The 57,671-nt window shown below is 60.7% G+C and carries 48 protein-coding genes and 1 tRNA gene (1 of these 49 running past the window's edge); 21 read left to right on the top strand and 28 right to left on the bottom strand.

What is annotated here, in order from left to right; genetic code table 11:
- The 4 genes in view from BA190_RS07970 to BA190_RS07955 are tightly spaced (at most 1 nt apart) and all read right to left on the bottom strand, a layout consistent with a single transcriptional unit that may run on beyond the window.
- Positions 1-1,654 carry the 5' portion of an NADH:flavin oxidoreductase gene (locus tag BA190_RS07970; protein ID WP_068285000.1) on the bottom strand. The gene continues 386 nt to the left of window position 1, outside the view, so only the first 1,654 of its 2,040 coding nucleotides appear in the window; the start codon lies at positions 1,652-1,654; the stop codon falls past the left edge of the window.
- A 1-nt stretch (position 1,655) separates the two neighbouring features.
- Positions 1,656-2,441 (bottom strand): hypothetical protein, encoded by a 786-nt coding sequence (locus tag BA190_RS07965; RefSeq protein ID WP_068284999.1) that lies wholly within the window; start codon positions 2,439-2,441, stop codon positions 1,656-1,658.
- Entirely contained in the window at positions 2,434-3,744 is a 1,311-nt protein-coding gene (locus BA190_RS07960) for an electron transfer flavoprotein subunit alpha/FixB family protein (protein WP_082979558.1), read from the bottom strand. Before BA190_RS07960 ends, BA190_RS07965 begins: the two co-directional genes overlap by 8 nt.
- Positions 3,741-5,663, bottom strand: a complete 1,923-nt coding sequence (locus tag BA190_RS07955) for a DUF3483 domain-containing protein (protein WP_371260301.1) — start codon at positions 5,661-5,663, stop codon at positions 3,741-3,743. The genes BA190_RS07960 and BA190_RS07955 overlap by 4 nt, the downstream gene beginning before the upstream one ends.
- Before the next feature lie 342 nt (positions 5,664-6,005).
- Between BA190_RS07955 and BA190_RS07950 the strand changes: the two genes are divergently transcribed.
- Positions 6,006-6,494 (top strand): MarR family winged helix-turn-helix transcriptional regulator, encoded by a 489-nt coding sequence (locus BA190_RS07950; RefSeq protein WP_068284995.1) that lies wholly within the window; start codon positions 6,006-6,008, stop codon positions 6,492-6,494.
- Between the two features lie 547 nt (positions 6,495-7,041).
- Here BA190_RS07950 and BA190_RS07945 read toward each other — a convergent pair.
- On the bottom strand, positions 7,042-7,581 hold the full coding sequence (locus BA190_RS07945) for an SOS response-associated peptidase (protein ID WP_082979557.1): 540 nt from the start codon (positions 7,579-7,581) through the stop codon (positions 7,042-7,044).
- Positions 7,582-7,709: 128 nt separating this feature from the next.
- Between BA190_RS07945 and BA190_RS07940 the strand changes: the two genes are divergently transcribed.
- Genes BA190_RS07940 through BA190_RS07930 form a run of 3 tightly spaced genes read left to right on the top strand, consistent with a single transcriptional unit; the run spans position 7,710 to position 8,758 of the window.
- Positions 7,710-7,931 (top strand): hypothetical protein, encoded by a 222-nt coding sequence (locus BA190_RS07940; RefSeq protein WP_068284993.1) that lies wholly within the window; start codon positions 7,710-7,712, stop codon positions 7,929-7,931.
- Positions 7,928-8,284 carry a hypothetical protein gene (locus tag BA190_RS35770; protein ID WP_156771405.1) on the top strand — a complete coding sequence of 119 codons (357 nt, stop codon included), beginning with the start codon at positions 7,928-7,930 and terminating at the stop codon, positions 8,282-8,284. The genes BA190_RS07940 and BA190_RS35770 overlap by 4 nt, the downstream gene beginning before the upstream one ends.
- A 15-nt stretch (positions 8,285-8,299) precedes the next feature.
- Entirely contained in the window at positions 8,300-8,758 is a 459-nt protein-coding gene (locus tag BA190_RS07930) for a thermonuclease family protein (RefSeq protein WP_068284989.1), read from the top strand.
- 3 nt (positions 8,759-8,761) lie between these two features.
- Here the strand turns inward: BA190_RS07930 and BA190_RS37180 are convergent, their stop codons facing one another.
- Positions 8,762-8,980 carry a DUF6719 family protein gene (locus BA190_RS37180; RefSeq protein ID WP_371260304.1) on the bottom strand — a complete coding sequence of 73 codons (219 nt, stop codon included), beginning with the start codon at positions 8,978-8,980 and terminating at the stop codon, positions 8,762-8,764.
- Positions 8,981-9,584: 604 nt separating this feature from the next.
- A complete protein-coding gene (locus BA190_RS07925) occupies positions 9,585-9,794 on the bottom strand; it encodes a cold-shock protein (protein ID WP_068284988.1) in 210 nt (69 codons plus the stop codon).
- A 595-nt stretch (positions 9,795-10,389) separates the two neighbouring features.
- Here BA190_RS07925 and BA190_RS07920 point away from each other — a divergent pair.
- The 4 genes from BA190_RS07920 to BA190_RS35765 all read left to right on the top strand — a co-directional run bounded on the left by BA190_RS07920 (position 10,390) and on the right by BA190_RS35765 (position 17,476).
- Positions 10,390-11,325, top strand: a complete 936-nt coding sequence (locus BA190_RS07920; protein WP_082979556.1) for a S1/P1 nuclease — start codon at positions 10,390-10,392, stop codon at positions 11,323-11,325.
- A 33-nt stretch (positions 11,326-11,358) separates the two neighbouring features.
- Positions 11,359-11,565, top strand: a complete 207-nt coding sequence (locus BA190_RS07915; RefSeq protein ID WP_156771404.1) for a hypothetical protein — start codon at positions 11,359-11,361, stop codon at positions 11,563-11,565.
- A 528-nt stretch (positions 11,566-12,093) separates the two neighbouring features.
- Complete coding sequence (locus BA190_RS07910; protein WP_082979555.1) at positions 12,094-15,678, top strand: autotransporter outer membrane beta-barrel domain-containing protein; 3,585 nt, start codon at positions 12,094-12,096, stop codon at positions 15,676-15,678.
- A complete protein-coding gene (locus BA190_RS35765; RefSeq protein WP_156771403.1) occupies positions 15,584-17,476 on the top strand; it encodes a hypothetical protein in 1,893 nt (630 codons plus the stop codon). Before BA190_RS07910 ends, BA190_RS35765 begins: the two co-directional genes overlap by 95 nt.
- 112 nt (positions 17,477-17,588) lie before the next feature.
- Here the strand turns inward: BA190_RS35765 and BA190_RS07900 are convergent, their stop codons facing one another.
- The 7 genes from BA190_RS07900 to BA190_RS07870 all read right to left on the bottom strand — a co-directional run bounded on the left by BA190_RS07900 (position 17,589) and on the right by BA190_RS07870 (position 28,049).
- A complete protein-coding gene (locus BA190_RS07900) occupies positions 17,589-19,988 on the bottom strand; it encodes a cellulose synthase (RefSeq protein ID WP_156771402.1) in 2,400 nt (799 codons plus the stop codon).
- Positions 19,985-21,079, bottom strand: a complete 1,095-nt coding sequence (locus BA190_RS07895) for a glycosyl hydrolase family 8 (protein WP_245314619.1) — start codon at positions 21,077-21,079, stop codon at positions 19,985-19,987. The genes BA190_RS07900 and BA190_RS07895 overlap by 4 nt, the downstream gene beginning before the upstream one ends.
- Positions 21,076-23,271, bottom strand: coding sequence for a cellulose biosynthesis cyclic di-GMP-binding regulatory protein BcsB (locus tag BA190_RS07890; protein ID WP_245314642.1), 2,196 nt, complete (start codon positions 23,269-23,271; stop codon positions 21,076-21,078). The genes BA190_RS07895 and BA190_RS07890 overlap by 4 nt, the downstream gene beginning before the upstream one ends.
- Before the next feature lie 311 nt (positions 23,272-23,582).
- A complete protein-coding gene (gene bcsA / locus BA190_RS07885; RefSeq protein WP_068284977.1) occupies positions 23,583-25,781 on the bottom strand; it encodes a UDP-forming cellulose synthase catalytic subunit in 2,199 nt (732 codons plus the stop codon).
- Positions 25,778-26,644, bottom strand: coding sequence for a cellulose biosynthesis protein BcsN (gene bcsN, locus BA190_RS07880; protein WP_068284975.1), 867 nt, complete (start codon positions 26,642-26,644; stop codon positions 25,778-25,780). Before bcsN ends, bcsA begins: the two co-directional genes overlap by 4 nt.
- Positions 26,645-27,158: 514 nt before the next feature.
- Complete coding sequence (locus tag BA190_RS07875) at positions 27,159-27,383, bottom strand: GapR family DNA-binding domain-containing protein (protein WP_068284973.1); 225 nt, start codon at positions 27,381-27,383, stop codon at positions 27,159-27,161.
- Between the two features lie 291 nt (positions 27,384-27,674).
- On the bottom strand, positions 27,675-28,049 hold the full coding sequence (locus BA190_RS07870; protein WP_068284971.1) for a hypothetical protein: 375 nt from the start codon (positions 28,047-28,049) through the stop codon (positions 27,675-27,677).
- Between the two features lie 372 nt (positions 28,050-28,421).
- Here BA190_RS07870 and BA190_RS07865 point away from each other — a divergent pair, with 372 nt between their 5' ends.
- Entirely contained in the window at positions 28,422-29,108 is a 687-nt protein-coding gene (locus tag BA190_RS07865; RefSeq protein ID WP_068284970.1) for a hypothetical protein, read from the top strand.
- A gap of 389 nt (positions 29,109-29,497) precedes the next feature.
- On the opposite strand, the gene BA190_RS07860 is transcribed toward BA190_RS07865, so the two are convergent.
- Positions 29,498-30,451, bottom strand: a complete 954-nt coding sequence (locus BA190_RS07860) for a LysR family transcriptional regulator (RefSeq protein ID WP_068284968.1) — start codon at positions 30,449-30,451, stop codon at positions 29,498-29,500.
- Between the two features lie 400 nt (positions 30,452-30,851).
- Here BA190_RS07860 and BA190_RS07855 point away from each other — a divergent pair, with 400 nt between their 5' ends.
- From BA190_RS07855 to BA190_RS07830, 6 genes are all read left to right on the top strand, one after another.
- Complete coding sequence (locus tag BA190_RS07855; protein ID WP_068284966.1) at positions 30,852-31,637, top strand: amino acid ABC transporter ATP-binding protein; 786 nt, start codon at positions 30,852-30,854, stop codon at positions 31,635-31,637.
- 13 nt (positions 31,638-31,650) lie between these two features.
- A complete protein-coding gene (locus BA190_RS07850; protein WP_068284965.1) occupies positions 31,651-32,310 on the top strand; it encodes an ABC transporter permease in 660 nt (219 codons plus the stop codon).
- An 11-nt stretch (positions 32,311-32,321) separates the two neighbouring features.
- Positions 32,322-33,053 carry an ABC transporter permease gene (locus tag BA190_RS07845; RefSeq protein ID WP_068284964.1) on the top strand — a complete coding sequence of 244 codons (732 nt, stop codon included), beginning with the start codon at positions 32,322-32,324 and terminating at the stop codon, positions 33,051-33,053.
- A complete protein-coding gene (gene alr / locus BA190_RS07840) occupies positions 33,043-34,179 on the top strand; it encodes an alanine racemase (RefSeq protein WP_068284962.1) in 1,137 nt (378 codons plus the stop codon). Before BA190_RS07845 ends, alr begins: the two co-directional genes overlap by 11 nt.
- A 32-nt stretch (positions 34,180-34,211) precedes the next feature.
- Positions 34,212-35,057 (top strand): transporter substrate-binding domain-containing protein, encoded by an 846-nt coding sequence (locus BA190_RS07835; protein WP_068284961.1) that lies wholly within the window; start codon positions 34,212-34,214, stop codon positions 35,055-35,057.
- Between the two features lie 67 nt (positions 35,058-35,124).
- The gene (locus BA190_RS07830; RefSeq protein ID WP_082979552.1) at positions 35,125-36,414 is read left to right on the top strand and encodes a CapA family protein; all 1,290 of its coding nucleotides are present in this window, start codon (positions 35,125-35,127) and stop codon (positions 36,412-36,414) included.
- A gap of 215 nt (positions 36,415-36,629) precedes the next feature.
- On the opposite strand, the gene BA190_RS07825 is transcribed toward BA190_RS07830, so the two are convergent.
- From BA190_RS07825 to BA190_RS07795, 8 genes are all read right to left on the bottom strand, one after another.
- Positions 36,630-37,529, bottom strand: coding sequence for a bacteriophage abortive infection AbiH family protein (locus BA190_RS07825; protein WP_068284960.1), 900 nt, complete (start codon positions 37,527-37,529; stop codon positions 36,630-36,632).
- Positions 37,530-37,585: 56 nt separating this feature from the next.
- Entirely contained in the window at positions 37,586-38,275 is a 690-nt protein-coding gene (locus BA190_RS07820; protein ID WP_068284958.1) for a hypothetical protein, read from the bottom strand.
- Positions 38,272-38,784 (bottom strand): hypothetical protein, encoded by a 513-nt coding sequence (locus BA190_RS07815; RefSeq protein ID WP_245314618.1) that lies wholly within the window; start codon positions 38,782-38,784, stop codon positions 38,272-38,274. The genes BA190_RS07820 and BA190_RS07815 overlap by 4 nt, the downstream gene beginning before the upstream one ends.
- A gap of 261 nt (positions 38,785-39,045) precedes the next feature.
- Complete coding sequence (locus BA190_RS36785; protein ID WP_245314617.1) at positions 39,046-39,357, bottom strand: hypothetical protein; 312 nt, start codon at positions 39,355-39,357, stop codon at positions 39,046-39,048.
- Between the two features lie 27 nt (positions 39,358-39,384).
- Positions 39,385-39,873, bottom strand: a complete 489-nt coding sequence (locus BA190_RS36780; RefSeq protein ID WP_245314616.1) for a hypothetical protein — start codon at positions 39,871-39,873, stop codon at positions 39,385-39,387.
- A 302-nt stretch (positions 39,874-40,175) separates the two neighbouring features.
- Positions 40,176-42,107: a hypothetical protein gene (locus BA190_RS07805; RefSeq protein ID WP_068284954.1), complete on the bottom strand. Its 1,932-nt coding sequence runs from the start codon at positions 42,105-42,107 to the stop codon at positions 40,176-40,178.
- A gap of 148 nt (positions 42,108-42,255) precedes the next feature.
- Complete coding sequence (locus BA190_RS07800) at positions 42,256-45,495, bottom strand: DEAD/DEAH box helicase (protein ID WP_068284952.1); 3,240 nt, start codon at positions 45,493-45,495, stop codon at positions 42,256-42,258.
- Entirely contained in the window at positions 45,495-46,373 is an 879-nt protein-coding gene (locus BA190_RS07795; protein ID WP_202908440.1) for a hypothetical protein, read from the bottom strand. Before BA190_RS07795 ends, BA190_RS07800 begins: the two co-directional genes overlap by 1 nt.
- A gap of 135 nt (positions 46,374-46,508) precedes the next feature.
- Between BA190_RS07795 and BA190_RS07790 the strand changes: the two genes are divergently transcribed.
- On the top strand, positions 46,509-49,790 hold the full coding sequence (locus tag BA190_RS07790; protein WP_068284950.1) for an NERD domain-containing protein: 3,282 nt from the start codon (positions 46,509-46,511) through the stop codon (positions 49,788-49,790).
- A gap of 209 nt (positions 49,791-49,999) precedes the next feature.
- Here BA190_RS07790 and BA190_RS07785 read toward each other — a convergent pair whose 3' ends face one another.
- Positions 50,000-50,578: a tyrosine-type recombinase/integrase gene (locus BA190_RS07785; RefSeq protein WP_068284948.1), complete on the bottom strand. Its 579-nt coding sequence runs from the start codon at positions 50,576-50,578 to the stop codon at positions 50,000-50,002.
- Positions 50,579-50,674: 96 nt separating this feature from the next.
- On the opposite strand from BA190_RS07785, the gene BA190_RS07780 reads away from it, so the two are divergent.
- On the top strand, positions 50,675-51,259 hold the full coding sequence (locus BA190_RS07780) for a hypothetical protein (protein WP_245314615.1): 585 nt from the start codon (positions 50,675-50,677) through the stop codon (positions 51,257-51,259).
- A gap of 130 nt (positions 51,260-51,389) precedes the next feature.
- Here the strand turns inward: BA190_RS07780 and BA190_RS07775 are convergent, their stop codons facing one another.
- Both BA190_RS07775 and BA190_RS07770 read right to left on the bottom strand, forming a co-directional pair.
- Positions 51,390-52,091, bottom strand: coding sequence for an SDR family NAD(P)-dependent oxidoreductase (locus BA190_RS07775; RefSeq protein ID WP_068284945.1), 702 nt, complete (start codon positions 52,089-52,091; stop codon positions 51,390-51,392).
- A 251-nt stretch (positions 52,092-52,342) separates the two neighbouring features.
- Positions 52,343-53,269, bottom strand: a complete 927-nt coding sequence (locus tag BA190_RS07770) for a DMT family transporter (protein WP_245314614.1) — start codon at positions 53,267-53,269, stop codon at positions 52,343-52,345.
- Positions 53,270-53,419: 150 nt separating this feature from the next.
- On the opposite strand from BA190_RS07770, the gene gcvA reads away from it, so the two are divergent.
- On the top strand, positions 53,420-54,328 hold the full coding sequence (gcvA, locus tag BA190_RS07765) for a transcriptional regulator GcvA (protein ID WP_068284943.1): 909 nt from the start codon (positions 53,420-53,422) through the stop codon (positions 54,326-54,328).
- A gap of 231 nt (positions 54,329-54,559) precedes the next feature.
- On the opposite strand, the gene BA190_RS35150 is transcribed toward gcvA, so the two are convergent.
- Positions 54,560-54,790 (bottom strand): helix-turn-helix transcriptional regulator, encoded by a 231-nt coding sequence (locus tag BA190_RS35150; protein WP_082979551.1) that lies wholly within the window; start codon positions 54,788-54,790, stop codon positions 54,560-54,562.
- Between the two features lie 246 nt (positions 54,791-55,036).
- Between BA190_RS35150 and BA190_RS07760 the strand changes: the two genes are divergently transcribed.
- The 3 genes from BA190_RS07760 to BA190_RS07755 all read left to right on the top strand — a co-directional run bounded on the left by BA190_RS07760 (position 55,037) and on the right by BA190_RS07755 (position 57,617).
- On the top strand, positions 55,037-55,567 hold the full coding sequence (locus BA190_RS07760; RefSeq protein WP_082979550.1) for a hypothetical protein: 531 nt from the start codon (positions 55,037-55,039) through the stop codon (positions 55,565-55,567).
- Positions 55,568-55,756: 189 nt separating this feature from the next.
- Positions 55,757-55,945, top strand: coding sequence for a hypothetical protein (locus tag BA190_RS35760; protein ID WP_156771401.1), 189 nt, complete (start codon positions 55,757-55,759; stop codon positions 55,943-55,945).
- Between the two features lie 19 nt (positions 55,946-55,964).
- Positions 55,965-57,617, top strand: a complete 1,653-nt coding sequence (locus BA190_RS07755) for a recombinase family protein (RefSeq protein WP_082979593.1) — start codon at positions 55,965-55,967, stop codon at positions 57,615-57,617.
- Here BA190_RS07755 and BA190_RS07750 read toward each other — a convergent pair.
- A tRNA-Met gene (locus tag BA190_RS07750) sits at positions 57,574-57,650 on the bottom strand. The two genes, BA190_RS07755 and BA190_RS07750, sit on opposite strands and share 44 nt — an antisense overlap.
- Positions 57,651-57,671: the final 21 nt, after the last annotated feature.

Genomic DNA, 57,671 nt, shown 5'->3' with positions numbered 1-57,671 from the left:
TACGCCCGATCTCTTCGCTGATCATCTGGTCGGGCGTCACGATCTCGACGATACTGCCGCGCTGAGTGATGAAGTCGGCCGTCGTTGCCGCGACATGAGTGCCGGTAACGTCAAACAACAAGACGTTCTTGCCAGGCGCCTCCTTACCGGAGAGAATGTCGCGGGCGCTGACCGCCTTGTCGATGCCGGGAACATCCGGCACAGTTGGTTTGCCTCCGGTGGCAACGATCACGACGTCCGGCGCCTCGGCAAGCACCGCGTCAGGTGTCGCCGGACGACCGGTGCGCAGGTCAACGCCGAGCTTGCGAACCTGCATCTCTAGCCAGCGCACGATGCCTGCCATGCCGGCACGCCAGTCCACCGCCGGGGCGAGATTGAGCTGGCCCCCCGGTTTGTCGGCCGCCTCGAAGAGTACGACCTTGTGGCCAGCCTGGGCGGCGGTACGCGCTGCTTCCAGACCGGCCGGCCCCGCACCGACGATCACCACCTTGCGAGGATTGGCACTCCGAGCGACATCGTGGCTCATCGTTTGTTCGCGAGAGGTAACGACGTTCTGGATGCACAGGGCATCCTTGCCCTGGCCACCACGGTCGATGCAATAATTTGCGCCGATGCACTGGCGCACATCGTCCTCACGGTCCTCAATGAGCTTGCGCACGAGATGGGGGTCGGCGATATGGGCCCGGGTCATTGCCACCATATCGACATGACCTTCCTCCACCGCGCGACTGGCCGTGGCCAGGTCCCGGATCGCCGAGGCGTGGAAGACTGGAATGTCGACCTCGGCCTTGACGGCACTCGCCAGCTGCAGGAAGGCCGCGGAGGCGAAGCTCATGTCCGGAATCATCGCCTGTAGACCCCGGAAGTCGTCGCCGTGCGCCTGATAGACATTGATGAAATCAATCAAACCGGAGTTGCAGTAGCCAGTGATGACATCCAGGCATTCGCTCTGGGTGAGGCCACCACGCAGCAGTTCGTCGCCCGCAACACGCAGGCCCAGCACATAGTCGTCGCCCACCGCTTCACGGACCGTCTCCAGCACCTCGCGGCCGAAGCGCATACGGTTTTCCAGACTGCCGCCATATTTATCCGTGCGCCTGTTCAGCATGGGGGAGATGAAGGCGTCGATCAGGTGATGAGCGGCAGCGATGATCTCGCAGCCGTCGAGTCCTGCCTTCTTCAGGCGGACCGCCGCATCAGCGAAGTTTCGAAACACGCGCTTGAAGTCAAAATCCTCCATCTCCTTGGCATAGTGCCGATGCATCGGTTCGCGGGTGGAGCTTGGATTGATCAGCGGCAGCCAGTTCGCACCGTCCCAGGCGCCACGCCGGCCGATATGCGTGATCTGACACATGATGGCGGCACCATGAGCATGCACGCGCTCGGCGAACTGGGTGAGATAGGGCAGCACCCGGTCTTCGCTGACCGAAATCTGGTTGAAGGACAGCGGGGAATCCAGCGCCACTGACGAGGAGCCGCCGAACATGGTCAGTCCGATGCCACCCTTGGCTTTCTCGACATGGTAGAGCTGATAGCGCTCGCCGGGCATGCCGTCTTCCGCATAGCCCGGTGCATGAGAGGTGGACATGATGCGATTGCGGAACGTGATGTTCTTGATCGTCAGCGGTTTCAGCAATGCTTGATATTTGGCCATGCTACCCGGCCCTTTCTGGCGGTACGTGAATGGTGGAGGTGGGATTGCCAGCACGCACAACACCTGCCTGCTGCAAGAAAGCGCGGATCTGGGCCGCGGCCTCGAAGGGTGGGACACCTTCGACGATACGCTTGCCACCCATGCTGCCGGGTCCCGCGAAGATGCGAGCGGGACGTATGCGAAAAGGACGTAGCGTCCAGCTGGCGCGCGCGGCGTCAATGGAGGCGCTAGCCCGATGGACCAGGATCTTGCCCCGCCGGGTTCTGCCCCAGGCGACCTGCAGCGGCGCCGATGCGGCTGCACCGACCGCGAGGACAGCGCTGGCGGTCAACCGAAAGCGACGACGTCGGCCAGCCGGTTCGGCGGCCAGAACCGTCACGCCGTTCTCCTCACACACCAGATCGGTGACATTGGCGATGCAGGGCATGCAAAGATCCTGCGCGATCAGGTAGGGCAGCATGCCACTGCCTTCACCATGTTCGGCAGTCGTGCCGCACAAGACGATGTCGGGCGAAGCGGTGCGTAGGGCGTCTGCCAGCACCGGCACCGCATCATCGGCTTGGGTGAGAGGACCAAGCACCGTGAGCGTGTCGAGACCCATGCCGAGATAGTCGCCAAGCGCGGGTTCGTCATGTTGGCCGGCATGGAGCACAGTCAGCACCGCCCCCTTCTGGGCGAGCGCAAGCGCCAGACGCAGCGCACGCGCATCGCTGTCGGCAGCGCGCGGGCGACCCGTTACCGGATGGCGCCCGGCCGAAAGCAATACGGCAATCGATAGATCAGCCATGCGCACTCTCCCCGTTTTCAAGCAGAGCGGCCAGCACGGCGCCGGCGTCGGCGACAATGGCAAGATCCGCACGAGCCAGCATGGCGGCGTGAGGATCGGTGTTGACGGCTACGACATGTGGGCAGTCGCGAATACCCTCCAGATGCTGTGAGGCGCCCGAGATGCCGAAGGCAACATAAGCCTGGGCTCGCGTGATGTGGCCGGATGCCCCCACCTGTCGATCACGCGGCAGAGCCCCTGCATCGCATACCACCCGACTGGCGCCAATCGTCGCCGACAGCGACCGTGCAACGGCGCCGAAAAGCCTGAGATCACGCACGCCTCCACCGGCACTGACGATGAACTCGGCCTCTTCGAGGGCAAGCCGTGACACGTCGGCGGTTTCGATTCCATCATCGGTGATACCCGCTGGGTCGCTCGTCACGTCCTGTACAATCAAGTTCCGAGCCTCTCGACCGACGACCGGCGTCGTTGCCTTGCAGGCGCTGGCCGCGAACGTCGCGACGGGTGGCAGCGGCCGGGCATAGTCGTGTTGCCGATCAGGAGCGGGCACCAGCACTTCGTTTCCGCGTAGTTGCACGATCCCAATCGCTGGGCGCACGCTCTGCCGAGCGGCAAGAAAGCGGGCAAGATCATTGCCAGCGTCGGAACTCGGCAAAAGCACATGCCGGGGCTTCAAATCGCCACACAGAGCTGCCAACGCGGATCGGCGCTCGAAAATACCCGCATTTTCAAATGTCACCAGCCGGTCGGCGCCGGCCCGTCCGGCGTCACGTTCGGCGGCGCCAATGCGACAAAGTACGATAGCCTCGCGCGGCCCGGCGAGAGAACGAGCCAGCCCGATCAGCTCCACCTCGGCCTGCGGCCAGGTCTCGCGGGCGAAAGCAACGACGACGATATGGCTCTCGGGCTCCTCGACGCACACGACATCGGCATCGTCGCGCGCCTCAGCCTTGGCCGTGTCCGCTCCGCCGGACCGCATGGGAGTGCGTGCATCATCCCTGCGAGCGGCCGGACTTCGCATGGTTCGGCGCGGATGCGCGGGCGCGGCTGGGAAGATGGCTTCCTCACCCTGTATCTCCTCCTGGGCCCGAGACAAGCGAGGTCGGCCCGCAGGTCGTGGGTCAGAGCGAATGGCTGTATTGTTTCGACGCACTCTGGACAGAGCTTGTGCGGCTTCGACGTTCGGTGTTGATGTGACAGTCGCGACCTCTTCCATCGAGGCGACATCGCTGCGACCGGCACAGTCCGGGTCCTCAATGCGCTCGGGCGGCTTTCCTCTGTTGATGCGTGTGCGGCTCATGCACGGGCCTCCACCGCATCGAGGAGGAGTTCAGCAATGTCGCGCACGGGAGGATGTTCACCGGCAACGCCTTCCAGCATCTGCGTGCAGCCAGGGCACGCAACCGCCAAAACCGGCGCGCCAGTGGCGATAGCCTGCCCCATGCGCATGTCGGGAATGCGCCGCTCCGAATTGATTGTCGACAACGCACCGCCGCCGCCGCCGCCGCAACACCGCGAACGTGTGCGGCTGTGTGCCATTTCAGCAAGTTCAAAACCGATGGCGCCGAGCACGCGGCGAGGCCCGTCGAACTCGCCATTGTAGCGACCCAGATAGCAAGGATCGTGGTAGGTGATGCCACCGCTCGCCGGGCGAAGCACGCGAAGCCGCCCTGCGGCCACCAATTCATCCAGAAGATCGGTGTGATGGCGCACCGTATGCATCCCGCCGAAAGCCGGGTACTCGTTGCGCAGACAGTGCAGGGCATGCGGATCGATGGTGACGATCTGGCGGAAGCGATAGCGTGCCAGCGTCGCAATATTGGCCTTGGCCTGAATCTGGAAGGAGTGCTCGTCACCGAGCCGGCGGGCAAGATCGCCGCAGTCGCGCTCATCCGCACCCAGGACCGCAAAATCCACCCCCGCTTCACGCAGCAAGCGCACAAAGGCGCGCAGCACCATCTGGCCACGCCGGTCGAACGCGGCTTCCGACAGCCACAACAGGGTATCGGTCGACCCGGTTGCGCTGATCAATGGCAGCTTCAGATCCGTCGCAAAATCGAGACGCGTGGCAGGGTCAGCGCCACCGATCGTGTCGGTCATCCGCAGATTGGTGAGTGCCTGTACCGACTTTTCCGGCGTAGCCCCGCGTTCCAATGTCTGAAAGCGGCGCATGTCAACGATGGCATCGACATGCTCGATCAGCATCGGACACTCCTCGACACAGGCCCGGCACGTCGTGCAGGACCACAATGTCTCGGGGGCGATTGCCGCCTCGCTCTCAGCCACCAATTCCTGCCAGGCATCGGTCGAGCGCCAGCCATTGCCCTGGCCCGGATGTGGGCTTCCATAATAATCGAGCCGTGCCGGCACCGGGCGCATGCTGGCCGAAAGATCTGCAATCAGCTTCTTGGGATTGAGCGGCAATCCTGCCGCGAAGGCCGGGCAGGCGACCTCGCAGCGGCCGCACTGCACGCAGGCATCGAAGGCGGCAAGTTGCTTCCAACTGAAATCCGTCGGGGAGCCCGCGCCAAGGCGCGGAGCCTCGAGGTCGAGCGGTTTCAGGTCACTCGCCCGGCCTGTAAACCGTTCGGGACGAGGGTGGTTCACCAGGTGAACCGCCCCAGCAAAGGCGTGGCGCATCGGCCCACGAGCGACCATGGCGGCGAGGCGACACAGACCTGCAGCGCCGGTCAGAACGAGGAGAACGGCCAAGAGCCCATCCGGCCATCCCGCCGGTACCAAGGCAGTCAAGGCCGCGCCAAGGAAAAAGACGCAGGCGAGGGAAAAAAACAAGCGCAGCCGCGCCCAGATACCGCCAGACAACCGCTCCGGCCTGGCCAGGCGCCGCCGATACTGTAGAACGATACCTGCCCCGAGCCCGGCGACCAGGAACAGGCAAGTTCCCGTCATCGCAAGTACAAGCGCACCCGGCGCGCCTGTCAGGACAAGAGCAGCGTTGAGGGGGGATAGAAGAAACAGGCCTATGATGCTGCCTGCTGTCAAAGCATGCATGCGCGCAGACAATGGTTCGCGCGCAACGCGATCATGGACATCGCCGAAATAGCGTGGAAGGAGCCGAGGGATGCTACCCCACTCGAGAGGCGACTTGCCACCGGCAGCCCACAACCGAGAAGGCTGCAACATTTCGATTACTATTATAGCAATCGTAATCGCGCAGACAGCGATGACAACGTAGCTAGACATAATGGTAAAGACCAAACGTCATCGTTCACCGGACACATGCCCGACGTTCGGCAACTTTCGGTCGCCCCTCTGTTATTTATAATATCGTTCCATCTGGAACCATTCTCGATAATCAATTTGATGTCAATATGGTCTGTGCAGATTTTCAAGGCGCCAAACGGCTGCATTTCCGGACAAAGCAAGCCCAAGCAATTGACAATCAGCGACCGATCGCCAAGTTCACGAGTGGTATGCCACTCGCCCGTCGTGCTCAGACCTGAAAGACGGGTCCGAGCGTTGTGGAGACGCCATTGCGCAGACAGCCGAAGCCGGCATACAGACATGCCGGCCAGCCCCTGATTGAGACCAAAAGAAGCGATGAATTTTAGCGCCGAGAATTCAACTGCCCTTGACGTAACGAGTCTGTGCCGCGATCACGCGTTCGCCGAAGCACTGACCATCTGCCTTTGGGCCAACTACTGGTCGCATCGAACGATTACCGCTACGGAAAACAGTTTCGGTCTCAATCGCGACGATTGCAATGTGCTGATCACCCTGTGGCGCTACCGGCAACTAACCGCGAGCGAAATCGCCCAGCTCAACGGCAGGCCGAAGAACTCCATTGGACGGGCGGTCAAGCGCCTGACGGAGAAAAAACTGGCGCAAATCCATGCCGACAAGGTGGATTCGCGAAAGAAAAACCTGCGCCTTACCGCCGACGGTCTTGCCATGATGGAGCGCCTGAAGCCGATCTTTATCGATCGACAAGAAGATATGCTCTCCCGTCTCGACAAGAACCAGCGAAAGATCGTGCGGGATCTTCTATTTAAAACGTTCGTCGATCTGCCGGCCTGGCAGGTCGATTAACCCTAGCAAAGTGGGGAGCCGTTCACCAAGCACTGCCACCGGAGGGGCTCTATTTCGCCGGCACCTTTGAGCGACCTCTCGTTTAGGAAATATCCCAGAACACGAGCCTGCTATCGCCTGATGGTCGCAGCGTGAAAGTCTTATCGTCGACCCGCATGCTGATCGACGTGAAGGTGGCCGTGACAATGAAAGCGCCAAGACCGGGCCGCTGGCCTGGAACAAGCTCGGGCGGATCGCCCGGCATGATCGTAGCGGGGTGACCGGGCCATGGCATTTGCATCAGCTTGAGGCGCCCGCCGCGCCGGATGACAGGCCAGTTCGTCACGCTCGCCCCATCAGAAAAACTCCGATTGCCTCGGAACTGAGCCAGTTGGTGTTGCCGGCACGTCGACTGGTTCGGCAACGTCTGCCGCCTTGTATGACGGACTGTTGACCTTCGACGAGATAGGCCAGATATCCATGAGCTCCGACGGGTATGGCACCATCAGGTCTTCCGGGTCCGGCTCGATGCAGGCGATCCAGCGCTCGTAATTCTGAGCCGCGAGGATCACCGCATACGGTCGTGGATGGTCGCCATGAGGCTGTTGGCCCCGCAGGTCACCACGGTGAAGGTGTTGGTTTGCTGCCCCGTCGCGGGATCGATCCACGTGTCATAGAGGCCGGCGACCGCAAAAGGCTGACGGTCCTTCATGGCGATCGCGTAGGGCTGCTTCCTTTGGCCCTTTTTGAGCGGCATGCCTTCCTCGAGGATTTTCTGCCACTCATAGAAGAGCTGGATCGGCAGGAGGCAGCGCCTGCGCCGATAGGGTAGCTTGAATGCGCCGTTGGTCTTGACGGTTTCCTGCCGAGCGTTCGACGGATATTTCCAGCCGGAGGGATCTTTCAGCCAGGCCGGCAGCAGCCCCCATTTCATGGGCGTGTGCACCGTACGACCGTGCCCCGGGTGTCGACGGATGATCCAGAACCATTCGCCCGGAGCACCGTTCCGGTTTTCCTTATAGGCCCGGGCGAGCTCTTCCTCGGAGGCGTCCATTTCCGAGCTGATGCCGGGCAAATCCGGGCCGTTCTGATGCACTCTGCCGCACATATTGCCCTCCGTCTCGATCGCTGGCGCGGCGCCGCCGACAATCTATACAATTAGAACGAATGAAGAACAAACTGCTGGACACGACCAGATCGCGGGCCTAGCCTTCCGCCGCCCTTGGAGGGGATAGAATGATAGCTCGATCGGTCGACAACAAGGCGGCAGGACCGCCGCTGGACCTGGATGCCCGGGTCAACAAGGCGATTGCGGCCTGCGACGGGGATGCCACAGCCGCCGTGCGGGCCCTGATCATCCTGACGGATCACCTACAGGCCGACCTGGCAGCCCAGACAGAGGCCGCGGGCCGGCTGGCGGAGGGCATGTCCCGGGGCTTCATGCGGGGCCGCTGGTGATGCGCCGAAATGAGCTCTACCCGCCGATGATCGACAGGGGTTGGCCCCATCAGATCCGGCTGCCTGAGGAGGCCTATGCAGGCAAGGCCTACAACGTCGTGCACGGCTTTTGTGAGGATGAGCGCTTGAGCGTTTGCCCCCGCGGGCATTCGGTGAGCCGTGACGCCCAATGGTTCCACATTTTCTGTTTCGCGGAGCGGGCACACGCCGAACGCTTCAAGGAGCGCTTCGGTGGGGAATGGTTCGACCGCAAGGCCTGGAACGACGAGGAGCGGGCCGGGTGTATGGCACGCAGAGGCCTGCACAAGGTGCGTGGCCGCTGGGTAGCGATATCGAAATCGACCAATGACTGATGATATGAGGGTCGAATGAAACCAGTTCTGCGTATCGCTCTTTTTGCCATTCTCCTCACCTCCTCGGCCAGCGCCGCCACCTATGAAGCGGTCGACGGTAGTCGCATCGTGGTTCTTGATGGCGACACGGTTGCCCTGCCTTGCAAGAAACCTGGACGCGGCTGCGCGGAGAAGGTCAGGCTGCGTGACATCGATGCGCCCGAGGTCTTTCATCCCGATTGCAATGAGGGATTGCAGCAAGGCCTCAAGGCCAAGGCAAGGCTGGCCCAACTGATCGGGGACAAGGTTGTTTATGTGGAGCGTGACGGGCGCAAGGACCTATACGGCCGCACGCTAGGCGCGCTGCGGATCGGCAGCCCCTCCGGACTCAATGCCGGCATGCAGCTGGTTCGCGAGGACCTGGCCCGGCCGTGGAAGGCCGGAGCAGTTGCGCGAGAGGAACGACGGCTATGGTGGTGCGGGCCGACGCGATAGCCTCTATTTCGGTCTGCTGACACACTCTCGCTTCCGGGGAATGTCCGACCCGTTGCCACCCGTGATCCTTTTGATTTTGCCTGCACCACAGGTGCCGTCATCGACAAGCACCTTCATGCCTGCCCTAAGGGTTCCCTTGGGAGGTTCTTCTGTCAGGATTTGAGACTGAACCAGTTTGCTTCTCGCCCATGCCAGGTCAGCAGCCCCTATGCCAGCCACCATGATCAACGTCACTGTTACGAGTTCTCGTGTTTTCATTTGTGAGCCCCTCCGTAGCGTCCGGAGAAGACCATGTATTGCGTGATATCTTCGTGAGCAGTTCTGCTGAATGGCCCTGAAGTGAGCGCTGCCGGCAAAGCGTCTGCATCGGGTTTGGAAGAAGGACGAAGAGGGATAAGGCGCCCGTCCCCAAAAAGCCCGGCCGTGTTGGGCAGGTTGGACTAAGTTGGGGTCCACCAGCGGCACCCGCGACGGATGCGCTGCCCGGAAAATCTACGAGAGCTGCCCAGCCCCGCTTTGACATCGGTCAAGGGAATGCGGCCAAATAGCGTCACTGTTGCTTTGCTAAATGCGCCCGTCGGCGCGTTGCTTCACCATGGCGCGCTGGCAGGCCCGACCAGGCGCCATTCATTTCCCGACCGAGCCGCCAAAACAAAACCCGGCGTTGTCGGACGCCGGGCCAAGATGATTGCCTGCGACGCTTCATGGCGCCGTAAGGTGAACTCTGTGCGTTCGGGGTAATTCGAACTTGATACCGGCCGCCTAACAGCACCGTGCCCGCTACCGGCCCTTCTCGGTCAGGGGCGCTTTTTGCGTTTACGGGCGCTTATTCGGCCCGCAGGTTGCCCGCCGACATCTTGCCGGAACGACGATCCTGGACAATTTCGTAACTGACCTTCTGGCCTTCCTGGAGGGAACGGAAACCGGCCTGTTCGACGGCACTGATGTGAACGAACACATCCTTGGAACCGTCATCCGGCTGAATGAAGCCGTAACCCTTTTGCTCGTTGAACCATTTAACCGTTCCAGTGCTCATGTCGATTTCATCCAAATAAAAAGCCTTTCGGCGAGCGGATCTTATACCCTTGGTTGTGCCTTCCAAACAACCGCCCCTCTGGCTTCGAGTTAAAGGACGTCTTGTGCTCGCCAGCCTCGGCGGTACGCGATGCGCTCGCTGGACTTGGGCTCGAAAGGCGAAGCGTCTTCGGGTGTACGAAGGAGGGCAGTATTGAACGCTGCAAGACCTCGCCAGTCTCGATGCCATCGCCTTTCAACCCTTCCTCAACTCTTCCGCGCTATCCATTGCCCAACCCCGCGTTGCGTATCAGGGGTAGAAGGCCCGGTAAGTGTGGAACTGCCGGGCCTTCGCCTATAAAGGCACTAGTACTAAATAGGCGATTGCCCTTGAACGGGACGGCGACCTAGCCTGTGCACGCTTCCCGCCTGACGAGGATGGAGGCCGGAGGCCCGGATGACAGCCTCAGCAACCGTCCGCCCGGGCCTCCCTCTCCTCATCAGAAGCCTCCGCCACTCGGAGATATTTTGTTTGAATCTGTCAGGCTGTGTTGGATCGAGCCTGACGGCCCCCTGTCCGTGCCCCGTCACAACCGCTTCACATCGAAGCTGCCACAATGGCGACAACCATTCTTCCAGCGGGGAGCGATGCGATGCGCAAGCCGGCAGTAGTCGCACTTCTAGCGTTTTCACTCGCCACGCCCATCTCGGCAGCTCATGCCTGGTGGGATGAAGGCCATATGCAGGTGGCCTATGTTGCCTATCAGCGACTGAAAGACGGCCCCAAGGACAAGGCCGATCAACTTCTGCGCCTCAATCCCAGCTATCAAAAATGGACCGCCGGCGCCACTGACGAAGCGACCGCCAAACTGTATGCCTTCGTTCATGCCGCGACCTGGGCGGATGATATCAAGCTGAAGGGATCAGGCTATACCCGCGACGATCCAAACTCGCCGACAGCCGGCCAGAACATCGGCTATGCCGACCACAGCCAGCACGACTACTGGCACTACAAGGACATCGCATTTTCACCCGACGGCAGCGCCCTGGGCGAGCAAAGCAAGGTCGACGCAGTCACCCAGCTCAAGAAGATGATCGCTGCCCTCCCCGCTTCTTCCGGAGCTTCTGACGACGTCAGGTCCTATGATCTTGTCTGGATGCTTCACATTGTCGGCGATCTTCACCAGCCATTGCACGCCACGGCGCGGTATACGCGCGAGCTTCCGGCCGGCGATCGCGGTGGCAACGAGGAAAGCGTGATCCCCGCCACGGGCGAAGTCGTCTCACTGCACGCCTATTGGGATCAGACGTTCGGCGGATATTCGTCCGCCTTCGGAGCGGTGTTCGACGCGGGCGGCAAGGAGGGGATTGCTTCGCTCGATGTGAGCGGTGAGGACGTCAAAATTCTTGATCCCGAGGCGTGGGCCACAGAGAGCAAGGTGATTGCGGAAAAATACGCCTACGCGCCGCCGGTTTCGGCTGGGTCCAATCCGGCGATGCTCACACGCGATTACGAGACCTGGCCTGCTGCCGGTTTCGTGTACAAAGCTTGAGGCCAAGGCTCGGGATTGATTCAAGGCTGCTTTTTGGAAGCGGCTTTGGGCGAACGGAGCGGTCTTTCAGATGAAGAATGGGAATTGATCGGGCCGCTGTTCGGGATGATCGCCGATAAGGCCAAGGCGCTGCTCGCCGATCGTGGCTATGACTCCAATGCCATTTGCGAGGAGATCGTGTTCCACGGTGTCCGAGCCGTGATCCCGGCCAAGCGCTGTCGTCGCAATCTGGCCCTCTGAGAGATAGAACACGGCGACAGCGATCTCCTCAGGTTCAGCCCAACGGATGGGCATCCCTTGACCGAGGCTTCCCCCGCTGCGGGATCTTAGAGATAGCATGCAAGAAACGGCGGGTTGATCGAACCTGGCCCCCATGGCGTTTGACCCGCTCGATCAGTATCTTCGCGGAATCCCTCTATTAGGGAGCGCCCCTTTTCCAGTGTCATCCCCAAATACAACGTTGAGGCGCGAGGGTTTTTTACCACGTCCTCGTACATCCCATTCTTCTCCCAACACCGCTAACTGCCGCAAAAACCTTCTAAAAATTGAAAGTCCGCAGAGTGTCAGCTTGGGATAGAAAGACGGCCGCTTACACTCCAGGCCTGCAGAAATTTTATGCGGTGACATGCGCAAGCCGCATAGAACTCGCGTCATTTTTTCGATAGTAATTCTTCCTGGAAGACGCGATTCACGGCGTTGGGTGACACATTGCAACGAAGAAAATGTGCCACGCTTGCATCTGTTTTGACGATCTGCTTGGCAACGACGATGCTGACCTGCATTGTTCGCCCGGCCTCGTTGAGGGCACAGAGCTGGACGGGCGCCGTCGATAATGATTGGATGAATGCGGCCAACTGGACGCCCGCCACGCTGCCGACCAGCGGCGATGCCGTCAACATCGACACCACCACGCCCAATACTGTCATATTGGGAGTTTCAGGCGCCGAAGCGCCGGTCAATGTCGCAGATTTATCGGTCGGCTCCAGTGGCGTGGGCGCCCTTACCATTCAGGCCGCAAGCACGCTGTCTTTATCCGACCGCGGCGTGATCGCGGATGAAGCCGGCTCACAGGGAACTGTGACTGTCGCAGGGGACGGCTCGGCTCTCACCGTACAGAACGAGCTCGAGGTCGGGAAGGCCGGTAAAGCCGCGCTGATCGTGCAGGGCGGCGGTTCTGTCGAAGCGGGCACTGTCGTGGTGGCGGCTCAGGCCGGCTCCACCGGGACCATCACGGTCGACGGAGAGGGTTCTACCCTGTCGGTTGGTTCCTCTTTCCTGATCGCAGGGTCCGGCGACGGCGCGCTCACGATCGAGAATGGCGGCAAGGTCATTGCCGGTGACGATCTGACGATCGCGGGCCTCGATGGTTCTACCGGGAGCCTCGCGGTCAATGGCAGCGGTTCGTCCCTGTCCGTTGAAGGAGGGATCGCCATCGGCACAGGAGGGAAGGGCTCGCTGACGGTCACTGCCGGCGGACAGGCCAACGCTGCCGAGGGTGTCAGCATCGGTGAGGCCACAGGGTCTGGCGTACTGACAGTGGATGGCGACGGTTCGAACTTCCACAGCGATTCATTTCTGATAGTCGGCGCCGACGGGGCGGGCAGCCTCTTGGTGACCAATGGCGGCACCGTCGGCGCCGACAGCGAGATCACCATCGCCGATCATGGCGCCGGCGAGGCCACGGTGAGCAAGAACGGATCGACACTGACGACGGCCGATCTGAGTGTCGGCATGCACGCTGTCGGGACGCTGTCCGTCAATGCCGGCGGCACAGTCCGCGCGGATGATGTCACGCTCGGCGTCGGCCAGGATGGCAGCGGTTCGGTGGCGGTGGCCGGGAAGGGGTCGTCGATCTCGACGGGAACGCTCACCATCGGCTTGGCCGGCATCGGGCAATTGATCGTCAGCGAAGCCGGAACCGCCAGAAGCGGCGGCGGTATCATTGGCGGGGCCGCAGGCGGGAGCGGTACGGTTACGGTGGATGGCGCGGGGTCGAGCTGGACCGACAGTAAGGCGGTGACGATCGGCGATGTGGGTAGCGGTATATTGGCCGTGGTGAACGCAGGGCGCGTCGATACCAATGCCGGTATTCTCGGCAATACCGCGACCGGAAGCGGCACGGCGCACATCGCGGGAGAAGGCTCTGTCTGGACCAATGCCGGGGCATTGACCATCGGCAATGCCGGAACGGCTCTCTTGAACATCGATACTGGCGGAACGCTTGTGAGTGCCGCGGCCTCCATCGGTTCGAAAGCAGGCGGTAGCGGCACCGCGGTCATCGCTGGTTCGGGTTCCTCATGGATCGCCCGCGGTGCGGTGACAATCGGTGACCAGGGCACAGGCAGGCTCGACGTCATCGACGGCAGTAGGATGGTCGCTACGGGTGGCGTTCTCGTGGCATCGCAAGTGGCCGGCAAAGGGACGCTCAACCTTGGCAGTCAGGGTGAGTTGCAAACGCTCGCCCTGACGGCCGGCAAGGGCACGGCCCAGGTCAATTTCAACGTGGGCGTCCTGAAGGCTCTCGCGAACAACGATGCTTTCATTTCGGGCTTTTCCGGAACCCAGCTCAACATCCAGGCCGGAAACCTGACGATCGACAACGCAGGATTTCGGATCGCCACTTCCAGTCCCCTCACCGGGAGCGGCGCGTTGGTCAGCCAGGGATCGGGCATGCTGATCACCAATGCCGATAACAGCTATGCCGGCGGAACGCGTGTCGCCTCGGGCATCTTGGCCGTTGGCGATGCGGCCCACGCCGGTGCGGCCCTGAGCGGCGGCGGCGGCATAGAGGTTTCTGCCGGGGCAATGCTGGGCGGCTATGGTAGCGTCACCGGGACCTTGACCAATAGCGGCATCGTTGCGGTCGCCAATGCGATCGATGGTTTCGGGAACGGACGTTCCGGGACTTTTACCGTCAATGGCACCCTGTTGAACAATGGCGTGGCCAAAGTGGCTGGCACCGGCGTCGGCAATGTTCTGAGCGTTGCTTCCTATGTCGGCGGCGAGGGCAGCGCCATTGTCCTCAACACCTATCTCGGCGGGGACAATTCGGCTTCGGACCTTCTGACCATAAACGGGGGCACGGCGAGCGGGCATTCCATTCTTGCGATCCATAATGCCGGCGGCCAGGGCGCTGCGACCGTCGGCAACGGTATCCGCGTCGTGGCTGCCGCCGATGGCGCTACGACCGACCCGAATGCCTTCTCGCTGGCGTCGGTCGTCGCGGCCGGCGCCTATGACTACAACCTGTTCAAAGGAGGGGTCGGCTCGAGCGTCAACGACCAGGACTGGTATCTGCGCACGGTGGGACTGAGTGCGTCTGCCCAGACGGCGGTCGCCTACCCAGACATTCTGGGCAACTTTGCCGGAGCCACCCTCGCCATGCTGCAGCAACGCAACGCCAGCCGCATTCCGCCGCGATGCCCACCTGGCGAGAACCTGGGGCAGGAGCCGCAGATGGCAGGTCGGCCGGATGATTGCTGGGCCGGCCGCGTGGCAGAGCCGATATTGCAGGGCGCTGGCGCCTGGGGCCGGATAGGCGGCCAGGCCGCCTCCTATGATCCCAGACAGGGCAGCGCCTATAGGCAGTGGCTGGGCTTCATGCAAGCGGGCTATGAAGGAACCGCTCTGGAGACGACCGCCGGCTTTGCCACCGTCGGTCTCTACGCCAGCATAGGCACTTCCAAAGCCACGATCGATGTGACCCGCGATCCGGTCACTGGAATGGCGCGGAGGGGCAGGATCTCGACAACTGGCTATGGTGTGGGAGCCGATGTCACCTGGCATGGCAATGACGGCCTCTACGCCGATCTCACCGGCCAATTCACCTGGTTCGAGAGCAGCCTTTCCGACAAGGTCGGAGGCCATGGCGAAGGTTGGGCGACCGCAGCTGCTCTGGAGGTGGGAAAGCGCTACAGCCTGGCGCCGGACTGGACGCTCGTCCCATGGGCACGACTGACCTACACCGACGTGCACGTGGATGGCTTCACCGATATCTCTGGTGCCGCTGTCCGGTTCGACCGGGCCGAGAGCCTGCATGGCCTTGGCGGTCTCCGGCTTGAAAAGCCTGCCAGCTGGCGGGACGCCGGCGGCCAGGCACATAATCTTCTGATCTACGGCACGGCGGGCCTCGACTATGCCATCCTCAATGGTACGAGGCTGGATATCGGCGGCACCTTTCTCACCCAACGAAATCAACGGCTGTGGGGTGACATCGGCATAGGTGGCTATTATGCCTGGGGCGCCGCCTGGGTCCTCTATGGCGAAGCGGGCTATTCGATGGCGCTCGGCCCTCGCTCGGGCAGCGAAAACCATGTCCTCAAGGCCACTGCCGGCCTGCGCCATACCTGGTGAAGGGAGACGACAGGGAAAGCGCATGCCGGACAAAGATGACATCGCCACTGACTGCAGAAGAAAGGCCATAAGGATAGGGAGTGTGGCCCTTGTCGTCGCGATGGCCGTGACGATCGTCGCTGCGGACGGTGCCGAGAAACAGCTGCCCGCGCCCGCCGCCGCAGGAGCCGTCATCCCCGCTGCGCCAGTACAAAGCCCGCCTCCCACCAGGGCGACTGGAGAGGGACAGGTCATCATCCCCTTGACGTCAGGTCCGGCACCTTCCGTCTCTCAAGAGATCCCGCGCTCGGCGCCATCCCAATCGGATTTGGCGATCATTCCACTGGCGCCGTCGAAGCCGGCTCCAGGCTTCACGGTCCATCAGCCGGCCAATCCGTCTGCCGCAAACCCCGCCTCATCAAGCTCGGCGATCATTCCCCTTGCGCCCATGGCCGCGAAGCCGTCGCCGGCTGCTCCTCCGGCAGCGCCTATCGAGAGCAAAGCGACGACGGGCTCGACAACGGTTCGGACACTGGTTCCCGGGGATACGGCGGAAGATGGCGCGGTTGGGGATCGTCACGTCGATGAGACAGCCCTGGCTTATTTCGCGCGAAATGGGGAAACCAGCCGGTACATCAGCGAAGTGACGCGCCTGCAGTCTCTTTATCCCGGCTGGGTTCCGCCAAAGTCTCCCTCCCAGTCGCCGTCGACGACCGACGCAAGACTCGCCACCTTGTGGCAACTTTATGCCGAGGGGCGGCTTGCAGCCGTCCGAGAAGCCGTCGCCTTGCGCCAAAGGTCCGAGCCGAACTGGTCTCCCCCTCGGGACCTGATGGCCAGGGTAACGGTTGCGGATACCCGCGAACGCATTCTCGCGGCCTCCGATGCCAAACGATATGCTGAGGCGGTCACCCTCGCTGCGGCCACACCCAGTCTGCTCACCTGCGGCGATGTCGAGGTTCTCTGGCGCGTGGCCGAGGCATTCGGACAAACGGATCGCCGAAGCCGGGCGTTGGATGCCTATCGTTACATTCTCACCACGTGCAGCGATCCCGATATCCGGCTGGCAACGCTGCAGAAAGCCGCCGCTTGGCTCTCCCCCTCGGAACTCGGGCCGCTGCAAACTCTGGGAGCGGATGCAAGCACCGGCGACGGGTTCCGTTCCATCCGCGAGGCATTCGCCCGAGATGCTGTCACGGCCGCCGCCGAGGATCCGGCCCGGCCACTCGGCGCGGCCGATCTCAAGCTCTTCCAGGCCATGGCCGAGGCCAATGGCGCGGCTGCCGACGCATTGCTGATGGGGAATTTCTTCCTGCACCGCGACAACTTTGTGCAGGCCGAGCACTGGTATCGTCTCGCCTTCGCGCGGAACGCCTCCGCCTCTTCGGCAAATGCGCTGGCTGTCGCCCTCCTTGCGCTCAAACGGCCGGCAGAGGCGGAGACCCTTCTCTCTCCCTGGCAGAGGAACGACGATGAGGCGCGCAGAACTTACCTGCGGATCACGGCCGATCTCCTGTCGGCCAGACCTCCGGCTTCTCTCTCACCGGGTGCCCTGTCGCGCATGGCGGCAGCCGTAGCCGCCAAGCGCGACGTCTCGCTGGCTCAGGAATTCGGCTGGTACGCCCACAGTTTCAAGCAGGACGTGACGGCGCTTCGGTGGTTCGCGACGGCCCTCAGCTGGCACCCCGATGATGAAACCTCGGCCTATGGTTTCGCCGTAGTGAGCAGATCCATGGGGCGGCGTGATGCCCTCAATGATGTGGTCAAGGCGTGGGGCAGCCGTTCGCCTCGCATCCGGGCGCTGGCGCAGCTGCGCTGAGTCTCTCTCCCGCTGCGAGATTGCCGCGATCAACTGAACATCAACTGTGGGGATCGTTCGCGCCGGTATCTCTCCGTTTCCGATCTGCCACGGAACCCATAGGCATCGCTTCTCAAAAGCGGCTATGGGTGGCCTCCTTGACGGCCTCGATGGCCCCCGCTGCCTCGGAGTTGCCAGTCGCGGCTACCGCTTCGAACACGCGGCGCGCCTCGGCGAAGCGCTGCAGGTGGAAATAGGACCAGCCTCGCAACATCAGGAGATCGGTCTGTTCCGGCGCAAGGCTGGCGCGCGTGTCCAGCGCCATCAGGGCTTGGGCATACCGTCCCCCCTGATAATCCTTGAGGATGCGCTGTGTGAGAATGGACAGATTGAGCTCCCTGGCCCTACCGGTCGGCTGAGAGGCCTGGGTGGAGGCCGCTGCCGCCTGGGATGTCAGGCCCAGCCTGAGATAGGCCAGAGACAGGCCGTAGGCGGCATCCTGCCTCTGCTGGGCCGATCCGGCCGACAAGGCCGCCTGAAAGACGACGACCGCCTCGGACGGCCGATCGAGCTTCATCAGGCACCATCCGCCGGCAACCCCTCCAGGACAACTTCCTCGTCCCGCAGACGTAGCGCCCGGCGTGGCCGCGGTCTGGCGCGGGCGTGATGGTGCGCGCCTGGCAGGCCTCTCGGTCACCATCGGCTGGTCGGCGATCGATTGCCCCTGATCAGCTTGAGGCACAGGCATAAAGACCTGCGGCGGGGAGGCCGGCATCGACTGCGGCACTTGTCCGGGTAGCATCGTGGCGATAGGCGCCGACCCGCCCGAAACGGGCTGCTGGGGCGCAGGCGCAGATAGAACCGGCGCTTGCGGGAATTGCGATGGCTGGGAAGGTTGCTGCATCCCAACCGTCCAGGGAACCTGGGTCGCCGGACCGGCCTGCGGGTTCGTTCGCGCCAACTCACGGGCGAGTGCCGGATCGAAGAGAGCGCGAATGCGCAGCGAGCGTTGCCCCCAGGCATTGACCACGCTTCGGACCATGTCGCGCCGGTTCATGCCGAGATTGGCAATGGCGAGGCCGTAGGCGGAAGGTTCATCGTCGGGCTTCCAGCTCAAGGCGGCCGCGAACCAGCGGGCGGCCGTCTCCTCCTGGCGATAGTAATGGGCAAACCAGCCGAGTTGCTGCGCGGCGGCGGGATCACGTTGCGCCGCCACGGCTGCCACAACGCGGGCGAGGACCTCCGCGGTCAGTGCCGGCGGCGGCGGCTGGGCCAGCAGATTGGCGATCGCCGCCATATAGCTCTTGCGGGCCCCGTCATTGGCATCGTGCCAGGGAGCCAGAATGGCTTCCGCCTCCGCCGCCCGCTTGAGATCGATCAAGGCTAGGGCAAGGCCCTCCGCGGCAGCCGCCGTATTCTGCCGTTCGAAGGCCCGGCGATACCACTGCTCGGCCTGCGTAGAGTCGCCATGCCCGCGAAAATAACCGCCCAACAGCAGCGCATCCGCCGGCGACTTGTCGGCCCTGGCGATGTCCCCGAGTAATTGTAAGTCGGACGGATCGACCACCAGCTTGGGATCTGCGCCTCCGGCCGCAACCGCGTTGCGCGCCAGCCCTTCACGAATCGAGCGGAACTCGTCTCCATCGGTTCCGGAACGGCCGAGAGCCAGCAAGGGCTCGATATCCGAGCGAGGCAGCAATGTCGTTGCTTTTTGCATGGTCGAGAGACGATCATGCGGATCAGTACAGGAGGTAAGGATATAGCGGTAAGCATCCTGGGCCCGCATCTTGCGATCGGTCTGTGCGAAGGCTTCGGCCAGGCGCCAGAGAATGTCGACATCGCCGCAGGTAAGCAGACTGGGCGTCACCGTCGCCAGTTCGATCACCGTCATATATTGCTTGGCGCTCGAGGCGTTCACGAGGCGCTCTCGCGTTTCCGCCACGGCGAGACGGTCGAGCAGGTCCTTGGGCGGGACCCAATCGCGTTCCCTGCCCTGGCGGGCAACGATGGCAGCGCGCGCAGCAGCGAACTGCCCTTGCGAATAGAGTTGCCACAAGGAGTCGAGCTGGGGGTCGGAGACCGGCGGCGCCTTGAGCGGATCGTCGGGCGGCACCCAATCTGGATAGAGCGAGCGCAAGCGCGCGATTTCGGTGTTCAGGCGCCGTATATCACCCTGGCGCGCAAAATAGCGTAGAGCCGTTTCATCGACCGCCGGTTTGGCGGCCTGTTCCGCCACCGCTGGCGGAGGTGCCGCTTCGGCTGGCGCGGGGGAGGGCTGCAGCGGGGCCGCCGGCTGGGGCGCCGCCGATGGTGCTGGAGGGGGAGCAGGGGGAGGCTCGTCGCTTCTTGGCGTCAGGATCTCGGCGGCCTGGGCGCTTCCGGGCCTTATGACAGGGGCTGACGGCGCCGCCTCTTGCTGGCGCCAGGAAGATGATTGGGCGTCCGGCTTGGGCCATAGACCGGTGATCTGCCAGGCAACCAAGGCCAGCAGCACCAATCCTGGTATGACGATACGCAAGCCGAACGGTCTCACAGGCACTCCGGGTAATGTTGCGCAACGGCCGAAAGGGCCAGCAGATAGAGGGTGGCGGGGTAGTACACTTCCAACTTCGGCGATCGCAGTTCGGTGGGAACCGGCTTGTGGTCGAGAGCGCATTGCAGCACGGCCCCGATCATCCGATAACCTGGATCGTCCAACGCGCCGATCTGCTTGTCGCCCGCGAGATCGAAGATGGGCGGTGCCGCGGTGCCATTTCCCCAGGCCTTGGCGAACGGCTTGAGCAACGCTTGGTCATTGTTGCCCGCGCGCAGGAGATAAAGCGGGATCCGCACGGCATCATAGCTGAAGCGAGGCTCGAAGCCCGCTGCCAGCGCTGGCTTGGCTGATTTCAGGGATATCCAGTCGGCAGGAAGTTCGGCACTGCCGAAGCGGGCATCCCGTATCAGTCCTTCGCCGCTCGCGGCCAGCGCCTTCCAGTCTGTATTGGGAGCCAGGCGCGCCAATACCGGCAGAGCCTCGAAGATCCAGTAGGACAGATTGAGCACCGGTCCATCGGGCCTGTCCTGCGGGCCGAAACCCTTGACGCCTGGCATGAGGACGGTGTGCGCGCCAACCCGGCGCACAAGCCGCTGTCCGATCGCTTCCGCCATGTTGCGGGAGGTTTCGGTCCAGGATGACACCTCCCACAGATTGCCGCCCAGGGCGAGTGCATAGGCAATGAGGATGTCGCCGTCGGCCGCGTTGTTGACGTCGGTGACATGCGGCTTGCTGTCGGGGTCCCAGCGCCATACCGCCAGCCCATCGTCGCGCAGCAGCATTTCATTATGGGTAAAAGTCCAGATGCGCGTGAAAGTCGCGCGATCGAGTGCCAGCACCGAGAGCAGGAGACCGTAGCCCTGCCCCTCGCTATGGCTGATACTTTTGTTGGCCGTATCGATGACGCGGCCGTCCAGCGTCACGAAGCGGTCGCGCCAGGACTGCCATTGCTCTGTCGAAAGAGTGCCGGGCTTGGCCGGCTGCCCAAACGAGGCCGCCCCGCCCTGGCTGGCCGTCAGCATGAATGTCGCGATCATTGCGATGGTAACCAGCAGACGAACGGAGCCGAACATGCGGCGCTCGATCATTGAGAGATTCTCCGGCCTATGCGGGATAAGAGCAAAGCTGTCGCGAGGCCGAGCAGGAGGCAAGCCGCAAAAAGTAGGAATGCAAATGCCAGGAGGTTCTCCGAGAGCCAGTTCGCGGCGATCAGACGCAGATTGGTGAAGGAGAGAGGTTGGGTGGCGGTGAGAGAGGAGGTGGTAACAGGCTGGATCTGCACTTCGGCAAGGCGGGTATTGTAGGTCGCCAAGCGTCCGGAAAGCTGAAACCATTGCGGACTGGACGTAAAGGTATTGACACCGGCACGCAGTTCCCTGGTGCTTGGTGCCGTCAGCAGCGTCCAGGTCTTGTTGCCGCTGGGGCTCGGGCCTTGTGCGATCATGGCCGAGGTATCGCGCGAAGGATGAAAGGCCACGTCGCGGCTAGGCAGGAAGCGAAGGGTCTGGCTGGATACCTGGAAGGTCCGCTGGAGCCAATCCTGGAAGGAACTCACATTGCCTCGCCAGCCACCACCTTCTGCTTTCAGTGTGTCGCGCCAGCGATCGAAGGTTTCCTGGGTATCAGCGGGTTCAGTCGCGGCCACGGGCAGCGTCGCAGGCGTCGGGCCCGGCGGATTTCCATCAGCGGCCGAAGGGAGGATGGGTTCATCGTTGTGGGGTTTCCAGCCAGTGCGCAGCTGTTCATCGAGATTGAGTAGCGCTGGCACCTGCTCGGGAATATCCGGAGCCGGCGCAACGAAGAGGGCATGGCGGTCGTCGAGAGAGGGCGCATCGGGGTCGATGTTGATTAAGCGCCCCGCGGCTAAAGCCATGCGCGCCAGAAGCGTCGCGGTTGCCGACATCACCGGGCTGTCATATCTGCTGACCACCAGCGCCACCGGATCGACGGCACCATTATAGGGAAAAGCAGTGCCCTGCAGCGCTGCTAGGTTTGGCTGCTGGGCGATGCGCGCATAGTCCGGCATCACGAATTCGCTGCTATCGAACAGCGCGAAACGATTATTGCCTTTGGTCGGTCCCGCCGCACATTGCGAGTCCATCGTCGTGAAGAGCTGTGCTTCGAAGGTGACGCGGTTCGGCCCCGGACGAAAATGCGTCATGGGAATGCGGATCGGCAGATGTCGCAGGATTTCACCACCGCTGGTTCGTAGAGGCGTGGTGGCGGCTATGTTTCCGTTGACATAGATATCAAGATGGCTGCCGGGCAGCACCTCGCCGCTGTAAGCGGCATCCAGCAGCAGCGTCGCCTCGCCTGCGGAAACCGAGTAGAAGTCAGAAGGCAAGCCGATCTGGAATTCGGTCCTGAAGCGGCGGCCGGCGAACTCCTGGGTGGGAACGCCGAGATTGGCAAACCTGACATGGCTTTCCCGCAGCAGGAGCGGCGGATTGGGAGCGAACCACCGACTGGTATCGAGCATGTCGCGGATGTTTCCCCGCGGGCGGTCGACCAACGCGCCGACCGCGTCGACGGCCTTGGAGACGGAAGCGGCATCGGGGCCCGACACCAACAGTGTCGACGGGCCGAGCGCTGGATCGTCTACGAATGTCACGATGGGGCGGGAATCGGCGTCCTTCGGCACGGTGCGCAGCAACGGCCGTACCTCCTCCACGGTGCCGATCACGGCCGTCACGGTTCCAGGCTCGATCGAATCTCCCGTGCGATCGGTAACCAGAACATCCAGGTTGGGCATGCCGATGAGAATGGAAGCAGCCTGAGCGAAGCGCAGGATCGGGTTGGCGGACGCCTTGGCGCCGAGGGATGGCGCGATGATGCGCAAATGCGTCAGGCCGTTGGCATCGGGAGCCGTGGCGGCAAGATCCTCCACGCGCGACAATCGCGCCGCTGCCGAGGAGGCGAAATGAAAGGCTGTGGCCACACTGTCGATTTCAGTGCGTAACTCGTAGGTGGAGTTGATAGTGCAATCCGTACGGTGACGCTGGACCACCTGGAGCCGGACGAGATTTGGCCCGGCCTTCAGAAGATTGGCAGGCAGTTCGGCGGAAAGCTTGCCCGTCTGGTCGGAAGCCGTGATCGGCGAATCGAAAACCGTCTGATTGTTGATGGACAGGATGAGGCGGGATGCTTCAGGCGCCACCACGACGGAGGCCTTATAGCCCAAGGTCAGCGTGGTCGGGCTCGCGACTTGATTCTTGGTCAGAACGACATACCAGGCCCGGCTGTCGACTTCCCCTTCGAGGACGAGATGCCGAAAAGGCATCAGAGGCCGGTCGAAGGTTTCGGCCTGAGCCGCTTCGACTTTGGGCGGTGTCGATGGGGGAGCAATCACCTGCGGCGAGGGCGGGGGTGTCGGATCGACAGCCGGTGGCGGGGCAGCGGGCTGGGGCGCGGGCGCCGGATTGGCAGTCGGTGTCGGGGGAACCGGGCTGGGCAATGATGGCGACAAGGCGGGCGCCGGCGCGTTGCTCCTCTCGGGTGCCATGTCGAAGGGAGATGCCGATTGATCAGCCCGGGCATGGGACAGGCCTGCCAGCGGCAGCGCCATTGCGACCAGGATGAAGATCAGGCCTCTCACGTCGGCTCTCCCGCCCTTTGTTGCGGCGCCGGGGAATCGGCCCTGGCCGGTACGGAAGCACGATAGAGATAGATCAGGCCGCGCACCGTTTGCTTGAGGGCCAACGCGTAGAACCAGATGGTGCCGCGTAAGATGCCTGGATTGTAGCGACGGGCGGCCTGGAAGGCCGTCCAACGGTCGGACGTTGCATAGAGGAGATCGGCTACGAGGCGGAAATGGATCGGGTCCGACGTCTGGAAGCGCACTCCTATCGTCGTGCTTCCGGCGCCGGCACTAACCCTTCGAACGACCACCGGCAATTCCGGCCTCCCGTCCAATCGCGACAATGGGGTAAAGCGGATCCGCAACAGGCTCTCGCGCTCGAGACCCTTGACGGCTCCGACGATGCTGATGCCTGCACCATTGGTAGAGACATTCTCGATCATCGCCGGAATGACAGTATCGCCGAGTATCAACTCACAACGCCGATCCGCCCTCACGCGCTGGCTCGACTGGCGCTCGCCACGCTCCGAGACCACGCCGAGCGCGCAGCCGGCCAGCAGAACGTTCAGCAGGTTCCACATGCCGACCACCAAGGTGACATCCGCCTTGTAGGGCTGTTCGATCAGGCGGAAGACCGTCATGCCCATGCCGGCGATCAGCACGCAGAAAAAGGCGAAGAGCGGCCAGGCTATTTCAGAGAGCCTGCTTTCCTGGACGGAGTCGTCCTTGGCCGTCACCCGGAAGGTCGGTTTGGTCGGGTGCATGATGACCGATGCTAGTGCTGGCAGCAGATAGAGCGTCTGAGCGTATTCGTAGAGTTCCGAAATCCAGGGCCAACGATACGAACCATAAAGATAGTTCTGCATCATCAGGTTCACCAGCATGTAGGAGAGCGTATAAGACAGAAACTCCTGGCCGGAGGCGACGAAGATCTCAAGATTGAAGAACAGGTAAAAAAGCGGGGCGACGAGAAAGACGAGGCGCGCCAGGGGAAAGAACCAGAATAGAATACTCGACATATAGCAAAGGCGCTGGGAGATCTTGAGGCCGCGCTTCATGAAAGGACGTTGGAACAGCAATATCTGCACCATGCCTTGGGCCCAACGCGAACGCTGGCCGATGAAGCTGGCAAATGTCGCCGGCTGCAGGCCTGCGATCAGAGGCTTGTCGACATAGATGCTGTGCCAGCCTCGCGCATGCAATTCCATCGCCGTTTCGCAGTCCTCCGTGATGCTGCGGCCCTTGAAACCCTCGGTCGCCTCCAGAGCGGAGCGGCGAAGAGCCGCCGCTGAACCGCAGAAGAACGAGGAATTCCACTTGTCGAGCCCGCGCTGGATGATGCCGTAGAACATCTCGTTCTCGGACGGCATCTTCTGGAACGTGCGCAGATTGCGTTCGATCGGATCCGGGTTCAGGAAGAAGTGCGGCGTCTGGACCATGAACAGGCTCGGATCATCCCGGAAGAAGCCGACGGTGCTATGCAGGAAATCCCTGGCCGGAGCGTGATCGGCGTCAAAGACGACCACGATGTCGCTGGAGGAGTGGGCGAGGCCGTTGTTGAGGTTGCCGGCCTTGGCATGCTCGTTGCGGGCACGGGTGAGATAGTTGGCACCCAATTCCTCGCATAGGCGCTTCAGCTGCGCATGACGCTGCTGGGCCTCCATTGCCGCCTGGAGATCTTTCGAGTTGCGTTTTTGCTCCGTGCCGCCGTCATCGAGGAGATAGACATGCAGTTTGTCGGGCGGATAATCCATGCCCAATGCTGCCGCGAGCGTTCCCGCCAGAAGTTCTGCCCCTTCATTGTAGCTGGGAATGAAGACATCCACGCTCGGCAGTTCATCGTCGCGCAGGCGCGGCGCCACCCGTGACGGAAGCGGCGTGGCGACAACGAAGAGCGACAGCGCCAGCATGGCGACGCAGTACATTTCAGCCAGATAGACAATCAGCCCGACAATGAAATTCTCGGGCTGGTTTATCGGCGGCAACGTGCTGGTGGTGCGCCAGTAGACGTAGCGCAGCACGATCGATGTTCCCAGGGCAAGCGCGATCAAGCGCCAGACCCCGGTCGGCTTGACCGCCTTGAGGAGCGCCATCGCGATCACCACGGTGGTGCCCGCGATGAGATGGGTCTGCTGGCTGATCGGCAAGGTTACCAGCACCAGCACGAAAAGAGAGGTGAGCAACCAGAACAAGACGACGAGAGCTTTTGTCATGGCTGTGTCCCCTGGGGAGGAGCCGGGATCACGGGCGGCGGCACGGCGGCGGAACCGGTGCCAGCTTGCACGGCGGGAGGGGGAGGAATGGCAACGCCGGTGGCAGCCGGGGCCACGACAGGTGGTGGGGAGGCGAATACCCCGGCGCGCATAGGTGCCCGCTTGCGGCGAGGGACCGCCGCGGCGGGAGCCGCCGGCGGAGGCGCTGCCGACAGAGGCGAGGGCCCGATCGGCGCGCCGGCGGCTCCGATATCCGGGGACAGGGGGCGCGGCGCCTGTGACCAACTTCCGCTCGACAGCGATGCGTTGACATTAAGGCCCATCATGGCGGCGACGAGGTTGGTCTCGGTCGCATTGGGACGACACAGGCGAAGACGGATGGAGACGGTGGCGCGCCGGTTGAACAGGGACACGTCGAGATCCGGGGTTGCGATGCGCTGCCAGGCGTAGATGCACAATTCACCGCGGGCGGCCCGGCCGAGCGCATAGCCGAAGGGTCCATACTGATTCTGGACATAGGTCAGCGAACGGCGCATGGGCACTCCCGGCAGAGCCGTCTGGGCCTCGCCGGCGAGTTGTTCTTCATTGAGCGGTCGGTCCGCTAGCCTGTCCTCCACACCGGCAATCGAATTGCTGATGCCAAGAACATCGACCCGCAATTCGTTTTGTCCCGGCGCGGCTCCATCGGTGGCGAGCGCGATGGCCTGGCGCGTCGCATTGGCATAGGTCGTCTGGACGATCGAGATTACCGGCGGCGCCCCCGGCCCCAGGGAGGCGAAGGCCGCCTCTGGCGGCACCAGCGTGACTGCACTTGTGTCGGAAACCACCGAGCGCGGGGAACTGCAACCGGAAAGGCCAAGCATCGCTCCAATCCAGAGCACTATTGCCAATTTGCCAGTGTAAAGGCTAATCTTTCGGATCTGTTCGGCTGGCCAAATTCGTTGATTTTTCGAGGGAGGCACCGCTATCCGGCGGGATAATCCCCCGGTATTTGCAAGACACCTCATGGACAAGCCGTTTCATGCAATCGAAGAATCAATTCCATAATGAATAACGATCGCAACGTCCACGTCAATATCTTTACTTACCTTATATATTACCTTTCGTAATCTTTCCTAAGGAAATGTCTTATTTATGCCGTAAAATGATCAAGATCTCTATAGATTTTCAGGTGCCTGTGTATGCATAGAAAGCATTTCAGGTGGAAAATCCTATTTTTATCTGTTAGCGACCGCGCAAAAAACAAGTTCAGCCCGCTTCAAGCCAGTGCGACTGACGTTAAATTTTGCGAGCAACCGTCTTCGCTCTGCCTGGTCCGTTGATCGGGTCAGCTGCCCAACCAACACAATATGTCCGACGCACTCTTGACCTTGACGATCAACGTATCTGGGAAAGGTAGGTATCGACCAACGTCTCGCGTTCTCGATACTTATCTTCGCCTTTGCGTAAGATCGCCAGCACCTGCCGGACAACCTGAATGTCAAATCCCTCCTTCTTGATTTCTTGGAAAATTTCAGACTTTTCGTCGTTCAATTCCTTGATCTCGGCTTCCTTGTTTTGGAGCCTTTCTATGTACGCTTTCAATTGTCCGTTCGTGCTCATTGGGGTGCCTATCTAATGTTCTCGGGACGAGCCCTTAATGTGCCCGGGTCTTGCTCCGTTCGGCCGAGATACGCCTCGATGGCGGCAACTACGACCTCGCCAATCCGCAGATCCTTATCGATGCAATGATGCTGCATTCGTCGAAGTAGCGGCGCATCGACCTGCAATCGCAGCAACTTTCGCCCCTTTTCCAGAGCGGGGACGCTCTCACCATCTGTCTTGTTAAGCTTAGCCATCTGAACTGCCTGTATGGATTTCTCTCGCTCTCGCGCGCGCACGCGAGGCTCAAGCTCAAATTGACCGTTTGAGGTATTGTTCGAGCGCACGTTCCATCAGGTCGCTGAAATGCGCCGACTCGTCCACGCAGCGGTGACGCGCCCGAGCAATCAGTTCGATGCTCAAACGCAAGCGCATCTCGCGACGCTCATTGCGGGTCTTCTTGGGAGCCGCCTCGCGCCCTTGCGGGGCGGAGCGACGCGGAGCTACCTCTGGGGACCGGGGTTCCGTTACGACGTCTGCCCCACTGACGATCGTGGGCACGTCGACACCCATTTCCTGACCGGCAATCTTGGCGGACGCCAGCATCTCACTCAGGTTTCCAATGCCCGGCCGGTTCTTCGGAATTTTGAACGGCCTATTGGTCGCGCCTTCTTCCTGGTCGCTCATTGCCGGATTCCGGTATGCGTGAAGATCTCCTCGATCAGCCGCGCGATGTTTGCCTTCGCCCGTTGGATCTGATCGCCCTTTCCCGGACCGGTATTGAGCTGGTCCAGTGTGCCGGCATCCGGGCGGTCAAAATTTGGGGAGTGCGGCGGAGAGGCCGTAAACTTTAGCCTCAAGGCCGTCCAACAATGGGGCCGGATCAGAACGACGGCCGCTGGCCGCTACCATCGAGACTGATTGTTGCAAAACTCAATTGCAGAAGTGATGCTTCAATCGGGCTTTATGGGAAGCAAGGGCGCGGGATCAAAGAAACGGGTTAAGGAGGCAAGCTTGAAGCGATGTTTTCAGAGGCGGTCTTGCCGGTGGCTTGGTCTTATGCTGGCGATGCTCCTTACCGTCTCTGCGCAGGCCCAAACTCCGGCCCCTGTAGCCAGTGAAGTGAGCGGCAAGACCATCGAAATCCAATATCCTTTCGGGACAATGGCTATTTACCTGCGTCCAGACGGAATGAGCCTCGCAGCTCTGATTTGGGGTGGGAGACCACCCGAGGTCATGGGGCTCAACCGATGGTCGTCACAGGACGGGGCATTGTGTTTTTCCCCGTTGGATAAGGGAGTGCCGGCCGATTGGGGGTGTGCCAAAATCGCAATTGGCAAAGACAGCGCAATCAACCTGAGTTTCATTGCTGACGACCCTCTGAAAGGAAAACTTCTTTCGGAAAACCCGCATGATTTGCGTAGCGGAAGAGAGGCAATCATGGGAATTTCGGGTCAGACGATTGTGGTAAGCGATCGCGATACCTCCCGGATGTTGAAGCTCTATCTATCGGCGGATGGCGTCGCTCATGCAAATATAGCCGACTTCGGATCACCACAGCCGGATATAAGATTGGGAAAATGGTCCCTTCAAAATGATCTGTTGTGCCTCACCGGCTTCGGTGAAACGGCAACATTAAAGGACGGGTGTGTACCCATAGCCACGATGCAAGACGGGAATGCCTATCTAGGAGGCTCGATCCGGATGAGTGGCAAGGTTTGGCCAGGAAACTCCGAGGGCTTGTAATTCTGCCCTCCCGAGGACGGTCGAACGGATTGGGCAGGGCTCTTTTTGCAAAACTCCCGACATTTGTGGAGCACGGTTGGAGGCAGCATCACGGAATGAACGACTTCGCGTCGCACTTTGCTGAGTTGAGGCCGGTATCGAACACGGCAGGCCGACGCGATGGCCACTTGGCTGGAAGTTGCACGCGTCTGCACCGCTCGTGACGAACAGGGCTGACTACCCTTCAGCGCTCGCATGCCCGTTAATGTGAGAGTGCCCCCCGGCCAGCTTGGGCCATATCGACATGATACCTCCACCGCCTGGTCAACAGGTCACGACCTCAAGAGCGCATGGATCGTTCATTAAGGCATGGCGCGTATATATCCATCGTCAATTGAGAGTTGAAGTGATCATCGGGCGCCTTGTGGGCAAATGTTGGCCTGTTCACGATCTTCCATGTCGGCCTGTGAGCACTCGACCAACACTTTGATCGTTTCTTCGAGCAGGGCTCCGAGCCTGCGTCCCTTTTGCCAGAAGACGACATAGTGATAGAGGGCGCTCGGCTCGAAAGGGCGGACTTCAACGGGGAACGACGCGAACTGGCTGGCGGCAAAGGTGTTGCTGCTCGAGATACCGAGACCGGCGGCGACAAAATTGACCTCCTGGCCGATGACATCGACCTGTATCGCCAGATGCGGTTCCGCCCCCATATATCTCATGGCGTTCTCATTCATGAGATGGGATTGCATCCCGGGTCCGACATCCGCGAGCGGTTCTCCTACGAGATCTTCTGGCCGGATGACGTCCTTTTGAGTGAACCGGTGACCCCTGGGGAAAATGTAGACATTGGTCGCGGTGGTCGCCGGACACCAGTCGAAGACGTTGCCGTCTAGCGGCAGTCGAGCAATTCCGAGGTCGGCGCGTCCCTCGAGGACATGCTCCGCCACCTCAGGGTACGTGCCCGACTTGAGAACGATCCCTGCCACCGGTTGGCGTGAGCGCAGCTGGCGGAAAGCCTCGGGAAGAAGTCTGAGCGAGAAAACGTGCGGCGCCGCGATGCCGATCGTGTTGCTATCGACCCCCTTCAGGGACGCAACCGTTTTGGTGATCCTTTCTATTTGGACGAAGGTGGCGTCGGTGTCGCGAAAAAGCATCATGGTGTGGGCCGTCGGAACAAGCCGCCCCTTGTCACGCACGAACAATTGCAAGCCGAGCAGGCCCTCCAAGATCCGAATTTGCTGGCTGACGGCCGGCTGGGTGATTTCAAGCGCCTTGGCAGCGCTGCGCTCCGAGCCCGATCTGACGACCTCGCGCAGGATCTGAAGCTGGCGGAGCGTAATGCCCGTCTTTGAGATTTCCACCATGACGAGGCTTCCGCGCGGCTGGCCGATTGCCGCCCTTCCTTACGAAGATAAACTTATATGGCAATGCCGATCTCGCGCCACCTAATTGTCCCTCGCACCGCTACGGACGGCTATTCGGCATGAAGCGATGGCACTGCATATTAGCTGAACTTATCAGAAAATAATTTCGCTTATAAATTGATCTCGGAAAGCAGGCGGGCAATTGTGGGGTCGAGACGCAGTTCCGAAGGTGCTCCGCGCCGCCGGAACAAAGGGGCGTCCTACACATCGACAACAGAAATCAAAAGGATGGTGCCGCTCCCATGCGTGCAGCAAAGCCTTTGCCGCGTCCCCTATTCCCCGCGCCCCGTATCGGCGGCACGCCGCCTCCAGCGTGGAGCGCCTGATGCAGAGTGCACCGATGTTTCACCAGGCTCCGACGCACGGCATCCGTGCCGAGCGGATCGAAAAACGGCTTGGCGGCAACGACGTTTTGCGTGGCGTCAATCTTGACATCCGAGCAGGTGAAATTCTCTCGATCCTTGGCAGCAGCGGCTCGGGCAAGAGCACGCTTCTGCGCTGCCTCAACCTCCTGACGGTGCCCGACCGCGGCGATATCTGGGTCAACGGCGAGAAGCTTGCGATCCGAGTTGCATCGCAGCAGGGCGGCCAACCCAGCATCACCGACCATCGGCAGGTCCGGCGCATTCGGGCCTCGATGGGCATGGTGTTCCAGAACTTCAATCTCTGGCCGCACAAGACAGCGCTTGAAAACGTCAAGGAAGGTCCCATCCTCGTCAAAGGGATCCGGCGCAATGCGGCCGCCGATCTCGGGCGTCATTACCTCGCCAAGGTCGGGCTTTCCGACAAGGCGGACGCCTATCCTCGCCATCTTTCCGGCGGCCAGCAGCAACGTGTGGCGATCGCCCGAGCGCTTGCGATGGAACCGCGCGTGCTGCTTTTCGATGAACCGACCTCGGCGCTCGATCCGGAACTGGTGGGCGAGGTGCTCCGTGTTATCGCCGGGTTGGCGGAGGAAGGGCGCACGATGGTGATCGTCACCCACGAACTAGCCTTTGCGAGGCAGGTTTCGACACGGGTCGCCTTCATGCACCAAGGGTTGATCGAGGAAGAAGGCGTCCCCTCGAAATTCTTCTCCACGCCTGCTTCGAGCCGGCTTCGCAGCTTTCTTGCCTCCCATCGATAAAGGGGTTTCGCGCATGGACGGATTTGCCGGGCAATTCGCCAACGGGCTGAAGACGACCATAATGCTGGCGCTTGTCAGCGGCGTGCTCGGCATGGCGCTCGGTTTGCTCGCCGCAGCCGGGCGGTTGTCGCGGTGGAAGGCCATGAGCCTCACCATCAGCTTCTACACCACCATCATTCGCGGCGTACCCGAACTGATCATCATCCTGTTGATCTATTTCGGGGGCACGGTCGCCATCAGCGCCTTCTTCGGCCGCTATGTCGAGGTCAATGCGTTCCTGGCGGGCGTCGTTTCCCTCACCGTCGTCTTCGGCGCCTACACGGCGGAGATTTTCCGAGGCGCCGTGCTCAGCATACCGCAGGGACAGATCGAGGCAGCCCGCTCGCTCGGGTTGCATCCCTGGCAGACCTGGCTGCTCGTCACCCTGCCGCAGATGCTGCGCATCGCCCTGCCGGCGCTCGCGAACCAATGGATCTCCCTGGTGAAGGAGACCTCGCTGATCTCGATCGTCGGGCTGTCGGATATCATGCGGGTCGCCGCCATCGGCGCGGGCTCGTTGCGGGCTCCGCTGAGCTTCTATCTGGCCGCTTCCGCCCTTTATCTCACGCTCACCAGCCTCGCACTGGTGATCTTCAACCTGCTCGAACGGCGTTTCGCCGTTTCCGGGCGGTGAGGCGTTCCACCATGGATATCGCACTCCTCCTCACCAGCACTGTCACGCTCGCCGGCGGCATTCCGCTGACGCTTCTCCTGACATTCGCGTCGCTCCTGGCAGGCCTCATCCTCTCGGTGCCCCTGGCCTTCATGCGCGCGTCGTCGCGGCGCTGGCTGTCGCTGCCGGTGCTTGCCTACACCTATGTCTTGCGTGGCACGCCACTGCTCGTGCAGCTCTTCATCGTCTATTACGGCCTCGGCCAGATTGGCCTCATCCGCTCGAGCGTCCTGTGGGTTGTGCTGCGCGATCCTTTCTGGTGCTGCCTGCTTGCCTTCTCGCTCAATGGCGCCGCCTACACGACAGAGATCTTCCGCGGCGGGATCCAGGCCGTCGCCCCCGGCATGGTCGAAGCGGCACAATCTGTTGGCATGTCGTCGTTGCAGATCAAGCGCCGGATTATCTTTCCAATCGCCTTTCGAAGTGTCCTCCCCTCCTACGCCAATGAAGTCATCAGCCTGGTGAAAGCAACTTCGCTCGCCAGCACGGTAACCCTCCTCGAAATCACAGGGCTGTCGCGAAAGCTGGTTGCAGAGACCTTCGCGCCCTACGAGATCTTCATCGCCGCCGGCTTGCTCTATCTTGGCCTGACATTCGTGCTGACCGGTGCTTTCCACCTGCTGGAAACGCGATTGAACGGTGCGCCGCGGGCCAAGTCCGAACCAAGCCGGGTCGCCCTCGCGCAGGTGGCCCATGAACAATAGGTCTCACCAAAGTCCGCTTCAGCTCGGCGAGACCGCCTGGCGCGAGATCGATCTGTCGGCGATTGCCTCCAACTACCGCGCCATCCGGGCGGCGATCGGACCGAACACGAAAATCATCGCCTGTCTCAAGCAGGATGCCTATGGATGCGGGGCGGAAGAGGTGGCCTGCCTCCTGTCCGCAGCAGGCGTCGATGCCTTCGGCGTCGTGTCGATCGCCGATGCCCTGGCGGTACGAAAGGCGGCGCCGCGAAAGCCTATCCTGATGTATCCGGGCATTGGCCCGGATGCCATCGAGCTTGTCCGGGAGCTCGATCTGACGATTTCGATTTCCGGCGAGGAGGATCTGCGCCGCTGGCTTTCGACCGGAGCGGCACTCAAGATCTTCGTTAAGGTGGATCTGGGTTTCTGGCGCGCGGGAGTGGCGCCCTCTGGCCTTCGGTCTCTGATCGATCTGTGCGCGTCGCAGGCCAATATCGTGGTCGAGGGTCTTTATGCCCATCTCAGCGAATTCGGCCAGGCTGGCGCCTCGGCGCAAGAGCAGGTTGCGCGCCTCACCCCTCTTCTCGAGGGGATCGAGGCGACAGGCCGCCGTCCCGCGACGGTCATGGTGTCGAGCAGCGAAAGCCTGCTTCGCCATCCCGAGTTCGACATGGATGCGGTGGATCCCGGCGCGCTCCTTTTCGGACTGATCGGTGCCTGTGCGGGTCGCCGAGGGTTGCTCATCCGCCCTGCCCTGTCGGCGATCAAAGCGCGCATCGTCGCACTCAAGGCGAGCGACGACAGCATGGGCGCACCACCGTACCTTCCAGGATACCATGGGGCCATGCGCCTGGCGGTGCTGGGCATCGGCTGGGGACACGGCGTGCCGCGACATCCCGGGGCCAAGGCCGCGGTGCTGGTCAGGGGGCGGCGTGTTTCCATCGTGCCGCCCGTCCATCTCGAACATCTTCGCGTCGACGTCACCGATATTCCCGAAGCCGAGCTTGGGGACGAGGCGATCCTGCTGGGCGCAGCGGGTACCGAGCGCATCACGCTGCAGGACCTCGCATCTGCCTGGGACACGGACGAAACGGGTGCCGCCTGCGGCCTCCGCGAGAATCTGCGGCGGATACACCTCGGCGAATAATCAAGAACCGAACCAAGAAGAAGGGGAACACCATGAAACGACATCTGGCTTTGGCCGTTCTGGCAATCCTGCTCGCCAGCAGCGTTGCCCGTGCCGAGGAGAGTAAGGCGATCACCATCGCTTCGGAAGGAGCTTCGCCGCCCTGGGACTATATCGACGCAAATGGTGCGCTTGCCGGGTTCGACATTGATGTGGGCAATGAACTCTGCACGCGCATGAAGCTGCAGTGCACCTTCGTCGCCCAGGATTGGGACGGCATAATCCCCGGCCTTCTGGTCAAGAAGTACGATGCGATCATCGCCGGCATGTCGATCACGGAAAAGCGCAAGAAATCGATCGCTTTCTCCGTTCCCTATGCGGTGGGGCCGAACCAGATCGTCATGCGCCGCGACCTTGGCCTGCCGCCCGGCGATACCAAGGCCAAGCTTGATCTAACGGACATCGACGCGGAAAAGAAGGCGCTCATCGGCAAGCTGAAGGAAAGCCTGACGGGCAAGACGCTCGGCGTGCTTCGATCCTCGAATTCGGAGGCTGTCGTCCGGGAGCTCTTCGGCGATATAGCGCAGGTGCGCAGCTATGACAGCCAGGAAAATCTGAAGCTCGATCTCACATCCGAGCGCATCGACGGCGGTTTGGGAGACTATCTCGTCTGGAAGCAGTTCCTGGAAACGCCGGAAGGAAAGGCCGTCGACTTCTTCGGGCCCCAGCTTTCCGGAGGCACATGGGGTCCCGGTGTCGGGATCGGCCTTCGCAAGGAGGACGCCGATCTCATCGAAGCGTTCGACAAGGCCATTGAGGCAAGCACCAAAGACGGGGCGCTCGGCAGGATCAGTCTGAAATGGTTCGGCGTGGATATTTCTCCGCAGGCCGGAAAGTGACTGCCTCCCCTCGTCTTCCGGCGCCCTGAGGGCCTCCCTTTCCGAATTCATTCCACGGTACGCAGTCATGTCTTCGCCGTTCACGCTCGCCCTGACCGGGCAATCCCTGATTCATCATGATGTTCGACAGGTCCCCGACGAGGGGTTTGCCGCGATCAAGTCGTTGATCCGGCGAGCCGATATCGCCTTCACGAACTTCGAGACCACAATATTCGGCCGGCACGGTGGCTGGCCGATGAAGGGAAGTTATTTCGGCTGCTCGGCACCCGTGGTTCTGGATGCGTTGAAGGACATCGGATTCAATACCCTGGCGCTCTCCAACAACCATGCTTTTGATCTTGGCCCGCCGGGTATCCTGTCCACCCTCGAAGAGGTTACGGCCAGGGACTTCCTTCATGCCGGTATCGGCGCCGATCTATCGGAGGCGCGACGGCCCGGGATCAAGACCTTCGGCAAGAGGTCGGTGGCGCTCATCGCGATCGATGCAGGGCCCGGGCCGGCGACGATGTATGCCGCCGATGCAACGGACCGAAGACCCGCGCGGCCCGGCGTGAATGGGCTTGAGGTTTCAAGGGTATTCGAGGTGGACGGGTCGAGCTTTGATGCCCTGAGTGGCATTCAAGCAATGTTCCAGAGCAGTCCCATGGAACGGGGCAACTATGCCCAGCCCCACGATCCACCTGAATTACGATCAGCAGGCGACATCGATTTCTATGGCACGATTTTTCGCCGCGCGTCCGAAAACAGGCGCAGGATCCTCGTGGACGAAGCCAACCTGGAGATCCATTTGTCAGCGATCCGCAGGGCCGTCGCGGAGGGTGCCTTCGTCATAGCCTATCTCCACCACCACCACTGGGAGCCAAGCTGGCGTGATGTCCCGGCATGGGTCCAGACGTTCGCACGCATCTGCATCGATGCGGGTGCGGGTGTGTTCGTCAGCCACGGCGCTCCTGTGCTGCAGCCCATAGAGATCTATCGTCATGCACCGATCTTCTACGGGCTCGGCAATTTCCTGTTCCATCTCAATGAGGGCGAGGTGGTGTGGAGTGCGCCGGAGGTTTGGAAGAGCGTGGTCGCAACATGCCGCTTCGACGCAGACGCTCAGCTCCAATCGATCGATCTCCATCCCATCGTAATCGGCGGTGAGAAGCTAGACGCACGAAACTATCACGAGCGCATCGTGCCCGTTCCTGCGCCAACGGCGCTGGCGACTGAGATGATCGAGGATCTCGCGGTCCGCTCACGCGTACACGGAGTGTCGATTTCTTTCGAAGGCAATCATGGGACGATAAGTCAATGCTGCCACTCCTCAGACAATGGGGAGGCCCACCAATCGAAAATCCAGCATCTGACCTGAGAGCAGTTGCAGCTGTCCGCTTAGGGGCCGAGAGCGGAACGTCAGGTTCTGGCGGGAGGAACTGGGAAAGCCGACGTTCGGCATCCGACCCAATCGCAGTGATTTGCGTGGCTCTAAACAAAAGCCTTCTGGCCCACAGCCAGCGTCTGGAATGTCCGCTCGGGGACGGTCTTTGCCAAACCTATTCCCTTCCAATCTCAAAGCTCTTCAATAGTTCAAAACGCATCCAGCAAGGCATATTCCGTCAGATGAGCCGGCACACCCAGCGACTCCACGCGCTTCCGCAGCCCTTCGAGATCCCCGTAGTAGCTAACCTTCCAGCGCACCCAGTTGACGTCGATATTCGCGAGGACCTCCTCAAAATACGGGTGATCAACCTCCGACACCGAGTGACCCATCACCACAATCCGATCGACATCCGACAGCCCCGCGAAGAAGGCTGCGTTTTTCTCGATGACTTTGGCGGTGGGTTTGAACGTGTCCTTGAAGTAGTCGTCGACAATCCCCTGCCCTTCGACGACACGCATATCCGCATCCTCCGGATTCTGCTCGAAGCGGTAGGGATCCAGGTTTGGAACAGGCTCCCATCCATGGCCCAGCACCAACGTCTCCGTTGGGTTCGCGGCCGCTCCATGGATATGCAACACGTTGATGTCGGGAACCGCGTACAATCGTTGTAGCGACGGCGTGTAATTGAAATTCAAGAAGAGCCCCGAGCGATCCACCGGAACGCGCTGCCCGCTGAACTCAGCGGCCCATGGCACAGGTAGCTGGCGTATCCATTCGGCGAAGCGCAACCGCAACGTCGTCGAGATCGCCTCGACCGCTTGTTGTATCTCGTACTGGTAATCGTGGTGGTATGCGTCGCTCCAATCGTCGGCGCCGTATCCGACCAGAAAGTTGGATGCGTCCTCAATCAGTGAATCGCTGTCGAAAGAGGCCAACCGATCCTCGAATTCGGCCCAAAACTGCGCATCCATCGAAAAGTATTTCTCGACGACATCATAGGTCTTGGCATCCGACCGCCGGAGATACTCTCCGAACGCCTTATAGGATGACGGAATTCCGTGGTGGAGATCGAAGCCGTTTCCGATGATGTAAAGCGTTTTCCCCATCCCAGCCCTTCAGTGTTTTCCCGTTCGCCAACGCATTCGCTCATTTGCGCTGCTCTTCAATCGCTAATCTCCGTATCCGGCTCCGCGATCAACTCCCCCGCCAATTCCGAAAGCCAGGGCGAAACATCATCGATCTGAACCGCGTTGGCGTGCGCCGCGTAATACTCGCCGACCGTCCGGAAGCGCTCTCCGAACCGCTCCGTAAACATCCTCTGCAGTTTGGCGTTTCTGCTCAGGACGCTCGACATCGCGCGACCACCACGTAAGAACCTGATCGCATGCTCTGTTCCGAGCAAATAGAGGTGCTTGCGCTTCGCCGTTGGATGCTCCGCAAGCAGCAGGTAATCCTTGAAAACCGAATTCTGACGGATCGTCTCTGGACCGCCTCTCCACTGAATGAACTTGAACTCGGCCACCCGAACATTCGTCTCCAGATCGAAATCGCGACCGGTATTTCCCGCACCGAGAGACACAGATTCGACGCGCTCGTCCGGTTCGAGAATATGTGGCAGGCACATGAGAATGCCGAGTGCATGGATTGTGACATTGATCTGTCCGGCGAGCCGCTTCATGCCGGCCGCGGCTGCAAGAACCTCGCGGCCAGCCCCGGCATTCGCGAGGAAGCCCGTGCAATCGCCGGCCGACACGCCTCGCACCGCACCCTCGATGCTCGATAATGTCCGCGTCAAATCCGGCCCGGTAAAGCGACCGAGCAGTTTGACGATCTCGACGGGATCTCCAGTCACCCTGCTTTCCCCAGCTCAGCGCGCATCCACTCTGTCAACTCGTCGTCCAACGCCGCGTCGACATAGACGTCGCAACGCGGCGCGATTCCCGCCTTCACGTCGATCACCAGATGAAGCCCAACCAGATACCCGTAAGCCCCGGCCTGTTCCGTCATTCCCTTGAGCTTCCAGATGTCCCCACCGAAGTCCTTGTTGGTCGACTTCTTGATCTCGACGACGAGCAAATTTTCACGCTTGCCGACCCGATGTACGATGAGGTCAGGGACAATCGCATCCTTACCAATCAACTCGTCATCGCTAAGGTCATAGCGAAGGCGCTTGATCACGTCCTCGCGGCGATTCCATTCCAAATCGATTGACCAGCCGGCATATTCCCCATGCAGGAGATCCCGAATCCGAGCGACAAGCGAGCGCTCGGCAGGATCCGCATAGGCAAGATCCTTATCCTGCAGAAGTGCTCGCACAGCAGCCGCGAAAACTGTAAGTATTTCCTGCAAATAATCCCTCATAACATTCATCTATCATGAAATACCTCTGGCGTGGAAAACCGACCTCGCCCGCAGGAACACGAAACCAAAACTTGCCCATGTGAATTCTCCTCGGCCCCAATTGACCGATAGAGAAACCAGTAGGGCGCTGACGCTGAGGGGCCGGTAGCGAAGGGCCCGATATTCGACATTGGGGACCATTGTCCTGCCAATCTGATCCGTTCTCTGAGCACCCTGCGGACAAAAACGCGGCTGTGCCCTGATCGGGCGAAAAACTAAAAACTAGCTGCTCCGGGTCATTCGCTCGTGTTCGGACATCAGAAAGGTCACATAGCTGCGGATCAGGTTGCAGTAGAGCCGGGCTTCGTCCGCATTGACCGATATGCCGCTCTTGAGGTCTATGCCGTGACGGACGCCACCGCCGGTCGGCGAGGACAGATAGCCGTGCAGCGTAGAGAGCCATGCGAGCACCTGCTCAATTGTCTGGCCCTTCTTTTTATTACGCAGCTCGATGACGATCTTGTTGAAGTACTTTTCCTGGATCGCTGCGTCGCCCGCGCTGAGCCCCTTGAACGCGGTAACTACAGATTCCATCAGCCACAGGATTTCCTGGACGGCTTGTCAGGGATGCCCCTCGGCGAGAAGCCGCTCGCTTTGTGCCAGGGATTGTTGCACAATCTCCTGCGCCAGCTCGTCGAGCGACTTATAGCGCTCCGGGACTGCGATCGGCTGGTGCAATCCAACTGCCACCAGTTCGGGCGGCCGGATTTCGTATCCGAGCTCGTGTTCGCGCAGGATGCGGTTCATGCGCCCCGCGTCTGGCACGGCGATCGTACCGTCGCCGCGCAGAGCTTCGCAGCCGTCATAGAACGCTTCGATAAAGAGCGGCGCATTCTCGGCTGCGCCCCACATAATGCGCTGCAGATCTGACTCGGCCCAACTCTCCGAGGAGCTTCGGCCGGACCCGCCGAAATAGCTCTTGAAGTGTTCGAGCATGCTCCAGCGGTTGCCTTGGCCTATGACCCTGTCCATTAGGGTATCGAACGCTCGTACCGCCTCGGGCGGCATACGCCCGGGAGAATCAAAGCGCCAAGAATCTTCCATCTTCATTGCTTATACGTCTTTCAGGTCGAGAGCTTCTGGATCAGCTCTTCCTTCTGTGCAGCGTGCTTGTCCAGGTTTTCGGCGCCTCGCTTCTCGTAATAAGGAATTTCCTACGCACGGCCGGAAGGTCAACCGCCTTTGATAAGGTGAATAGGCTTAAGAGTCCGGCAAACCTTCATGCTGGCCGACAAGAGACTTTCGCAACTTGTCTCCATCCTCTCACGACTATTTGTTTCCTGAACGGTTGCAGTCACGGGACGCAGTGTGTCTCCAAGGAGCAGCCAAGTCGTCGCAATCAGAAGTCGACTTCAGCAACGCCGTCGCGTAGCCACGGCCAACAGCACCAAACACTCCTTGTATGTGGCCTCGTCAATGCAGTAATCTTTAGGCCGCTTGCCGCCAAGTCGATGCGTCGATGAACTCACCCATAGGTCCGACCGCGCAACGTCCCTGAACGCTGACCGAGCCTCACGCCTGAGCTTCTCCACCAGTCGGGCTGCCAGTTCCGTCGCCGCGATCTGCCTGTCGGTTTCCGCTTTGAAGCGATCCAAGGCATCGCTAGCGGAGGCGAAACCGCTGTCGGATAGTCTCGCTGTTTCGCGCGGCGTCTTACCGGACAGGGAGGCTAAAGGCCCATCCATCCAGGCGGCACCATGATGAGAGGCCAGGAGCCTCGTTGCCCGGAGAGCGAGCTTCTCCTCCCGTGTATTTGCCTCGGCCAATGCACGCGCCTTCCGCTCTACCTCGCGTTCCTGCTCTACTTTCCGTCTGGCCTCTGCGCGAATTGCCAGTTCTTCCAGCACTGGAAATCCAAGAGGCTCCTCCGCCCGGGCCGGATAGCTGGACATGCCGCGCCGAAGAGCTTCGAGCCTTGCCGAGAGGTCGGCGAACGCGTCGTCGTCGCCGATGGTGCCTGCAGGAACGAGACCTTGGCCGATATCGGCCGCGAACCATCCAGCAAACGTGAGCCCCTCCTTGAGGATCCCGGTTCGGATGCTGGCGAGGATCGAGTCGAAGAGCCCCTCGATCTCGTCCTTCCGCTGTTGGGGCTTCTCCAGCTCGCTGCGCCAAGGTTCGGTCTGTTCTCGGAGCCTCTTGGCAGCTACATGCCCGGTTGAGGTTTCATTCAGGAACCCGGCCTCACCAAGGCGCGAGAGGAATGCCCAGAGCGCCTGCCACGGCGGCAAGGCCTTGCGGCCGGCCACGCGCTCGATGGCGGCCGCGTCAGGCTTGCTGACATAGTTGAACCCCGGTGCGATCCATCGTCGTGCCTTCATCTCCTCGAAGACTTGCTGATGCCGGAACACGGATCCTGGCACCGCGAACCGCATCAGGGCGAAGGCACGCCATTCCCGGCTGTCGACAAGGAAGCCGACATCGTGACCCTCGTGTTCAAGAAGACTGGCTACCCCCGCATCCGAGGCGAGCTGCTCGAACTCACCAACCGATCTTTTCTCCGTCGGCTTCAGTTTCTTCAGCAGCGCCTCGGCACGCCGATCCTCGGAGGTCACCCTCTTCCGTTCGTTTTCCTGCAGCTTTGCCTCGACCTGTGACTGCCGCGGATTGTGGAGCCAAGACCGGGGCGCTTCCGTGAGGATCGCCTGATCGAGGTCGTCCAGCGGGATGTCGCGATAGCCGGACAGATCGATCTCGATCGCGCCTATGTCCATTGCCTTAAGCTTGTCGATCTTCTCGGGGCCGCAGGCGTGGGTGACCATGAATTCGACGTGGAGTGACCTTCCGCCCCTCCAGCAGACAACGTCTGGAATGACATCGCCGGTCCGCTGTTCGAGGACCGCACTGTCGAATGCGAACTCCTGCTCGGTTACGACCACAAGGCTGTCGTCGCCACGGTAAGCCTTCAGTTCCGGAAGCTTGAGTTTAAGAGCCTTGGCGAGGACATCCTTGGCGAACCGATGGAGGGCGCTCTCTCCGGCGGAACTGCAATTCACGTCTTCGGCAGCGTGCTGGAAGTGCCGACGCCGTTCTCCTTGATGTGCTACCATCCTTCTGCGGCAACCAGGACACACGCACCTGCACTTCAGGCCGTTCGCCGTGTCATTTATGTGCCGCGGTCTCCCAGTGTCGATGCATTCAGCGACAACCAGCTTGCCGTCGGTGCACGAAGTCAACTCACCGAGCGTAATCCGTCGCTCGTCGGACTCCGGATCAGACGGTGGGTTCGCAGGTTCTTTCGCGTCGTCGGACATCTGATCGAGGTCGCTATGAATAATGATCATAGCGTTGGTCCGCGATCATTGCGACTTTCGATGCCTCCGTCCAGCCGCATCTCCGTTCTTTTCGCGAGATCCATGGTGCCGCAGCAGTCGATCAGCTTCGGCTGCTGCGATGATCTAACGTGGAAGTGCTTGCAGCCGTTCAGGGATATCAGCCTGCTAACGGCTCCTCCAAGTCCTTTTGCCTTAGCGCCAACGCGTGAAGTTGAACCCGGCTGAGCACAGCGGGCATACTAGTGGAAAGAAAAACCTTCGCTGGCGTGTCGAAGCCCTTGCGCATGGCGGGGCCGAGGCACTCGATGACTTGTCGATCGAGCTCTTCCTGCTGGCCAAATGGGTCAACCTGCTCAATGACATGTGACACCAGCCCGACGATGAACGAGAGACCACGAGGCACGACAGTTCCGACAAGCTCACGCGCCCTTGGACATATCTTCTCCGCGTCGTCGTCGGATTCGGGATCTCCGCCCAATGAGCGTTCGACCTCGCAAAGGGGCTTGCCGCTGATCCAAGCGACGAGACCAGGGAGAACAAGCGCCAACTCCTCGGCGGTGAGTTCCGCGTCGCGCTTTCGACCGCATGATCCCATAAGCGACCGGCTCACGCCGCCGAGCAGCGAGTCGCGCGCATCGTCGTCAGCCGTCAGCCAGTCGATCGTCCAGATAAGCCAACCCTCTATCGTCGTGGGCAACTTTCCGGCGCCGTCCGCGATTCTCTTTCGCAGCCGGAGCAGCAGGTTCATTGACAACCCGCTCTGAGAGGCCAATTCCGCGATGGTGTTGTCGACCTCTCCCGGCGCATCCAGTGTGATCGCCTTTTTTAGATCGGTGATCTTGGATTCAAATTCTGCTTCGGCATGGCGCTTTCGCGCGGCGAACGCCCCGAATGACTTTCGAAGATCGAATAGGACGTTGGGCTCCGCTGCTCCTTCCGCTTCGCGAAGCGCTGCCATTCGATTGACGACATAGCGGACATCGGGATCGACCGCTTGACCCTGCATGAGCCGGTCGAGCACAATCTCGAGCGGATCGGAGATCACGACGCAGCGATCGTCTTCGGGCAGAACAGATTTCAGCTTTTCGATAACCTTCCACCCCAAGGGTTCGCCTTCAGAGAAACTGATGATTGGCTCGGGGATCAGCAGCACGACGCCATTGGCGAGATGACCTGCTCGACCGGCTCGGGCGGCAGCGTTTAGAATCTCATGCGCCTCGAGGTCGGCGCGCCCCTTCTGTTCAGCGTCGGCGCGCTTGTCGCCAGCGAGGATCGCAAGCTGGGCAGGAAGGTTGAGGCCTTGGGCGAGTGTCGGCGTCGCGACGATCACCTTCGCGCCGTTGGCCCTTTTGAACATGCGCTCGGCGAGATCGCGCTCGAGGCGAAGCATGGCCGAATTATGCGGAACGGCGATGGCGGGTCGAGGAAGCAAGGAATGCTTGAGGCCCCCGAGTTCAGCCTCAAGCGCGTCCCAGCGCTCTTGCTCGGCCTCGGTGACGTCGATCTTCTCGTTGAGTTCGTCTGATATCTCGCTCGCGACCGAGACCGCGTCGTTCTTGGTGTTGACGAACACGATCGATTTAAGACCACTCTGAGTGGCGGAGATGGCCAACTTGGCGGCGACGTGATTGGCATTCGGCTTTAGCCGGAGCGGACCATATTTGATGTCGCCGGCGAGCGCGACGGAAGCGTCGAGCACCTGCGTCATGACGCAGTGAGCACGCTTCTCACGCAGCCAATTATGTTGCAGCCCCCAGATCGCCCATGGGTGCGCGACGAGTTGCCGTTCCGCGACGACGCGAAGCCCCTTGGCCTTCTTTGCCTTTTTCGTGTTTTCAGCGAGCTGGGCGGCCATCGCGGCCTTCTTCGCGTCTTCCAGCTGTCCGTTTTTGTAGATCACCACTCCGCGTGCTTGCCGGCTCGGCTTCCACAAGAGGTCAACGCACACGCAGTCGCGTCCGGTGAGCTGATGGATCCAGTCGGCGAATTCGGGACCGTTCTTGAGCATCGCCGACAAGAAGAGCAGATCGGCGTCGGGAGCGATGTGATTGAATGCGAGGACGCAGAGCATGCCGTCGAGCGCACGCCGGATCTTCCCTGACTGAGGGCTCAAGAGATGGCATTCGTCGAAGATCAAAAGTCCCACATCGGAGAACGCTTTGGGCGCAAAGGAGAGCATCGCGAGGCAACGCTCCGGCGTCATCACCTCGATTTCACGGAGCTGCGCGTCCAGCCCGAAGAGCAAATCGAAGTCGCTGGAGACGACCGAGCCAAGGAGTTCCTGCGGGAAGATCTCCTGCAGATCGCCGGTGAGCTGCTCAACAAGAGCATGCGTCGGCGCGAGAAACACGATCTTTTTGCCCCGGGCGAGAGTGCCCGCCAGCTTCAGTGAAGAGACAGTCGTTTTGCCTGCTCCTGTGGGAAGGACTACAACGGCCGACTTGCCGGTCTCGTGGAAACCCTTTGCGATAGCCTCGCGGTGGTTCGGCCATAGGAACGGGAAAGCATTTGCTCTCGCGCGGATCCATTTCCCCCAGAATTTTGCGTCGGCTCCGCCGGGAGGGGAGAGGTCCGTGAGCGCAGCGCTGGCGATACCGTCATGAGCCGCGATCAGGAGCGACGCGAGGTGATGCGGTCCTGCATAGGTGTTGAGGATCTTGCCACCGAGCACATCGCCATATTGATCGTCCAAGACGGCGGAGAGCCGCAACACACGCTCGAAGGCGGCGCGCGCCGTATCGAAACGTCCAATGGCGGGTTGCGGCGTTGGTAGTCCGAGGAAGAGTGCGGCAAGCATCTCGATGCCGACAATGAGAGCCTCGAGCAGTGCTGCGAGCGCTTGCTCTTCTAAGCCAATCTCTTGACGCCTTGTCCGCCATCGTGACGCACGCTCGTAGATGCGGTCGAGCTGGCCGCGAGCCAGGTCGGCGACATTCTCAGACAGAATGGTCGCCTCGTAGCTTTGACCATCACGACGGGGAAGGATGTGCGAGGTCGCTTCGTGGGCGTCCGCATATTGTTCTGCGGCAAGAAAGAGCAGGGCGGCGGCGATCGTTGGATCGAGGCGATCCCTATCAATATTGGAGACGACGGAGGCGCCATCGGGTGCGGCCGCTTGCCGTCGTGCTAGGATTTGCTGGGCCGTTCCTGCGACGAATGCGGCTGCTCTGCGTAGAGAGCCCTCGATCTGGAGCGATGTGACCAATTCGTAAGTGTCCGAGATGCGTTCAAGCGTCCAACCGCTTTCACTGTCGCTGCCTGCATCGCCTGTGCCGCTCAATCGCGCCGACACCAAGTTCGCATAGTGCCTCGTCAGCAGCGCCGGGATGTTCTGCGGGTCGAGGCCCGGAACGGGCGGCGCCGATCGGAGCAGCTGAGCCGTGGCGGAATCAAACATCAGGCATCCTCCGCCGCTAGTTCGTCGAGATAGGCGATCGCCTGCGCTGCAAGGCTATCAAACCAGTCGCGGACTTTTCCTTCGACAATCAAGCTGGCGCCGATGCGGCGGTCCTGACTGAGGCCATCGAGTGCGTCGTACCCCTTGAAGAGTTTCTGCCGCTCAACCTCGCTGTCCTGATCCTTGGGCAGCGCGAAGGCCGCGCGGTAACGTCGCTGCTTACGATCCATGACGTTCGCCGCCAGCTTGGCGGCCGCACCCTCATCGATTCCGCTCATGCGCAACAATGCGGATGCCGTGGCGACGAGCTCGGCGGAACGCTTGTTTTTGTGGCGGTCGAGGAACGCAGGAATGACTTTTTGGAGGAACGTATCTCTAGGGTTGTCAGTGCATTTGTCCTCGAAAATCGTCGTCATCACGACTTTTGATTTGTCATCGGCCAGCTCGATCATCAGGCCGTCCAGGCCTTGAGACGTGGCGCTTACATGCGGGTCTTTCAGCAGCACGTCCTTTCCATAGACTTGCCGCGCGGCGATCCAGGAGATCGCTTCAAAGATGAAACCGTCGCGCTGCCACCGTGGATAACCGGTTCGCGGCCTTTTGGCGTCGTCCTGAACCGTCATCCTGACCCGTGCTTCTTGGCGCAAGTCGGCGTCGGAAAAAGCCGGGGCTGCTGGTAGGAGTTCCCTGAGGATGTAGGCGGCATAGGCCGCCTGGCCCATTGCAATGATGGCGATCAGCTTTGCCAGGCTCGCTCCATCATTCGCGGCCCACCGGTCGCCAACGCACTGAGCGTCGATCGAGACGGGTTGGGTGGACAGAGGTGGCGAGGCCGTTGCCAGCGGGACTACCGACTCTCCTTCGACCACTTCGTCCATATGCTTGCTCGCCCCCCGAGCGGATCAATGGAAGCTTCGTATCTTCAATTTAACAGATATCGAGCGGATTGAGCCTCAGGGCAAGCCTCCCGCCGCACCGATGCGTGGCATTTGGTCCTCTGCTATGATGTTCTGATGACTACGGAATCCACCAAAACAAAGATTTGCATTGGCGCGCCGATCGAGCACGAATCGGAGCGAAAATTCTTGTCATTCATAGTTTCATGGCTCGAAGAGAAAAAGATCCCGTCGATCGTTGTCGCCAATATCGAACTCGAAGGTCGTCAAATCGATTGCATAATCGCCACGGCGAATTCCGCTTCAGTCGTGGAGGTCAAGACCAGCCGGCTGCCGATCCGCGGTGAGGTCAACGGAACCTGGACGCGGTTGTCTGCCTCCGGCGAGTGGAAAGACTACACGAACGCCTATCAGCAAGCGGTTGGCGCGAAGAACAGTGTGCGCGACGCGATGCAGGCGGCAAAATCGGTGGGCAACTTCTATCCGGATGGGTACGTCGTGTTCACCAGCCCGATCCCTGAAGGATCCGTCGTCACGCCCGGCAACTTCAAGGCGCTCGTCACGACCATCGATCTATTCCCGGGCCAACTGAAAACGTTCGGGGCATCGCCTTGGTCATTGGCGGATTGGGAAGCATTTGCGCGCGCGCTCAAGCTAAGGCCGGTGACCTTGGATCAAGCCACAGCGGGCCGAGAAGCGCGCGAGGAGTTTGATCTGCTTGCCAGCTACAACGCCGCCATCGTGGCCGAGTATGAGAGCGATGGAAAATCGTGGCTCCCCGAGACGGAAGACCAACGCGCGGGACTGATGGAGGCGCTTGCTGGGGCTGCTGGATGCTTCATCAGTGGCCCGTCCGGCTGTGGCAAGTCCCTGATGGCGAAATGGCTCGCGGCGAGCCTTGCTGAGGCGGGACACCCGACTTTCTTTATCGCCGCGAAGAACTTCACCGGCTCGTGGGCCGAGTGCTTGCGTCGGGAGGTTGGGCTTCTCACTGATAGCGCTCCGGCGAAGCTCTATCGCGCGGTCGCGCGCTCCGACCGGCCAGTCTTTCTGATCGTCGATGGTATCAACGAGTTCGGTGCGGCGGCCTCGGATGCGCTCCGTGGTGCCCGGGCACTGGCGAGGCGGATGGGCGCGCTGCTCGTCATCACCGGTCAAGATGCAAAGCCGGGCGAATTTGCTGGGCTCGGAGGCGTGACGGTTGCGCGCCCGAGCTTGGAGTTGAAGAAGCGAATTGCACGAGCAGTTGGAGGGCAACTCACACCGGTCCCTCTGGACGTGCTCCGGGCAGTCGGATCGGGCATCGAGGCCGCTCTCGTCGGGCAAATTGGCGCCGATTTAAAGGCTAACGCCACTCGCCTGCTTCTGATCGATCAATACATCCGCAAGCGTCTGGCTGGGCACGCGCGGGCTGGATCGTATGGCTTGAGGCGGCTCGCGAGCTCGCTGCATACACAGATCGCATTCTCGATGGCGGAGGCGAATTTCGACGATTTCATGCGCGCTGAAGGCCTGGGCTTTGCCGAGTGCGATGCGTTGTTTGCGGTCGGGCTACTGGCTCGACGGACGGGACGGGTGTCGTTCTCCCATGAGATGATTCTGAATGCGTGCGCGGCGATCGACCTGGCGCGAACGGCCGAAAGCGATCCCGTAAGCTTTGGGCAGCGATTGTCGGCGCCGATCCTCGAGCCGATCGCCGGCGACATCGTTGCGGCGATCGACGATGCGGCTGTCTGTCGAGGTGTCCTTTCCGAGGTGACGAGTTCGACATTGTTGGGCGATGCGGCGAGAGGACACTTTGGTCCGATCGCAGCTTCGAGCGCATGGGATTTGTTGAACGACGCGACGGAAGCCTGTGTCGAGGAAATTCGCGGCGCTCGGCTTGCGCTGTCGAAAGAAGGGGATGCTGTCCGAATCGGCTGGGAAGATGCGACCCGGCGCGAGTGGACCTATCCGGAAGAGGCAAGGCTCCGCGCGGTCGGTCGCCTTGCTGTCCACGGATCGGGCCTCGACATCTTCCTGAGGCTTTGCGCAGAGATGGACGCCAGGTTGGCGACGGAGCGGAGCCGTTATGCGGATATCGCTCGTGAAGAGCGATATCCGATCCGAAGTCAAAGCTTCGCGTTGACGTACTACGGGTTCGGCGAATCTATCGGATTTACCGAGGTTGCCCGATCAACGCAGCGCGGCTATGAAGCAGCATCAACAGAGGAGCGAGCCTTCCCGATCAAGGTGGAGCAACTGACTTCTGGCCAGCTGCATTTCTTGCTGGAGGGGCGACGGGCGTTCTTCGATGGCAAAGATAGTGAATTCGTCGAGCAACTCATTTATCTATTTCGTGAGCGGTTTCGGTGGGAGCCGTACCACGTTCAACTCGCTATGCTAAGTTCAGTTGGCTATGCACGTCGGGCACCGCAGGAGGTACTCGAACACCTGATCGAAGCAATACAGGCTCTCGACGTGAACCCGACAAACTGGGCCATCAATTCGAGCATCGTCGACGCGCTTAAGATCCTCGGCGCGCTTGACGTGGAGGCCGAGGATTCACGGGCGCAGGTCAAAGCCGAGCTGGCGTCTGTCCTTGTTGACGATGAGGGTGTCGTCGACAATGACCTTGCTCTCTCGCTGTGCTTGAGGATGTTCGACCATCCATTTGACTCCATCTATGGCGAAGAAATTTACAACCTGGACGAAGGATTGCGACGACGCCTCTATCGCCGAGCACTGCGAGCTTCGGATATTAGGAGCTCAACGAACCTAGACTGGCTTGCCAGGGAGGTAGCGTCGTTTGGCGACCCTACCGATGCACCCTTGCTGCTGCCGCTCACGGGCCTGCCCAGCCGGACAAATCCGTTTGCACAAGAGGAGTGGGGTGCCTTTGCGACCGCGACCCGGTTTGTCGGTCGACATCATGCCGAGTTGGAGCCGGTTGATCCGACAACGTCGGAAGAGGCCTGCCTCGTCGCAATACGCTTCCTGATCTATGCCATCGAGGCGAAGCGATCGCCGGGCGCCGAGGCGGCGCGGCTCGCTTGGGCGCGGCTTCATGAAATGCCTGCTCAGCTGATCGTCGGTTGCCTGAGTGAGGTGCAGAAGGCGCTAAGCTATCGCTTTATTCCGAGCGAAAGGATCGATGCGTATCCACCGTTGAACTTCGTGGCAGCCTATCCGTCGGATTGCCTGGCAGTATCACGACGCTTCATCGACGACGGAGCCGATGCTCAGTTCTACCATCGCGTCCCGCACAGGGAGGATGGAATTACGTTCGCCTTCGACACGGTCGCGACCTATGGAGATCGAAGCGACGTCGAAAGGCTTCGAGGCCGAAGCCGGGCTCATCGCTTCGCGCGCCACGCGCTGGCGGCGCTTAAGCGTTTGGACGGCAGCGTTACAGAATAACGGTGAGCGGCGTGCCCGGTTCTAGTTCAAATACGCAGTCGCAATTGTCCGATTCCAAGTCCAGGACACAGTTTGCCAGAACGACCGAGTAGAAGGCGTGTTCCAGAATGCGGCCCCGCCATTTCTAGGCGAGGTCCCCAAGTTTAGGATTTGGCTTAGATTTCGGTCGTCTCAGCCAAGGTCAGTGCATCATCGATGTCAACCCCAAGCTATCGAACGGTGTTTTCAATCTTGGTGTGGCCAAGCAGGATCTGAATGGCTCGAAGATTGCCGGTCGCCTTGTAGATCAGAGCTGCCTTTGTCCGACGAAGAGAATGCGTTCCATACTCTTCGGGTCGCAGTCCAATCGCCGTTACCCACTCGTCGACCAACCGCGCGTATTGTCGGGTACTTAGGTGTCCATCCGGATCAAATCGGCTTGGAAAGGCAAAATCGTCGACACTGCCACCGCGGCGTTCGAGCCATGCAAGTAGGCTTGCTCGAGTATCTGCGGTTATCTCGAACTGAACAGGTCGGCCATTCTTCTGCTGGATCACCATTGATCGGTTCCGTATCGCCGGGCCAGATACGAGTGAACCGATCTTCATTTTCACAAGGTCGCAACCGCGAAGTTTGCTGTCGATCGCAAGGTCGAACAGCGCCCGGTCACGCATCCGGCCTTCGCGATCCAGGAAAAACCGAATTAGCCAGATTTGCTTGACCTTGAGCGCTCTTTTAGCGCCTACCTGCTTACCGGCATTCCAAGCAGGCCGCCCTTTGGCGACCAAGTCATACTGTGAGATACCCATAACACTTCTCCCATTGGCCAACATGGCCAATGTAGAGATAGTGGCTGGGTCGGTTGCCTGACGGGTTGCTGAACGGCCCCGTGGGACAATATGCAGATGACCGCGAAGGATGCGATGGACAGTGATCGAGCAACTCTAATCCGGCGAAATGTTGAAGCCATGGCTTTCCCACCGTCGGAAAAGGAAGCGGTCCTCTACGCGGAGGTGAGCGCGTTGCAGCGCGTAGTTGTTTACCGGCCGCCCGCAGAGGATCTATTGGCGGCAGGCTTTGTCCACTACGACTGTCACCGCAATTGCGGCGACCAAGCAGCCAACGATCCAAGCGGTAAAAGCAGGCATGTCTCTGGTTGGCTGCCACACGGCGAAGACCTGATTCTTCACTCAGTTGTCATCATGAGCGACCAGTGGATCTGTTTGACGCCGCAGTTGGTGCCAGCGCCGAACAGGTTTGAGTTTATTCCTGATACGCATCTTGAGTGGCGAGACATAAATGGGGGTGCCACTCGGATAGCATTTCGACATGGGGATGAAGTGCCGGAAGCACTTCGCAGAGACCCGGAGCGTCATATCCGCATGCGGGATGAATTCCAGGCTCTCGTCGCAAGGGGGCATTCGGTGATCGATGCCAGAGACCTTATTGCAAAGTCCGCTTTTGGGAGATCGAGCCTCAGTTCGGAATGACCGACATGGGACGCATAGCAGAAGTTTATGCAGTTGCGTGTTAGAGCCGAATTCTTGCTTCGGGCAGGTCCTCACTGTCGCGAAGCCGCTAATGCCGAATTTACCGATGAGGATTTCAAGCAAAACGAAGTCAGAAACTCTCGACCCATGGCCTGAGCTCAATCTCCCAGGTCCAGGCGCTGCGGTTCTGGCGAAGAACATCCAAGTACGTCTGCGCGATCGAGTCGGGATCGAGCGTGCTGTCAGGCGCCATATCCGGATCAGGCCTGGCTGCGCTGCGCACGCCGCCGTCGATAATGAAGTGCGCGACATGGATGCCTTGCGGCGTCAACTCTCGCGCGGCGCTCTGCGCAAGACCTCTAAGGCCGAACTTGCCCATCGCGAAACTGGCGGAGAGCGGAAATCCCTTCACGCTGGCCGTTGCGCCAGTAAGAAGAATGGCGCCGTGCTTGTTGGGGAGCATGCGTCTCGCGGCTTGTTGGACGGTGAGGAAGCCACCGAAGGCTGTGACGGAGATGGCGTCACGGACTGAGAGTGGATCTAGATCGGCAATTGGGCCACGAACGCGGGCACCAGTATTGTAAAGTACCACATCGGGTGGACCGAGATTGGCGTCCACATCGGCGAACAGCGTCGCCACGCTGTCCGGCTCCGCTGCGTCGACGGGGAAAGTCTGCGCACTGATCTCCGCAGCAAGCCCGTGAAGCTTGGCGACATTGCGAGCCGCTAACCCCACTTTGAGGCCTGCCTCGGCGAGGGCTCGCGCAACCGAGGCGCTGATGCCTGAGCCTGCCCCAACAATGAGGGCTGTGGAATAGGGGATCGTGTTCATCGTGCTCAACTCACGTGGTGGAACGATTGGAGAAGACAGCAACAATCCGCGCAATCTTCAATCGACACCAGCCGCCTTCTCCCAACCAATATGGCTTTAACCGGTACACCTACGCGATAGCTATTTTCCCTGCTGCAAAAAGTTCTCCTATCAACCCAAGGCGGCATCGCAGGACGTTGCGCCGGCACAAAAAACCCGCATGGTGGACGAGCTGAGTGTGCTGAGGCGGACCCGAGCGAGGGGTTTCATTTCTAGGAAACTTCAAGCGGACGAGTAGCGGCACGTCGACCGGAAGCGGCAAGCGCCAAGCCGGCTAGGACCAGTCCCACACCCGCCGCGAACATGAACCCCAACTCATCGCCGAACAGAAATGCGCTAGCGCTGATGCCAATGACGGGCTGCAGGTACTGGACGCTTGCTGCGACCCGGGCGGGTACGACCTTCAGGAGGTAGAGCCAAAGGATCAAGCCGACGACCGTGACCATGACGCCGAGATAGACAATGGCCCCTAAGCCCTGTGCCGTGATGTGGACAGGTTGCCGGGTCATTTCCCAGCCAGCGAGCGGCAGCACCGTCACAAGCCCGACGAGCATGTTCCAGGCGGCCACGGGCATCAAACCGTACTTCTCTGTCAGCTCCGCGCTCCAGATATAATAGGTCGCGATACCAGCCGCCGAGATCAACATCATGACCACCCCGGAGGCCGTGGTCCTCGACATGTCATCGACACCGGAGCCACTGCCGACCGCGACCAGGGCGATTCCGACGAATGCCGCCAGGAGGCCACCCCATTGCAGCGGTGTCACGGCCTGCTTCAAGCGAATAGCGGCGAGAATGACCATGAACAGCGGAATAGTCGCTGACAGGATCGTCGCGACGGAAGCCGAAGTGCCCTGCACGCCGAACGACTGGGCAACGTTGCCCAGGATAATACCCATGACACCCAGGCCAATGATGCCTGGAATGGCCTTCTTGGATACCTTGAGGTGGCGCCGCGCCAGAAACATGAAGAGTGGAACAGCCACAATGAAGCGCAGCGCCGTGAAGGTCATTGGAGGAATGCTGCCAAGGCCGAGCTTCGTGATCGGGATCGAAAGCCCCCACATCAGCGCCAGGAGGAACATGGCGCCAATGCTCTTCGTCGAGAGAGAACCCGACTGTACAAACTGGAGAGGCATGACGGCGGTTTCCAAGGAACTCTGAGACATGGTGGCAACCGTGGGTTTTTGGCACTTGCGTGATGCTGCCGCATCCATAGACTGAGCCAAATCCGTCCAACAAACGATTAGTTCTCACAGGACGTGTGATATCAGTTCACGCGTAGGACCATGGCCGACAACCTTCCTCCGCTGCAGACGCTCCGTGCCTTTGAGGCAACGGGTCGGCGCTTGAGCATGACACTGGCAGCCCAGGAGCTTAACCTGACCCATGGCGCGGTGAGCCGTCAGATCAAGGCCCTCGAAGAAAATCTGAGCGTGCCACTCTTCCGCCGTTTGACGCGCAGGATCGAGCTGACCGAAGCGGGACAATCCTTCTTCAGCACCGTCACGCGGCTCCTCTCGGAGCTGGCGCGCGAGTCGGAAGCATTGCGTCGCAAGAACGACCAGACCCATCTGATTGTGAATTGCAGCGTTTCATTCGCGAGCAAATGGCTGACGCAGCGCCTTCAGCGTTTGATGGCCTTTGTCCCCGATCTTGACGTCCATCTGGAAGTCACCGACATGGCCATCGATTTCGTGTCCAGCCACGTCGATGTGGCCTTGCGCTATGGAGACGGCAATTATGCTTCTGCGGCGGCCGAACGCATCATGAATGAGACCGTCACGCCGGTATGCTCTCCGGATTATCGCGACAAAATGGGCGGGCTGCGCGCGATGAACGACCTGGCAAAATGCCAGCTCATCCACGAGATCGGCATGCATACGACCTGGGAACGCTGGTTCGCGATGATGGAGCTGTCATATCCGGGAAATCGTGGCCCTGGTTACACGCATGGCAGCTTATCCATCGAGGCGGCGATCCGTGGAGCCGGTGTAGCACTTGGCCGAAGTGTCCTTGTCGCGGAAGACATTGCGGCGGGCCGGCTGATATCTCTCTTCCCCCAGGCCAGGCTCGAGGTGGAATGGGGTTACGATCTGATCTATCGGGTTGGCAATCAGGAGCACCCGAAGGTCCGAGCTTTCAGAAGCTGGATATTGCAAGAGGTGCGGGAGTTCACCCGGACGATGCAAGGCTGAAACACCTGGTTTGGTGCTTCAAACCCTCAAATGCCCCCGCCGGCAATCGTCTGCTTCTAGGAAGCGACCCTGCTGAGTGCTGCGGCGGAGATGGGCGCAGAGCCGTTGTTCGAGTGAGATTCCCCGTCGCTCCTATCGGATTAGATTGGCCGCCCAGTGGCCGTCGCTTCCTTAAGACCTCGGGCCACAATTCGATTAGCAGGCGTCCTCATTACAATCCGCATCCACCGTCTATTTGCGCAGTCGAACTCCTGCGCCGCCACCATTCTCTGGAATGAACTCCACCCCGGCCGCCTCTAGCGACAACTTCAGTGCTTGCGCGATCGACGGCGTTGGATCTTTGTCTCCACGCTCAACCTGCACGATCGTCCGCAAACTGACTCGGGAGATGTCAGCAAGGTCTTGTTGGGTCAGGCTGAGAAGTCCGCGCGCAGCCCGGACCTGTGAGGGAAAGTTCTTCATTCAACTCGTACATCGAAGTTTGCGCAAAAAGCGCAAATATGCATATTATGTGAAATCGACTGAGCGAGTGCTCGTAACACTCGCTCAGCCTGGCCACCACCCAAGCTGTAAGGAGCTCGGATCATGGTTGATTCTGAGACTAGCACGAGTCTGCCCAGATTATCGCGCAGGGACGTTCTCTCAACCTTAACGGCCGCAGTAGCCAGCGCGACCATGGGTCATCCGAGTGCCAAGAAAATGTCAACGATGCCGCGCCAAGACCCAGCTCTCGTCGCCTGGCAATCCTGGCACGCAGCTTCACGCAGGGCGCTCGCACTCTGTCGCGAGCAACAACGCCTAGAGACAGAGCTCATCCGAACCATCGGCTTTCCGTCCATCACTCTGAACCTGTTGACGCTCGACAAACCGGTCCAAATCGCAACTGTGGAAGCCTTCGGGGACCTTGCGGTGGCCGAACCATCAATCAGGTATTTGCGGAATTATGTCGAGGCGGAGCTGTTGGCCCAAGAAGCCAAATGGGATGCAGCCGACCGCCGGATCGGGTACTCAGCCGCTGTGCGAGCGGAAGAACTGGCCCTGTCTCACGAAGAACGACTCGCCACTGAACTATTCGCCGCCGATGCTCTCACGATTCCCGGTGTTATCGCCAAGCTTGAGGCTTTGATTGCTCTCGATGCTCCTAGCGAGGACACGGATGAGCGGCCGTGGCCACAACTTCGGCGCATACGTGCTGAACTCATTCATATGTATCGAAGGCAAAAGTGTGCGGCAGCCTGAATAGGATGTCTAGCAAACCCTCGCCCATTTTCCATTCGATACAGCACGCGGGCGTGCGCCAATCTCCTCGACGCATGCCTGTGGCCACCAGGAACCGTCCATTATTTCTCTTTGATTTCAGTTGTTTATGCTTCCCTCCTTGTTGATCCTGGTTCCGTCACCTTGCAATCGACGTGGAACAGCGCAACCATGGTCTTCGATATTCGTTCACAGCACGCTAATATACATCGGCTCGTCGAGCCGGAACTGCACTTGGAGTGCCGTGACGCCGTTCCCGACCGCCGGCTGGTCGAACTGGTCCGCTTGCTTGCTCGTCGCGCCGCGCGCGAAATTTACGAACAACAGACGATCAAGGGGCGCCGCAAATCACGCTCCTGATGCTGAAGGAGAATGATCCTTGAAGGTCGCGATCTACGCCCGCTACTCATCCGACAATCAACGCGACGCTTCCATTGCTGACCAGCTTCGCATCTGTCGCCTCCATGCAGAACGGCAAGGCTGGCAGATCGTGGAGGAATACACCGACCATGCCATCTCCGGCGCCTCGCTCCTTCGCCCCGGGATCCAGGCCCTGATCTCGGATGCAACCCGTGGCCATTTTCACCTCGTGCTTGCCGAGGCCATGGATCGGCTTTCGCGCGACCAAGAAGACATCGCCGGCTTCTTCAAGCGAATGGCCTATTCGGAGGTAAAGCTTTATACGCTCTCCGAAGGCGAGGTCTCGCACCTGCATGTCGGCCTCAAGGGCACCATGAATGCCCTGTTCCTGAAGGACCTTGCCGACAAGACCCGCCGCGGTCAGCGCGGACGGATCGAGCAGGGCAAGGCCGGCGGTGGCAACGCCTATGGCTATGACGTTGTCCGGAAGGTCGGCGCCAATGGCGAGGCTGTGAGAGGTGACCGCACCATCAACGCCGACCAGGCCAATGTCATTCGCCGGATTTTTCGTGACTTCGCCGACGGTAAGTCAGCAAAGGCCATCGCTTTCCGCCTCAACCAGGAAGGCATCGCGGGCCCGACCGGCGGCGTCTGGGGTGCGAGCACGCTTAATGGCAATCCCAAGCGGAACAATGGCATCCTCAACAACGAGCTTTATATCGGTAGGCTGATCTGGAATCGTCAGCGCTTCATCAAGGATCCCGATACCGGCAAACGCCAAGCTCGCCCGAATCCTGAATCAGAGTGGGTGATCCAGGAGGTGCCTGAGCTGCGCATCCTGGACGATGAGCTATGGGCCGCCGCCAAGAACCGGCAAAACACCGTCAAACAGGTTCAACAGGATTACGCCGGTGCCGGGAACCAGTTCTGGGATCGCCAGCGTCCTCGATATCTGTTCTCGGGCCTGGTCAAGTGTGGCTGCTGCGGTGGCGGCTATTCCAAGATTTCGGCCGATCTCCTCGGTTGCTCGACGGCACGCAACAAGGGGACCTGCGACAACCGCAAAAACATCCGGCGCGATCGGTTTGAGGCGCGCGTTCTCAATGCGCTGCGCCATCACCTGATGGACCCGGCCCTGTTCAAGGAATTCTGCGACGAGTTTACCCGCGAGATGAACCGGCTGCGCATGGAAGGCCGTGCGTCGATCGAGGCGGCCGAGGCTGAGCTGAAGCGCATCGATCGTGAGCTCGAGAAGATCATGGATCTTTATCTCAAGGATGCGATGCCGATCGACACGGTCAAGCAGCGCAGCCAAAAACTCGATGGTCGCAAAACCGAACTGACCCGCTTCCTCACAGACGCCGAAGAGCCGCCTCCTCTGCTCCATCCCAATATGGCCGAGCATTATCGGGCCCAGGTCGAGGGGCTTTATACGGCCTTGCGGGAAGAATCGGAGACCAAGCGCCTGAATGCCAGCGACATCATCCGTTCTCTGGTGAAAGCGATCGTGCTGACGCCCGAACACGGCGAACTGCAGATCGACATACGCGGGGATCTGGCCGGCATCCTGACGCTTGCGACGCAAACAAAAAAGCCCGCCGGAGGGGCGGGCAAATCGCAAGATAAGATGGTTGCGGGGGCAGGATTTGAACCTGCGGCCTTCAGGTTATGAGCCTGACGAGCTACCGGGCTGCTCCACCCCGCGGCAGGTATTTGTGACATGGTT

It is taken from the genome of Labrys sp. WJW (assembly GCF_001676615.1).
GTDB lineage: Bacteria > Pseudomonadota > Alphaproteobacteria > Rhizobiales > Labraceae > Labrys > Labrys sedimenti.
This window is presented reverse-complemented; position numbering and strand designations above follow the sequence as displayed.

Excerpts from the sequence above, each read along its gene's own strand:
- BA190_RS07965 (WP_068284999.1), bottom strand. The coding sequence starts at position 2,441 with ATGGCTGATCTATCGATTGCCGTATTGCTTTCGGCCGGGCGCCATCCG.
- BA190_RS07960 (WP_082979558.1), bottom strand. The coding sequence starts at position 3,744 with ATGAGCCGCACACGCATCAACAGAGGAAAGCCGCCCGAGCGCATTGAG.
- BA190_RS07950 (WP_068284995.1), top strand. The coding sequence starts at position 6,006 with ATGAATTTTAGCGCCGAGAATTCAACTGCCCTTGACGTAACGAGTCTG.
- BA190_RS07945 (WP_082979557.1), bottom strand. The coding sequence starts at position 7,581 with ATGTGCGGCAGAGTGCATCAGAACGGCCCGGATTTGCCCGGCATCAGC.
- BA190_RS07940 (WP_068284993.1), top strand. The coding sequence starts at position 7,710 with ATGATAGCTCGATCGGTCGACAACAAGGCGGCAGGACCGCCGCTGGAC.
- BA190_RS07930 (WP_068284989.1), top strand. The coding sequence starts at position 8,300 with ATGAAACCAGTTCTGCGTATCGCTCTTTTTGCCATTCTCCTCACCTCC.
- BA190_RS37180 (WP_371260304.1), bottom strand. The coding sequence starts at position 8,980 with ATGGTGGCTGGCATAGGGGCTGCTGACCTGGCATGGGCGAGAAGCAAA.
- BA190_RS07925 (WP_068284988.1), bottom strand. The coding sequence starts at position 9,794 with ATGAGCACTGGAACGGTTAAATGGTTCAACGAGCAAAAGGGTTACGGC.
- BA190_RS07920 (WP_082979556.1), top strand. The coding sequence starts at position 10,390 with ATGGCGACAACCATTCTTCCAGCGGGGAGCGATGCGATGCGCAAGCCG.
- BA190_RS07910 (WP_082979555.1), top strand. The coding sequence starts at position 12,094 with ATGCTGACCTGCATTGTTCGCCCGGCCTCGTTGAGGGCACAGAGCTGG.
- BA190_RS35765 (WP_156771403.1), top strand. The coding sequence starts at position 15,584 with ATGGCGAAGCGGGCTATTCGATGGCGCTCGGCCCTCGCTCGGGCAGCG.
- BA190_RS07895 (WP_245314619.1), bottom strand. The coding sequence starts at position 21,079 with ATGATCGAGCGCCGCATGTTCGGCTCCGTTCGTCTGCTGGTTACCATC.
- BA190_RS07890 (WP_245314642.1), bottom strand. The coding sequence starts at position 23,271 with ATGCCTTTTCGGCATCTCGTCCTCGAAGGGGAAGTCGACAGCCGGGCC.
- bcsA (WP_068284977.1), bottom strand. The coding sequence starts at position 25,781 with ATGACAAAAGCTCTCGTCGTCTTGTTCTGGTTGCTCACCTCTCTTTTC.
- bcsN (WP_068284975.1), bottom strand. The coding sequence starts at position 26,644 with ATGCTTGGCCTTTCCGGTTGCAGTTCCCCGCGCTCGGTGGTTTCCGAC.
- BA190_RS07875 (WP_068284973.1), bottom strand. The coding sequence starts at position 27,383 with ATGAGCACGAACGGACAATTGAAAGCGTACATAGAAAGGCTCCAAAAC.
- BA190_RS07870 (WP_068284971.1), bottom strand. The coding sequence starts at position 28,049 with ATGAGCGACCAGGAAGAAGGCGCGACCAATAGGCCGTTCAAAATTCCG.
- BA190_RS07865 (WP_068284970.1), top strand. The coding sequence starts at position 28,422 with ATGCTGGCGATGCTCCTTACCGTCTCTGCGCAGGCCCAAACTCCGGCC.
- BA190_RS07860 (WP_068284968.1), bottom strand. The coding sequence starts at position 30,451 with ATGGTGGAAATCTCAAAGACGGGCATTACGCTCCGCCAGCTTCAGATC.
- BA190_RS07855 (WP_068284966.1), top strand. The coding sequence starts at position 30,852 with ATGTTTCACCAGGCTCCGACGCACGGCATCCGTGCCGAGCGGATCGAA.
- BA190_RS07850 (WP_068284965.1), top strand. The coding sequence starts at position 31,651 with ATGGACGGATTTGCCGGGCAATTCGCCAACGGGCTGAAGACGACCATA.
- BA190_RS07845 (WP_068284964.1), top strand. The coding sequence starts at position 32,322 with ATGGATATCGCACTCCTCCTCACCAGCACTGTCACGCTCGCCGGCGGC.
- alr (WP_068284962.1), top strand. The coding sequence starts at position 33,043 with ATGAACAATAGGTCTCACCAAAGTCCGCTTCAGCTCGGCGAGACCGCC.
- BA190_RS07835 (WP_068284961.1), top strand. The coding sequence starts at position 34,212 with ATGAAACGACATCTGGCTTTGGCCGTTCTGGCAATCCTGCTCGCCAGC.
- BA190_RS07830 (WP_082979552.1), top strand. The coding sequence starts at position 35,125 with ATGTCTTCGCCGTTCACGCTCGCCCTGACCGGGCAATCCCTGATTCAT.
- BA190_RS07825 (WP_068284960.1), bottom strand. The coding sequence starts at position 37,529 with ATGGGGAAAACGCTTTACATCATCGGAAACGGCTTCGATCTCCACCAC.
- BA190_RS07815 (WP_245314618.1), bottom strand. The coding sequence starts at position 38,784 with ATGAGGGATTATTTGCAGGAAATACTTACAGTTTTCGCGGCTGCTGTG.
- BA190_RS36785 (WP_245314617.1), bottom strand. The coding sequence starts at position 39,357 with ATGGAATCTGTAGTTACCGCGTTCAAGGGGCTCAGCGCGGGCGACGCA.
- BA190_RS36780 (WP_245314616.1), bottom strand. The coding sequence starts at position 39,873 with ATGAAGATGGAAGATTCTTGGCGCTTTGATTCTCCCGGGCGTATGCCG.
- BA190_RS07805 (WP_068284954.1), bottom strand. The coding sequence starts at position 42,107 with ATGATCATTATTCATAGCGACCTCGATCAGATGTCCGACGACGCGAAA.
- BA190_RS07800 (WP_068284952.1), bottom strand. The coding sequence starts at position 45,495 with ATGTTTGATTCCGCCACGGCTCAGCTGCTCCGATCGGCGCCGCCCGTT.
- BA190_RS07795 (WP_202908440.1), bottom strand. The coding sequence starts at position 46,373 with ATGGACGAAGTGGTCGAAGGAGAGTCGGTAGTCCCGCTGGCAACGGCC.
- BA190_RS07790 (WP_068284950.1), top strand. The coding sequence starts at position 46,509 with ATGACTACGGAATCCACCAAAACAAAGATTTGCATTGGCGCGCCGATC.
- BA190_RS07785 (WP_068284948.1), bottom strand. The coding sequence starts at position 50,578 with ATGGGTATCTCACAGTATGACTTGGTCGCCAAAGGGCGGCCTGCTTGG.
- BA190_RS07780 (WP_245314615.1), top strand. The coding sequence starts at position 50,675 with ATGACCGCGAAGGATGCGATGGACAGTGATCGAGCAACTCTAATCCGG.
- BA190_RS07775 (WP_068284945.1), bottom strand. The coding sequence starts at position 52,091 with ATGAACACGATCCCCTATTCCACAGCCCTCATTGTTGGGGCAGGCTCA.
- BA190_RS07770 (WP_245314614.1), bottom strand. The coding sequence starts at position 53,269 with ATGCCTCTCCAGTTTGTACAGTCGGGTTCTCTCTCGACGAAGAGCATT.
- gcvA (WP_068284943.1), top strand. The coding sequence starts at position 53,420 with ATGGCCGACAACCTTCCTCCGCTGCAGACGCTCCGTGCCTTTGAGGCA.
- BA190_RS35150 (WP_082979551.1), bottom strand. The coding sequence starts at position 54,790 with ATGAAGAACTTTCCCTCACAGGTCCGGGCTGCGCGCGGACTTCTCAGC.
- BA190_RS07760 (WP_082979550.1), top strand. The coding sequence starts at position 55,037 with ATGCCGCGCCAAGACCCAGCTCTCGTCGCCTGGCAATCCTGGCACGCA.
- BA190_RS35760 (WP_156771401.1), top strand. The coding sequence starts at position 55,757 with ATGGTCTTCGATATTCGTTCACAGCACGCTAATATACATCGGCTCGTC.